Source organism: Nocardioides sp. (assembly GCF_036267815.1).
Classification (GTDB): Bacteria; Actinomycetota; Actinomycetes; order Propionibacteriales; family Nocardioidaceae; genus Nocardioides.
In genome coordinates this window covers 1-57671 of sequence record NZ_DATAVI010000086.1, presented here as the reverse complement: position 1 = coordinate 57671, position 57671 = coordinate 1, and the positions used below count along the sequence as shown (strand labels likewise).

The 57671-nt window shown below is 72.0% G+C and carries 44 protein-coding genes, 1 pseudogene and 1 riboswitch (1 of these 46 running past the window's edge); of the genes and pseudogenes, 13 read left to right on the top strand and 32 right to left on the bottom strand.

Annotation, left to right across the window (positions count from 1 at the left end):
• From VHW64_RS17760 to VHW64_RS17715, 10 genes are all read right to left on the bottom strand, one after another.
• A protein-coding gene (locus tag VHW64_RS17760; protein WP_329651907.1) for an ABC transporter permease crosses the window boundary here: on the bottom strand, window positions 1–479 show its start. 817 nt of this gene lie to the left of the window's left edge; only the first 479 of its 1296 coding nucleotides appear in the window; it begins with the start codon at window positions 477–479; its stop codon lies off the left edge, out of view.
• On the bottom strand, window positions 476–1744 hold the full coding sequence (locus VHW64_RS17755; protein WP_329651906.1) for an ABC transporter permease: 1269 nt from the start codon (window positions 1742–1744) through the stop codon (window positions 476–478). The genes VHW64_RS17760 and VHW64_RS17755 overlap by 4 nt, the downstream gene beginning before the upstream one ends.
• Window positions 1741–3258 (bottom strand): ABC transporter ATP-binding protein, encoded by a 1518-nt coding sequence (locus VHW64_RS17750; RefSeq protein WP_329651905.1) that lies wholly within the window; start codon window positions 3256–3258, stop codon window positions 1741–1743. Before VHW64_RS17750 ends, VHW64_RS17755 begins: the two co-directional genes overlap by 4 nt.
• 78 nt (window positions 3259–3336) lie before the next feature.
• Window positions 3337–4446, bottom strand: a complete 1110-nt coding sequence (locus VHW64_RS17745; RefSeq protein WP_329651904.1) for a BMP family ABC transporter substrate-binding protein — start codon at window positions 4444–4446, stop codon at window positions 3337–3339.
• 121 nt (window positions 4447–4567) lie between these two features.
• The gene (locus VHW64_RS17740; RefSeq protein WP_329651903.1) at window positions 4568–5749 is read right to left on the bottom strand and encodes an amidohydrolase; all 1182 of its coding nucleotides are present in this window, start codon (window positions 5747–5749) and stop codon (window positions 4568–4570) included.
• Window positions 5750–5762: 13 nt separating this feature from the next.
• Entirely contained in the window at window positions 5763–6776 is a 1014-nt protein-coding gene (gene meaB / locus VHW64_RS17735) for a methylmalonyl Co-A mutase-associated GTPase MeaB (protein ID WP_414690529.1), read from the bottom strand.
• Window positions 6751–7149: a type II toxin-antitoxin system VapC family toxin gene (locus VHW64_RS17730; protein ID WP_329651901.1), complete on the bottom strand. Its 399-nt coding sequence runs from the start codon at window positions 7147–7149 to the stop codon at window positions 6751–6753. Before VHW64_RS17730 ends, meaB begins: the two co-directional genes overlap by 26 nt.
• Window positions 7146–7409, bottom strand: coding sequence for a hypothetical protein (locus tag VHW64_RS17725; protein WP_329651900.1), 264 nt, complete (start codon window positions 7407–7409; stop codon window positions 7146–7148). Before VHW64_RS17725 ends, VHW64_RS17730 begins: the two co-directional genes overlap by 4 nt.
• 50 nt (window positions 7410–7459) lie before the next feature.
• On the bottom strand, window positions 7460–9649 hold the full coding sequence (scpA, locus tag VHW64_RS17720; RefSeq protein ID WP_329651899.1) for a methylmalonyl-CoA mutase: 2190 nt from the start codon (window positions 9647–9649) through the stop codon (window positions 7460–7462).
• Window positions 9646–11307 (bottom strand): methylmalonyl-CoA mutase family protein, encoded by a 1662-nt coding sequence (locus VHW64_RS17715; RefSeq protein WP_329651898.1) that lies wholly within the window; start codon window positions 11305–11307, stop codon window positions 9646–9648. The genes scpA and VHW64_RS17715 overlap by 4 nt, the downstream gene beginning before the upstream one ends.
• Window positions 11308–11448: 141 nt before the next feature.
• On the opposite strand from VHW64_RS17715, the gene VHW64_RS17710 reads away from it, so the two are divergent.
• Window positions 11449–12177: a hypothetical protein gene (locus VHW64_RS17710; RefSeq protein WP_329651897.1), complete on the top strand. Its 729-nt coding sequence runs from the start codon at window positions 11449–11451 to the stop codon at window positions 12175–12177.
• Window positions 12178–12287: 110 nt separating this feature from the next.
• Window positions 12288–12638 (top strand): hypothetical protein, encoded by a 351-nt coding sequence (locus VHW64_RS17705; protein WP_329651896.1) that lies wholly within the window; start codon window positions 12288–12290, stop codon window positions 12636–12638.
• Window positions 12639–12710: 72 nt separating this feature from the next.
• On the opposite strand, the gene VHW64_RS17700 is transcribed toward VHW64_RS17705, so the two are convergent.
• The 5 genes from VHW64_RS17700 to trpS all read right to left on the bottom strand — a co-directional run bounded on the left by VHW64_RS17700 (window position 12711) and on the right by trpS (window position 17961).
• On the bottom strand, window positions 12711–13487 hold the full coding sequence (locus VHW64_RS17700) for a succinate dehydrogenase/fumarate reductase iron-sulfur subunit (protein WP_329651895.1): 777 nt from the start codon (window positions 13485–13487) through the stop codon (window positions 12711–12713).
• 1 nt (window position 13488) lies between these two features.
• Window positions 13489–15312 carry a fumarate reductase/succinate dehydrogenase flavoprotein subunit gene (locus VHW64_RS17695; protein WP_329651894.1) on the bottom strand — a complete coding sequence of 608 codons (1824 nt, stop codon included), beginning with the start codon at window positions 15310–15312 and terminating at the stop codon, window positions 13489–13491.
• A gap of 20 nt (window positions 15313–15332) precedes the next feature.
• The gene (locus VHW64_RS17690) at window positions 15333–16112 is read right to left on the bottom strand and encodes a hypothetical protein (protein ID WP_329651893.1); all 780 of its coding nucleotides are present in this window, start codon (window positions 16110–16112) and stop codon (window positions 15333–15335) included.
• A 230-nt stretch (window positions 16113–16342) separates the two neighbouring features.
• Window positions 16343–16864 carry a 2'-5' RNA ligase family protein gene (locus tag VHW64_RS17685; RefSeq protein WP_329651892.1) on the bottom strand — a complete coding sequence of 174 codons (522 nt, stop codon included), beginning with the start codon at window positions 16862–16864 and terminating at the stop codon, window positions 16343–16345.
• A 32-nt stretch (window positions 16865–16896) separates the two neighbouring features.
• Window positions 16897–17961 (bottom strand): tryptophan--tRNA ligase, encoded by a 1065-nt coding sequence (trpS, locus tag VHW64_RS17680; protein ID WP_329651891.1) that lies wholly within the window; start codon window positions 17959–17961, stop codon window positions 16897–16899.
• A gap of 244 nt (window positions 17962–18205) precedes the next feature.
• Here trpS and VHW64_RS17675 point away from each other — a divergent pair, with 244 nt between their 5' ends.
• Both VHW64_RS17675 and VHW64_RS17670 read left to right on the top strand, forming a co-directional pair.
• Window positions 18206–19324 carry a GNAT family N-acetyltransferase gene (locus VHW64_RS17675; protein ID WP_329651890.1) on the top strand — a complete coding sequence of 373 codons (1119 nt, stop codon included), beginning with the start codon at window positions 18206–18208 and terminating at the stop codon, window positions 19322–19324.
• A 76-nt stretch (window positions 19325–19400) separates the two neighbouring features.
• Window positions 19401–21005, top strand: coding sequence for a hypothetical protein (locus tag VHW64_RS17670; protein ID WP_329651889.1), 1605 nt, complete (start codon window positions 19401–19403; stop codon window positions 21003–21005).
• 72 nt (window positions 21006–21077) lie between these two features.
• On the opposite strand, the gene VHW64_RS17665 is transcribed toward VHW64_RS17670, so the two are convergent.
• The 3 genes from VHW64_RS17665 to VHW64_RS17655 form a co-directional block, all read right to left on the bottom strand.
• Complete coding sequence (locus VHW64_RS17665; RefSeq protein ID WP_329651888.1) at window positions 21078–22289, bottom strand: MFS transporter; 1212 nt, start codon at window positions 22287–22289, stop codon at window positions 21078–21080.
• Window positions 22290–22381: 92 nt separating this feature from the next.
• A complete protein-coding gene (locus VHW64_RS17660) occupies window positions 22382–24646 on the bottom strand; it encodes an NADP-dependent isocitrate dehydrogenase (RefSeq protein ID WP_329651887.1) in 2265 nt (754 codons plus the stop codon).
• Window positions 24647–24704: 58 nt separating this feature from the next.
• A complete protein-coding gene (locus VHW64_RS17655; RefSeq protein ID WP_329651886.1) occupies window positions 24705–25487 on the bottom strand; it encodes a hypothetical protein in 783 nt (260 codons plus the stop codon).
• Between the two features lie 103 nt (window positions 25488–25590).
• On the opposite strand from VHW64_RS17655, the gene VHW64_RS17650 reads away from it, so the two are divergent.
• Window positions 25591–26586, top strand: coding sequence for a malate dehydrogenase (locus VHW64_RS17650; RefSeq protein WP_329651885.1), 996 nt, complete (start codon window positions 25591–25593; stop codon window positions 26584–26586).
• Window positions 26587–26703: 117 nt separating this feature from the next.
• On the opposite strand, the gene VHW64_RS17645 is transcribed toward VHW64_RS17650, so the two are convergent.
• The 4 genes from VHW64_RS17645 to purN all read right to left on the bottom strand — a co-directional run bounded on the left by VHW64_RS17645 (window position 26704) and on the right by purN (window position 30289).
• Window positions 26704–27114: a DUF3017 domain-containing protein gene (locus VHW64_RS17645; RefSeq protein ID WP_329651884.1), complete on the bottom strand. Its 411-nt coding sequence runs from the start codon at window positions 27112–27114 to the stop codon at window positions 26704–26706.
• A 4-nt stretch (window positions 27115–27118) separates the two neighbouring features.
• The gene (locus tag VHW64_RS17640; RefSeq protein WP_329651883.1) at window positions 27119–27964 is read right to left on the bottom strand and encodes a bifunctional methylenetetrahydrofolate dehydrogenase/methenyltetrahydrofolate cyclohydrolase; all 846 of its coding nucleotides are present in this window, start codon (window positions 27962–27964) and stop codon (window positions 27119–27121) included.
• Window positions 27965–27988: 24 nt separating this feature from the next.
• Window positions 27989–29557, bottom strand: coding sequence for a bifunctional phosphoribosylaminoimidazolecarboxamide formyltransferase/IMP cyclohydrolase (gene purH, locus VHW64_RS17635; protein ID WP_329651882.1), 1569 nt, complete (start codon window positions 29555–29557; stop codon window positions 27989–27991).
• Window positions 29558–29591: 34 nt separating this feature from the next.
• Window positions 29592–29668, bottom strand: a riboswitch (ZMP/ZTP riboswitch).
• Between the two features lie 3 nt (window positions 29669–29671).
• Window positions 29672–30289 (bottom strand): phosphoribosylglycinamide formyltransferase, encoded by a 618-nt coding sequence (gene purN / locus VHW64_RS17630; RefSeq protein ID WP_329651881.1) that lies wholly within the window; start codon window positions 30287–30289, stop codon window positions 29672–29674.
• A gap of 136 nt (window positions 30290–30425) precedes the next feature.
• Between purN and VHW64_RS17625 the strand changes: the two genes are divergently transcribed.
• Window positions 30426–31808 carry a hypothetical protein gene (locus VHW64_RS17625; protein WP_329651880.1) on the top strand — a complete coding sequence of 461 codons (1383 nt, stop codon included), beginning with the start codon at window positions 30426–30428 and terminating at the stop codon, window positions 31806–31808.
• A 148-nt stretch (window positions 31809–31956) separates the two neighbouring features.
• Here the strand turns inward: VHW64_RS17625 and VHW64_RS17620 are convergent, their stop codons facing one another.
• A complete protein-coding gene (locus VHW64_RS17620; protein ID WP_329651879.1) occupies window positions 31957–33216 on the bottom strand; it encodes a DUF6350 family protein in 1260 nt (419 codons plus the stop codon).
• Between the two features lie 128 nt (window positions 33217–33344).
• Here VHW64_RS17620 and VHW64_RS17615 point away from each other — a divergent pair, with 128 nt between their 5' ends.
• Window positions 33345–35177, top strand: coding sequence for a hypothetical protein (locus tag VHW64_RS17615; RefSeq protein WP_329651878.1), 1833 nt, complete (start codon window positions 33345–33347; stop codon window positions 35175–35177).
• Window positions 35178–35217: 40 nt separating this feature from the next.
• Here VHW64_RS17615 and sucD read toward each other — a convergent pair whose 3' ends face one another.
• From sucD to VHW64_RS17600, 3 genes are all read right to left on the bottom strand, one after another.
• Entirely contained in the window at window positions 35218–36105 is an 888-nt protein-coding gene (sucD, locus tag VHW64_RS17610) for a succinate--CoA ligase subunit alpha (RefSeq protein WP_329651877.1), read from the bottom strand.
• Window positions 36106–36117: 12 nt separating this feature from the next.
• Window positions 36118–37278 carry an ADP-forming succinate--CoA ligase subunit beta gene (gene sucC, locus VHW64_RS17605; RefSeq protein ID WP_329651876.1) on the bottom strand — a complete coding sequence of 387 codons (1161 nt, stop codon included), beginning with the start codon at window positions 37276–37278 and terminating at the stop codon, window positions 36118–36120.
• Between the two features lie 124 nt (window positions 37279–37402).
• Window positions 37403–37810 carry a cobalamin B12-binding domain-containing protein gene (locus VHW64_RS17600; RefSeq protein ID WP_329651875.1) on the bottom strand — a complete coding sequence of 136 codons (408 nt, stop codon included), beginning with the start codon at window positions 37808–37810 and terminating at the stop codon, window positions 37403–37405.
• Between the two features lie 109 nt (window positions 37811–37919).
• Here VHW64_RS17600 and VHW64_RS17595 point away from each other — a divergent pair, with 109 nt between their 5' ends.
• Entirely contained in the window at window positions 37920–39281 is a 1362-nt protein-coding gene (locus VHW64_RS17595; RefSeq protein ID WP_329651874.1) for a peptidoglycan DD-metalloendopeptidase family protein, read from the top strand.
• An 82-nt stretch (window positions 39282–39363) separates the two neighbouring features.
• On the opposite strand, the gene pcrA is transcribed toward VHW64_RS17595, so the two are convergent.
• The 3 genes from pcrA to VHW64_RS17580 form a co-directional block, all read right to left on the bottom strand.
• Window positions 39364–41835, bottom strand: a complete 2472-nt coding sequence (gene pcrA, locus VHW64_RS17590) for a DNA helicase PcrA (RefSeq protein WP_329651873.1) — start codon at window positions 41833–41835, stop codon at window positions 39364–39366.
• Window positions 41836–41954: 119 nt separating this feature from the next.
• Window positions 41955–42626 (bottom strand): response regulator transcription factor, encoded by a 672-nt coding sequence (locus tag VHW64_RS17585; protein ID WP_329651872.1) that lies wholly within the window; start codon window positions 42624–42626, stop codon window positions 41955–41957.
• On the bottom strand, window positions 42623–43948 hold the full coding sequence (locus VHW64_RS17580) for a PspC domain-containing protein (protein ID WP_329651871.1): 1326 nt from the start codon (window positions 43946–43948) through the stop codon (window positions 42623–42625). The genes VHW64_RS17585 and VHW64_RS17580 overlap by 4 nt, the downstream gene beginning before the upstream one ends.
• A gap of 144 nt (window positions 43949–44092) precedes the next feature.
• Between VHW64_RS17580 and VHW64_RS17575 the strand changes: the two genes are divergently transcribed.
• Both VHW64_RS17575 and VHW64_RS17570 read left to right on the top strand, forming a co-directional pair.
• Window positions 44093–45349, top strand: a complete 1257-nt coding sequence (locus VHW64_RS17575) for a PspC domain-containing protein (RefSeq protein WP_329651870.1) — start codon at window positions 44093–44095, stop codon at window positions 45347–45349.
• On the top strand, window positions 45346–45642 hold the full coding sequence (locus tag VHW64_RS17570) for a hypothetical protein (RefSeq protein ID WP_329651869.1): 297 nt from the start codon (window positions 45346–45348) through the stop codon (window positions 45640–45642). The genes VHW64_RS17575 and VHW64_RS17570 overlap by 4 nt, the downstream gene beginning before the upstream one ends.
• Window positions 45643–45682: 40 nt before the next feature.
• Here VHW64_RS17570 and VHW64_RS17565 read toward each other — a convergent pair whose 3' ends face one another.
• Window positions 45683–46693, bottom strand: a complete 1011-nt coding sequence (locus tag VHW64_RS17565; RefSeq protein WP_329651868.1) for a YihY/virulence factor BrkB family protein — start codon at window positions 46691–46693, stop codon at window positions 45683–45685.
• A 37-nt stretch (window positions 46694–46730) separates the two neighbouring features.
• On the opposite strand from VHW64_RS17565, the gene VHW64_RS17560 reads away from it, so the two are divergent.
• A complete protein-coding gene (locus VHW64_RS17560; protein WP_329651867.1) occupies window positions 46731–47270 on the top strand; it encodes a YbaK/EbsC family protein in 540 nt (179 codons plus the stop codon).
• A 49-nt stretch (window positions 47271–47319) separates the two neighbouring features.
• Window positions 47320–48354: an LLM class F420-dependent oxidoreductase gene (locus VHW64_RS17555; RefSeq protein ID WP_329651866.1), complete on the top strand. Its 1035-nt coding sequence runs from the start codon at window positions 47320–47322 to the stop codon at window positions 48352–48354.
• 21 nt (window positions 48355–48375) lie between these two features.
• On the opposite strand, the gene VHW64_RS17550 is transcribed toward VHW64_RS17555, so the two are convergent.
• Both VHW64_RS17550 and VHW64_RS17545 read right to left on the bottom strand, forming a co-directional pair.
• The gene (locus VHW64_RS17550) at window positions 48376–52800 is read right to left on the bottom strand and encodes a hypothetical protein (RefSeq protein WP_329651865.1); all 4425 of its coding nucleotides are present in this window, start codon (window positions 52798–52800) and stop codon (window positions 48376–48378) included.
• Window positions 52801–53023: 223 nt separating this feature from the next.
• The gene (locus VHW64_RS17545; RefSeq protein WP_329651864.1) at window positions 53024–56674 is read right to left on the bottom strand and encodes an AAA family ATPase; all 3651 of its coding nucleotides are present in this window, start codon (window positions 56672–56674) and stop codon (window positions 53024–53026) included.
• A 298-nt stretch (window positions 56675–56972) separates the two neighbouring features.
• Between VHW64_RS17545 and VHW64_RS17540 the strand changes: the two are divergent.
• Window positions 56973–57671 (top strand): annotated as a pseudogene (locus VHW64_RS17540) (hypothetical protein); the annotation flags it as partial.

Here is a 57671-nt window from a genome sequence, read left to right as displayed (position 1 = left end):
ACCGCGGACCGCTCGCACATCACGCCCGCCAAGGCGCCCAGGATGAGCGGCACGGCGAGCTGGATGGAGCTGAAGAGGAGCCCCACGATGTCGATGAACGCGAACGAGCTGGCCGAGGCCAGCCAGCAGATGAGGGCGAAGACGAAGAGCAGGATGCCGAGCCCCATCAGGGCGCCGAAGAACCGGCGCCGCGGCACGGCCAGCCAGAGCAGGCCGAGCAGGATGATCACGACCCCGACCCCCCAGGCGACGGGGGCCGCAGGGAGCGAGAAGTGCGGGACGTGAGCGGTGTGGGAGGCGCCCAGCTGGAGCCTGGCCTCCTCGTGGTGGTGGCCGTGGATGCCGAAGCGCCAGATGGTGAGCAGGCCGATCGCGACGAGCACGCCTGCTGCGCCGTACCGCTGGGCGGAGGAGACCGGTGCCCGGGTCACCTTGGTCTCGACGACCAGCTGCTCGGCCGCGGCCACGTCGGCGCTCATCCGTTCCACCCCTTCGCGAGCTCGCCGGCGACCCCGGAGGTCGACCCCTTCAGGCGGTAGATGGCGCGGACCAGCATCGGTGCGGCGATGAACAGCACGATCAGCGACTGGATCACCTGGACCAGGTCGATCGGCGTCCCGGTCGACGACTGGAGCTGGGTGCCGCCGGCGTGCAACGCGCCGAACAGCAGGCCGGCGGCCACGATGCCCTTGGCGTTGGCGCGGCCCAGCAGCGCGACGGTGATCGCGTCGAAGCCGATCCCGGCGTCGATGTCGCCGGTGATCTGGCTGTTGGTGCCGAGGATCTGGCTGACCCCCGCGAGTCCGCACAAGGCGCCGGAGAGCAGCATCACGATGATGTAGCTGCGCTCGACGTTCATCCCGGCGGTGCGGGACGCGAACTGGTTGGCGCCCACCGCGCGCAGGCGGAAGCCGAGCGTGCTCTTGGTGAGCAGCCAGTGCACGAACCACGCCGCGAGCAGGGCCAGGATCAGGCCGCCGTGGACGCGCACGCTGCCGCCGAGCAGGGGCGGCAGCTGGGCGCTCTTGTAGACCTGGTTGGAGATCGCCTGGCCGTACGGCGGGGCCTGGAAGCCCTTGACCGACAGCAGGTAGGCCAGGAAGTACACCGCGACGTAGTTGAGCATGATCGTGGTGATCACCTCGTGGGCGCCCGTCTTGGCCTTGAGGAACCCGGCGAGCCCGCCCCAGGCGGCGCCGCCGACGATGCCGGCGAGGATGCCGAGCAGCAGGTGGATGCCCGGTGGCAGGTGGTAGTGGAAGCCGATGAAGCCGGCGCAGATCGCGCCCATGATGACCTGGCCCTGGCCGCCGATGTTGAACAGCCCGGCCCGGAAGGCCAGGCCGACCGACAGGCCGCCCAGGATCAGCGGGGTGGCGTTGGTCAAGGTCTCCGAAACCGGGTTGACGTAGCCGGCCCAGGTGCCCTTCGCAGCCGTGTGCGGGTCGAAGATCGCGCCCTGGAAGAGCGCGACGTAACCCCGCCAGATGGCCGCGAAGCCGTAGTGGAAGGTGTCCCAGGGGTACTGGAAGAAGTAGTGGCTCGCGTCCTGCGTCGCCGGGTCGGCGACCGCGATCAGGATGCCGCCGATGATCATCGCCGTGACGAACGCCAGCAGGGTCACCACCAGCGAGCTGGCCCGGGCGTACCTCGCCCAGAAGCCGCGCGGCTCGCCCTCCGGCTCCTCGCTCGTGGCCAGGGCGGCCTGGGGGTCGGCGGCCGGGTCTGCGGTCTGGTCGCTCACGACGCCTCCTCCTCGTGGTCGGCGGCCTGCCCGGCCATCAGCAGTCCGATCGCCCCGGGGTCCGCCCCCGCCGGCATCTCGCCGATGATCTTGCCGCGGTACATGACCCCGATCCGGTCGGCGAGGCCGAGCACCTCGTCCAGCTCGGTCGAGACCACCACCACTGCCGCGCCGTTGTCGCGCTCGGCGACGATCCGCTTGTGCACGAACTCCATCGAGCCGACGTCGAGGCCACGCGTCGGCTGGGCGACGATGAGCACCTTCAGGGGCCTGGACAGCTCACGGGCCAGCACGACCTTCTGCTGGTTGCCGCCCGACAGCGTGGAGGCGGAGTGGTCGATGGACGACGTGCGCACGTCGAACTCCGCGACCCGCTCGTCGGCGTTGGTGCGGATCCGGTCGAGGTCCAGCGAGACGCCGTTGGAGAACGGCTTGTGGTGGTAGAGGTCGAGGACGAGGTTCTCGGCCACCGAGAAGCTGCTGACCAGGCCGTCGTGGAGGCGGTCCTCGGGGACGTAGCCGACGCCCAGGCCGAGGATCTCCTCGACGCTGGTCTTGGTGACGTCGCGGCCCTCCAGCATGATCGAGCCGGACTCGATCCTCTCCAGGCCGATCAGGGCCTCGGTCAGCTCGGTCTGGCCGTTGCCCTGGACGCCGGCGATGGCGTAGATCTCGCCGGCCCGCACCGAGAAGCTGACCCCGTCGACGGAGACCTGCCCCGCCTCGTCGACGACGCGGACGTTGTCGACGGTGAGCACCTCGGCGCCGGGCTTCGCGTCGTCCTTGTCGATCTCGAGCTGGACCGGCCGGCCGACCATCATCGAGGCGAGCTCGTTGGACGTCGAGGTCGGGCTCGCCTCGCCGACGACCTTGCCGCGGCGGATGACGGTGATCCGGTCGGCGACGGCGCGCACCTCGCGCAGCTTGTGGGTGATGAAGACGATGGAGGTGCCGCCCTCCTTCAGCGACCGCATGATCTCCATCAGGTCGTCGGTCTCCTGCGGCGTGAGCACGGCGGTCGGCTCGTCGAGGATCAGCACCTGGGCGTCGCGGATCAGCGCCTTGATGATCTCCACGCGCTGCTGGACGCCGACCGGGAGGTCCGCGACGAGAGCGTCGACCGGGACCTGCAGGCCGTAGCGCTCGGAGACCTCGCTCACCTCGCGCCGGGCGGCCTTGCGGTTCAAGAACCCGAACCGGGTGCGCTCGTGACCGAGCTCGACGTTCTCGGCGACGGTGAAGACCGGGATCAGCATGAAGTGCTGGTGGACCATGCCGATCCCGGACCGCATCGCGTCACCGGGACCGGAGAAGGTGACGGGCTTGTCGTCGATGAGGATCTCGCCCTCGTCGGGCTGGTACAGCCCGTAGAGCACGTTCATCAGGGTGCTCTTGCCGGCGCCGTTCTCGCCGAGCAGGGCGTGGATCTCGCCCGGCTCCACGACGAGGTCGATCGAGTCGTTGGCGACCAGGTCGCCGAAGCGCTTGGTGATGCCGCGAAGCTCCAGCTTCACAACGAGACCTCCTCATGCCGAGGGGAGCACCGGCTGAGCGCCGGTGCTCCCCCAGGGGCCTAGCTCAACGTGCCGGCCTCACTGAGGCTGGCTGGGAGAGGTGATCTTGATCTTGCCGGAGATGATGTCCTGCTTGACCTGGTCGAGCTGGGACTTCAGCGACGACGAGACCTTGCTGTCGAAGTCGTGGAACGGAGCCAGGCCCGTGCCGTTGTTCGCCAGCGTGCCGACGTAGCTGCCCTTGGGGTACTTGCCCGAGGCCGCCGCCTCGACGTACGTCTTGACCGAGTCGGTGAGGTTCTTGGTCACCGAGGTCAGGAAGTACTTGCAGTACTGCGAGACGCTCTCGCAGCCGTCGGTGTCGACCCAGATCACGTTCAGCTGACCACCGGAGGCTGCCGCCGCGGCCGCCGAGCCGACGCCCGTGCCACCCGCGACCGGGAAGACGATGTCAGCTCCCTGCTGCTGGAACTGCTGGGTGATCTGCTTGCCCTTGTTGGCGTCGGTGAAGGAGTTGGCAAAGGTGCCACCGTGCTGGTTGGTCTCGTCCCAGCCGAGGACCTTGACGTCCTTGTTGTTCTGGTGGTTGAAGTACTGCACGCCCTCCCAGAAGCCGTCCATGTAGATCGTGACGGGCGGGATGTTCAGGCCGCCGTACGTCGCGACGGTGCCGGTCTTGGTCATCCCGGCCGCGAGGTAGCCACCGAGGAAGCCGCCCTGGGCGGTGTTGTACTGAAGGCCGTAGACGTTCTTCAGACCCTGGTTGCTGTTGTCGATCTCGGCGTAGTGCTGGGTCGGGTTCTTCTTGGCGATCTTGGCCACCGCCGAGTACATCAGGCCGCCGACCGCGATCACGGTGTCACAGCCCTTGTTGGTCTCGGCCGTGAGGTTGGGCGTGTAGTCGTTCTGCGAGCCCGACGGGACGTAGGAGACCTTGATGCCCGAGTTGTCGGAGTGGGCCGCGGTCATGCCCGCCCACGACGCCTGGTTGAACGACTTGTCGTCCACACCGCCGATGTCGAGGACCATGCACGCGTTGAGACTGCCGCCCGAGGACGACGTGCTGTTGCTGGTGGGGGTGGAGTTCGTGGGCTCCGTGGTTGCCGTACTCGAGCTCGGCTTGCCGCAGCCGGCCAGCAGCAGGCTGACCGCCCCGAGCGCGGCGACGATCTTGATTGGCTGGCGCAAAGGTCTCTCCTCATCCGTCCCACACCCCAGGAGCGGGAAATGTTCGGCTCACCCTAGTGCACGTGGGTGTCCAGGGCGCCACCCCCCGACGACGTGCTGGGGATGCGTCGAGACAGGGGTGTCAGAGAGCGCCGACGGCGGCCGCGGCCAGGACCTTCGCCCCGATCGCGGTGGCACCCTCGTCGATGCGCAGGTTGCCCTGATGGATGTCGTACGTCGGGCCGCCGGGCTCGCGGGTGCCGAGCCTGCCCATGGCTCCGGGGACCTGGGTGAGGTACCACGCGAAGTCCTCCCCGCCCAGGCTCTGGGAGGTCGGGACGCGGCCCGAGGTGCCGAGGATGTCGGCGACGGCCCGGCCCAGCAGAGACACCGAGACCGCGTCGTTGACGACCGGGGGGACGCCGCGCCGGTAGGTCACCGCGGCCTCCACGCCGTACGGCGCGACGATCTCGGCGACGTGGCGCGAGATCCGCTCCTCCATGCCGCTCCAGGCGACGGCGTCGAGCATCCGCACCGTGCCAGCGAGCGTCCCGGCCTCGGGGATCACGTTGATCGCCCGGCCGGCCTCGAGGCGCCCCCACACGACACTGACCCCCACGCGCGGGTCGAGCCGGCGGGACAGGATGGCGGGCAGCTCGGTGACGATCTTGGCCAGGGCGAAGGTGAGGTCCTCGGTCAGGTGCGGTCTGCTGGTGTGCCCGCCGGCGCCATGGAGGCGGATCTCCAGCGCGTCGGCGGCCCCGGTGACCGGCCCTTCGCGCAGCCCGACGTGCCCGACGTCGATGGTGGGGTCGCAGTGCAGGCAGAAGATGCGGCCCACGTCGTCCAGGGCGCCCAGCTCGATCAGCCGCTCGGCCCCGCCGGGCATGACCTCCTCGCCGGGCTGGAACAGCAGGCGCACCCGGCCGGCCAGCCGACCGGCGGCGTGCACCTCGGCCAGGGCCAGCCCGGCGCCGAGCAGCGCCGTCGTGTGGACGTCGTGCCCGCACGCGTGGGCCACGCCCGGCACCTGGCTGCGCCAGGGGTCGGAGGTCGTGTCGGTGACGGGAAGGGCGTCCAGGTCGGCCCGGAGGGCGACCCGCGGGCCCTCGCCGTCGCCGAGGTCGGCGACCAGGCCGGAGTCTCCGGTGCTGGTGACCCGCCAGCCCACCTCGTCGAGGTGGTGGCTGACCAGGTCGGTGCTGCGGCGCTCCTGCCAGGCCAGCTCGGGATGGGCGTGCAGGTCGCGGCGCAGGTCGACGAGCTCATCCTCGCGCTTGTCGACCGCCGTCTCGACGATCGCGAGCGCCTCTTCCCTGGACATGTCGGTGCCGAGGCTAGTTCACGCGCGAAGGCCGGCCCGCATCGCCGTCGTACGCCGCGAGGATCTGGTCGGCGGCCTCGACGGCGGGCAGTCCCCCGGTCAGGACGAGGTGCATGACCTCGGCGCGCACCCGACGTACTCCCTCGGAGGCGCGCAGGCGGTGCTCGAGCTCGTCGCGCACGAGCGCCCAGGCGAACTCCTGCTGCTGCTCGGCACGCTTGCCGGCCACCCCGTCGGGGCCCAGGGACTCGCGGTGGGCCAGCACCTGGTCCCACACCGCCTCGACCCCGGTCCCGGTCAGCCCCGAGCAGGTGACCACCGCGGGGGCCCGCTCGCGGCCGTGGACCATCCGCAGGGCACCGGCCAGCTCGCGCGCCGCCGTCCTCGCCTCGGCCTCGCGGTCACTGCCACCGACGCTGTCGGCCTTGTTGACCGCGACGACGTCGGCCAGCTCGAGGATGCCGCGCTTGATCCCCTGGAGCTGGTCGCCGGTGCGGGCGAGGGTCAGCAGCACGAAGGTGTCGACCATGCCGGCGACGGTGGTCTCCGACTGGCCGACCCCGACCGTCTCGACCACTACCACGTCGTAGGCAGCCGCCTCGAGCACGAGCATCGCCTGGCTCGTGGCGCGGGCGACCCCACCCAAGGTGCCGGCGCTCGGGCTGGCGCGCACGAAGGCGTGCTCGTCGGTCGCCAGACGCGGCATGCGGGTCTTGTCGCCGAGCACTGAGCCGCCGGTGCGGCTGCTGCTGGGATCGACGGCGAGCACGCCCACGCGGTGACCCGCGGCGGTGAGCCGGATCCCGAGCGCCTCGATGAACGTCGACTTGCCGACCCCGGGCACCCCGGAGATCCCGACGCGCACCGCCGGCCGCTCGGGCGCCGGCAGCCCGGCGATCAGCTCGCGCGCCTGGAGCCGGTGCTCGGGAAGGCTGGACTCGACCAGGGTGACCGCCCGGCTCACCGCCGCGCGACGGCCGTCCCGGATCTCGTCCGCGAGATCACTGATCGACACTGCCGGCTCCATCGAGGACCGTGACCCCGCGAGCGCGTGCGACCTGGGCGAGACGCTCGTCGAACGTCGCGAGCGGGGCGCCGTGGGCCTGTGCCACGAGGAGCGCGCAACAGTCGGGGAGGCGCAACCTGGACTCGGCTCGAAGGCGGGCCAGCGAGATCGCCTCGTCGCAGACGCGATCCGCCTCGGCGACACCGAGGCCGACCAGCGTCTCGCGGATGGCGTCCGCACGACCGACTCGGGCTCCGCCCGCAAGGACTTCTGCCAAGGTGACGGCGTGGGCCAGGAACTGCCGGTCACCCTGGAGGATCCTCGACGCTCGCTGGTGATGGGCGTCGGTTCCCTTGAGTGCCGCGACGATCGCGCTGGCGTCGAGCACGATCACTCCGGCCAGTCCTGCCGCAGCTGTTCCAAGAAGCCATTCGGGAAGGCGTCGTCGAAGCCCCCCGCGAGCCGGTCCACCAGCTCTCGTCGCGTCTCTCGGACCTGCTCGTGATCGTCCTCGATGGTCTTGGCGCCTTCCACGAGCAGCAGCGTCACCAACGCGCCGCGCGAGTGCCCGGGCCAACGCTGCGCGGCTAGATCCAGGGCATGAGCGACCGCAGGGGTCTCGGTCACCTGATGACGCGGCTTCGTGGTGGGCACGTCTCGAGTGTACCACCGTCGAACTGGTGACCCACCGAACTCTTTCTCGCCTAGTGACCCAGCTGCTGCCGCAGCCGGGCCAGCAGATCGAGCGCCGACCTGGCGATCACGGTGCCGGGCAGGAACACCGCGGCTGCCCCCATCGCCTCCAGGGCCGGCACGTCGGCAGGCGGGACCACGCCGCCGACGACGACCATGATGTCGCCCCGGCCCTGCTCGGCCAGTGCCTGCGTGAGAGCCGGCACCAGGGTCAGGTGACCGGCGGCGAGGCTGCTCACGCCCACGATGTGCACGTCGGCGTCCACCGCCTGCTGGGCGACCTCCTCCGGCGTGGAGAAGAGCGGCCCGACGTCGACGTCGAAACCCATGTCGGCGAAGGCGCTGACGATGACCTTCTGCCCTCGGTCGTGGCCATCCTGACCCATCTTCGCGATCAGGATCCGCGGCCGGCGTCCTTCGGCCTCGGCGAACGCCGCGGTGGCGTCGAGCACCTGCCGGACGAGGTCGTCGCCGGCGGCTCCCGCCTCGTCCCTGAACACACCGGAGATCGTACGGATCTGCGCCTGGTGCCGGCCCCACACCTGCTCCAGCGCGCCGCTGATCTCCCCGACCGTCGCCTTCGCCCGAGCCGCCTCGACAGCGGCGGCCAGGAGGTTTCCGCTCGCCGGGTCCGAAGCCGTGGCGGTGAGCACCCGCAGGGTCCTGCGTACGTCGTCGTCGTCGCGCTCGGCGCGCAGCCGCTCGAGCTTGGCGAGCTGCCGCCGGTACACCTCGTCGTTGTCGATCCTCAGCACGTCGAGCGGGTCCTCGTCGTCGAGGCGGTAGGTGTTGACGCCGATCACGGCCTGCGCGCCGGAGTCGATGCGTGCCTGGGTGCGCGCGGCGGCCTCCTCGATGCGCAGCTTCGGGATGCCCTCCTCGATCGCGCGGGCCATGCCACCGGCCTGCTCGACCTCGCTGATGTGGGCCCAGGCGCGCTCGGCCAGGTCGTGGGTGAGCCGCTCGACGTAGTAGCTGCCACCCCACGGGTCGATCGTCCCGGTCGTGCCCGTCTCCTGCTGGAGCAGCAGCTGGGTGTTGCGCGCGACGCGGGCGCTGAAGTCGCTGGGCAGGGCGATGGCCTCGTCGAGCGCGTTGGTGTGCAGGCTCTGGGTGTGCCCCTGGGTGGCTGCCATCGCCTCGACGCAGGTGCGGGCGACGTTGTTGTAGACGTCCTGCGCCGTGAGGCTCCAGCCGCTGGTCTGGCAGTGGGCGCGCAGGCTCAGGCTGCGCGGGTCGCGCGGCTCGAAGTCGCGCACCAGCCTCGACCACAGGGCGCGCGCCGCGCGCAGCTTGGCGACCTCCATGAAGAAGTTCATGCCGACCGCCCAGAAGAAGCTCAGCCGCGGGGCGAACCGGTCGATGTCCAGCCCCGCGGCCACGCCGGTGCGGAGGTACTCCACGCCGTCGGCGAGCGTGTAGGCCAGCTCCAGGTCGGCGGTCGCTCCGGCCTCCTGCATGTGGTAGCCGGAGATCGAGATGGAGTTGAACCTCGGCATGTGCTCGGCGGTGTAGCTGAAGATGTCGCCGACGATGCGCATGCTCGGGGCCGGCGGGTAGATGTAGGTGTTGCGGACCATGAACTCCTTGAGGATGTCGTTCTGGATGGTCCCGGACAGCTGCCTCGGCTCGACGCCCTGCTCCTGCGCGGCGGCGATGTAGAGCGCCATCACCGGCAGCACCGCGCCGTTCATCGTCATGCTCACCGACATGGTGTCCAGGGGGATTCCGTCGAACAGCGTGCGCGCGTCGTAGATCGAGTCGATCGCCACCCCCGCCATGCCGACGTCGCCGCGCACGCGCGGATGGTCGGAGTCGTAGCCGCGGTGGGTGGCCAGGTCGAAGGCGACGCTGAGTCCCTTCTGCCCCGCCGCGAGGTTGCGGCGGTAGAACGCGTTGGACTCCTCGGCCGTGGAGAACCCGGCGTACTGCCGGATCGTCCAGGGCTGGGTGGTGTACATCGTCGGGTAGGGCCCCCGGAGGTACGGCGTGAGGCCGGGCCAGGTCTCGAGGGCGTCGAGGCCCTCGAGGTCGCCCTCGTCGTACCGCGGCCTGATGTCGATGCCCTCCGGGCTGCGCCACGGCTTGTCGTTCGGCACCGAACGGCGGGATCCGGCACCTGGCGCCTGCCGCTCTGCTCCGATCGGCGGGGGGCCGTCGGCGCGGAGGTGGAGGCCCGCGAAGGTCTTCGGGACGCTCATCGCAGCGCCTCCCGGGTGCGCTCGAGGAAGGCGATCGCGTCGATGCCCGGTGCGCACCAGTCGTCGGCCCAGTCGGCCGGCGCGCCCACCACGATGATGCGCTCGGCGCCCCCGTCGCGCAGCCTCCTGGCTTCCGCGCCTCCCCACTGGGCGTAGGCGGTGTCGGTGCCCGCGAGGCACACGACCCGCTGTCCGGCGTGCTCGCGCAACGCGTCGGCGGCGACGCCGCCGGCCGCGAGCAGGGAGGTCGCGAAGCCGGCCCGCGCCGAGTGGTCGGCGACCGGGCCCAGCGTGGCCAGGAAGACGTGCGTATCCGGCGGGTCGGCCCGGAGGGCCTCGAAGGCAGCCCCCCAGCGGTAGGACAGGTTGCGCCGCGGCGGCGGTAGGTCGGCGGGGTTGGCGAACTCGCTGAGACCGGTGACCGGTCGTCGCCGATGCGCGACGTCGTCCTCCCGCGCCGCCCGCACCTGCGCGACCCGGGCGTCGAAGGACTCCTGGCCGTCGGTCTCGATCAGGTCGAGCTCGGCCCACGCGGCCCGGCCCAGCTCGTCGGTGACCTGCTCGACGGCGTACGAGCCCCCGGCCGGGTCGGCGACCCGGGCCAGGTGGGCCTCCTCGACGAGCAGCGCGGAGATGTTGCGGGCCAGTCGCCGTCCCCTGGCCGAGGTCTCACCGGTGGGCTCGTCGAAGGGCACCACGGTCAGCGCGTCCGCGCCCCCGACCCCCGCCGCGAACGCCGCCACCGTGGTCCGCAGCAGGTTGACGGGCACGTCGTAGGCACTGGTCATGGGCCGGCTGGTGACCGCGTGCACGCGCGTGCCCGGGTCGGACACACCGCACAGCTCCGCGACCCGCGCCCACAGGACGCGGAGCGCCCGGAGCTTGGCGATGCTGGGGAGCTGCTCGTCGGTGACGGCGACCCGCAGCTCCAGCAGCCCGAAGGCCTCGGCGGATGCGATGCCCTCGGCCTCGAGCGCGCGCAGCACCTGGGCACCGCGGGCGAGCACCCAGCCGAGCTCCTGCGCGTCCGAGGCACCCCGCTCGTGCACGGCCACGCCGTCGACCACGACCGCCCGCGTCCCCGCGTCGAGAGCGAGCCGGGCGAAGTCGGCGAGGTCGGCGTCGGCGGTGGCGCCCAGGTTCGCGTCGGGATGCAGGGGGCCGAGCGCCACCAGCGCCTCGGCGTGGGTCAGCGTCGGCTGCTCCAGCACGACCGGGGCCAGGTCGAGGCGGACCCCGTCGAGGAACGCCGGCAGCGCGTCCGCCGCAACGTGCTCGGCCAGCACCCACAGGCTGGTCGCGCCGCGCTCGAGCTCCGCGACCACGTCGAACCCGTCGAAGGCCCGGACCCGGACGTCCCACCCACCGACCCGGTCCGCTCGGGGGGAGGCGGGAGGGCGAGCCGGGTCGGGAGTGCCGAGCGGCGGGATCGGCACGCCGTCGTACGTCGTGCGGGTCAGCGCCTCCCACACCTGGTCGTCGGGGTCGCTGTCGGCGAGCCGCCCGGCCTTGCGCAGCACGTCGGCCGCCGCCTTCTCCCAGTCGGCGCGGGACCAGTCGTCGGCGGGCGCCGCCAGGGCGAGCGAGCCGGACTCGGGTCGCAGCCGGTCGGGCTCCTCCAGCCCTCCGGCCACGTCTCGGTTCACCTGGTCGCTCACCCTGGCAAGGGTAGGAGCGGCCCCGCGGACCAGCCACCCCCTGTGAGGTTTCCGACGGTGGCGGACGCCGGAGATGCCGGTTATCCACAGATTGCCGGAGACGGGTGTCGGAGCCGGTGCCCCGGCCGCGAGACTCCGGCCATGACTCTCGGGATGCCCAAGCCGCTGGCCCTGTGCCGCGCCACCACGTTGTTGCTCGCGCTCGCGCTGGGCTCGCAGGCCACCGCCGCGTGCACCGCACACCGCACTCCGGTCGGCGCCGCCGACCTGCACGGGGCCGGGGCCGTCGGCCACCGCCGTCTCTCGGTCAGCCGACCGGCCGCAGAGCACGCGGTGGCGAGCGTCGCCCGCTCCGTGCCCGGGCTCCACCACGGGATCGAGCGCTGCCCGGGCGGCTCGAGCTGCCGAGGCGTCCCGCGGACAGCGTGGAACGTCTCGGCCCGACGTGCGGGCGCGCGGATCGCGAGCGCCAACGGCATCTCGGCGGGCGCCTACGTCGCGGTCTCGAGGTTCCGCGACGCCCGGGCGGCCAGAGCCTTCGTGGCCCACCTACGGCACCAGCACCGTCGGTACGACGGCGTCTTCAGCGTCGCCCTCGAGGACGGGCGCGGCCGCCGGTACACGCCCGGCGAGCGCGGTGTCGGAACCCTCACCGCGGTCACGCGCCACGGATGGACGGGGTGGGCCCTCGACATGCAGCACTCCTACGTCTTCGATGACGCCTCCGAGTCGTCGACGGAGTACACCCGCAGGTTCGTGGCGCAGCGGGGTCGCTTCGTGTGTGCGGCCTTCCTCGACGGGCGTTCCCTGACCGAGCTGCGCCACCTGGTGCCGGCATGGGCCCGGCTGCTGACGGCCCTCGACCGTTGACCGACGCCGGGGGGCTACGGCCAGGGCCTGAGGGACGACCGGCCGGCCCGCGTCGCGCCTGCGCGCGGGCGAGGGAGGGCGCTGGCACCATCGGCTCTGTGATCGTGGTGATGAGCATCGGCCACCTGGTCGGGACCGACGGCAAGGGCTGGTACAACTTCTGGTCCGGCCTCGGCGCCGACATCGGCGGCCTGACGATCCTCGGCGGCGCGCTCGGCGTCTACCGCAAGCACAACTGCCACGTCGCAGGATGCTGGCGGATCGCCAAGCAGCAGGTCATCGGCACCAGCTGGATGGTCTGCCACCACCACCATCCCGCCGGACGACCGACTCCGGACGACCTCGTCCAGGCGCATGCCGAGCACGTGCAGTTCCGCGACGCCGAGCGCAAGGGTCTGACCCGGCTCGAGCACCTCGGCCATCACGACGACCAGGAGAGCGGCGCCGCGCCCCAGCCCTAGTCCCTGCCCGCAGTCGGTGCTCGGCTGAGGGGCTGAGCGGTCGAGGGGCTGAGCGGTTGAGCGGCCGCCCGCTCAGAGCTCGGCGCGGGAGTCGCGGTCCTTGTCGCGGATGCCGATCTTGTTGCCGAGCCAGACCAGCGGGTCGAAGGTGCGGTCGGCGACGCGTTCCTTCATCGGGATGATCGCGTTGTCGGTGATGTGGATGCCCTCGGGGCAGACCTCGGTGCAGCACTTGGTGATGTTGCAGTACCCCAGGCCCGCCTGCTCGCGGGTCACCCGACGGCGGTCGACGGTGTCGAGCGGGTGCATGTCCAGCTCGGCGTACCGCAGGAAGAAGCGCGGCCCGGCGAACGCCGGCTTGTTGTCCTCGTGGTCACGCACGACGTGGCAGGTGTTCTGGCACAGGTAGCACTCGATGCACTTGCGGAACTCCTGGCCGCGCTCGACATCCTCCTGCATCATCCGGCGCTTGCCGTCGGCGTCGCGCGGCGGGAGCTCGACGTAGGGCAGCTCCTTGGCCTTCTCATAGTTGTACGAGACGTCGGTGACCAGGTCGCGGATCACCGGGAAGGCGCGCATCGGGGTCACCGTGATGGTCTCGGCCGGGTCGTAGTCGGAGAGGCGCGACATGCACATCAGCCGCGGGCGGCCGTTGACCTCGGCACTGCACGACCCGCACTTGCCGGCCTTGCAGTTCCAGCGGACCGCGAGGTCGCCGGCCTGGGTGGCCTGCACCCGGTGGATCGCGTCGAGCACGACCTCGCCGCTCTCGACCTCCACGTCGTAGTCCTGGAGGTCGCCGCCCGACTGGTCTCCGCGCCACAAGCGCATCTTCAGGGTGTACCCCATGTCAGTGATCCTCCTCGAAGAACGCGGCCAGGTCGTCCGGCATCACCGGCAGCGGCTGGGTGGCGAGTTCGACGCCGTCGCCCGCGGCGTTGAGGGAGAGCGCGATGTTGAGCGTGCCCCAGCGGTCGTCGAAGCCGGGGTGGTCCTCGCGGGTGTGGCCGCCGCGCGACTCCTCGCGCTCCAGCGCGGCCTTCGCGATGCACTCCGAGACCAGCAGCATGTTGCGCAGGTCGATCGCGAGGTGCCAGCCGGGGTTGTACTGCCGGTCCCCGGAGACCACGAGGTGCTTGCTGCGCTCCTTCAGCTTCTCGATCTCCGCCAGCGACCTCTCCAGCTCCTCGCGGATGCGGATGATCCCGACCAGGTCGTTCATCGTCTGCTGGAGGTCGTGCTGGACGGTGTAGGGGTTCTCGGTGCCGGCCCCGGAGCCCGCGAACGGCGCCAGCGCCAGCTCCTCCGCCGCCGCGAGGTCCGCGTCCGACAGCGAGGCCCGCGCGCCGCCCAGGCCCGCGACGTACGAGGCGGCCGCGTCGCCGGCCCGCTTGCCGAAGACCAGCAGGTCCGACAGCGAGTTGCCGCCCAGCCGGTTGGAGCCGTGCATGCCGCCCGAGCACTCGCCGATGGCGTAGAGCCCCGGCACGCCGCTCATCTCGGAGTCCGGCTGGACCTCGACCCCGCCCATCACGTAGTGGCAGGTCGGCCCGATCTCCATCGGCTCGACGGTGATGTCGACGTCCGCCAGCTCCTTGAACTGGTGGTACATCGAAGGCAGCCGCTTGCGGATGAACTCCGGGGTACGCCGCGAGGCGATGTCGAGGTACACCCCGCCGTGCTCGCTGCCGCGGCCCGCCTTGATCTCGGAGTTGATGGCCCGGGCGACCTCGTCACGCGGCAGCAGCTCGGGCGGACGCCGGTTGTTCTTCTTGTCGTCGTACCACCCGTCGGCCTCCTCCTCGCTGTCGGCCGTCTCCGCCTTGAAGAACTCCGGGATGTAGTCGAACATGAAGCGCTTGCCGTCGGAGTTCTTCAGGATGCCGCCGTCACCCCGCACCGACTCGGTGACCAAGAGCCCCTTCACGGAGGGCGGCCACACCATGCCGGTGGGGTGGAACTGGACGAACTCCATGTTGATGAGCTTCGCGCCGGCGCGCAGCGCCATCGCATGACCGTCGCCGGTGTACTCCCACGAGTTGGAGGTCACCTTGAAGCTCTTGCCGATGCCCCCGGTCGCCAGCACGATCGCCGGCGCCTCGAAGGCCACGAAGGAGCCGGTCTCGCGCCAGTACCCGAACGCGCCCGAGATCGCGTCGCCCGACTTCATCAGGTCGGTGACGGTGAACTCCATGAAGACGTCGATGCCGAGCTGGACCGTGCGCTGCTGGAGGGTGCGGATCATCTCCAGTCCGGTGCGGTCGCCGACGTGGGCGAGGCGGGCGTAGCGGTGCCCGCCGAAGTCGCGCTGGGAGATCAGCCCGTCCTTCGTGCGGTCGAACAGGGCCCCCCAGTCCTCGAGCTCGAGCACTCGCTCGGGCGCCTCCTGGGCGTGCAGCTGGGCCATCCGCCAGTTGTTGAGCATCTTGCCGCCGCGCATGGTGTCGCGGAAGTGGACCTGCCAGCTGTCCTCGGGCCACAGGTTGCCCAGCGCCGCGGCGGCGCCGCCCTCGGCCATCACCGTGTGCGCCTTGCCGAGCAGGGACTTGCAGAGCACCGCGACCTTCGCGCCGGCCTCGTGCGCGGCGATCGCCGCGCGCAGCCCCGAGCCTCCGGCGCCGACGATGACGACGTCGTACTGGTGCTTCTCGATCTCAGTGGGGGTCTGGGTCATCTCGGAGCGCCTTTCGGGACTCAGAAGAACCGCGGGTCGTTGAACGCACCCGAGGAGATCAGCAGGACGTAGAGGTCGGCGATCGCGACGGAGAACAGCGACAGCCACGCGTAGCGCGCGTGGTTGGCGTTGAGCCTCGAGACGAGGTCCCACATCTTGTAGCGGACCGGGTGCCTGCTGAAGTGGCGCAGCTTGCCGCCGACGATGTGGCGGCAGGAGTGGCACGACAGGGTGTACAGCCAGATCAGCACGATGTTGACCACGAAGATCAGCGTGCCCAGACCCATGTGGACGTGCCCCGACTCACCCTGCGTGGGCCCGAAGGCCAGCACCGTGTCGTAGGTCAGGACCAGCGCGATCAGCACCGCGCCGTACCACGCGTAGCGGTGGATGTTGTTGAGGATCAGCGGCAGCCTGGTCTCGCCCGAGTAGGACTTGTGCGACTCCGCGACACCGCAGGCCGGCGGGCTCATCCAGAAGGCGCGGTAGTAGGCCTTGCGGTAGTAGTAGCAGGTCAGCCGGAAGCTCAGCGGGAAGATCAGCACCAGCAGCGCCGCCGAGAGCGGCCACCAGTGGAACGGCTGGCCGAAGTCCGAGCTGCCGCTCACGCACTTGCCCAGGCAGGGCGAGTAGAACGGTGAGAGGTAGGGCTTGCTGTAGTACGAGGTGTGCCAGAACGCCCGCACCGTCGCGTAGACGATGAAGGCGGAGAAGACGACGAACGTGGTGAGTGGGTAGAGCCACCACCGGTCCGTCCGCAGTGTCTTGGCCTCGATGCGGGCCCGGGTGGGGCCGTGCACTCCCGTTGTCCCGGTTGTCCCCGTCGTCCCCGTTGTCCCCGTTGTCATCGTCGTCCTTGCCGTCCTTCCGCCGTGGCCGAGGACCCCGCTGTCGACTCAGCACGCATGGCTCCGCGCCGTTGGGCGCGAGCGACACCAGAACTTATCGCGCGTTCCGGCCGGAGAGCCCACCCGGGTGGTGTGACATTGTCGTCGCCGGGCGCCCCACCCCCCGGCGCGGCCGCGTCGGCTCAGCCGCGACCACCGGCGAGGGCGTACTCGCGCACGGGCTGCCAGCCGCGGTCGGGGTCGTGGACGTAGAGGTGCAAGGCCTCGACGACGAACGCACAGTCGAACGACGCGAGGTCGGCGAAGGCCCGGTCGAGCGTCGCGTCGTCGTCGAGGTGCGCGACCGTGACGTGCGGGTGGTAGGGGTAGTCGAGGTCGAGCGCCAGCGGGCCGCGCCGGCAGTCGTGAGCCAGCTGCTCGGTCTGGGAGATCCCCTCGACAAGACTCACGAACACCACGGGAGAGACGGGCCGGAAGGTCCCCGAGCCGCGCAGGTGGACGTCGTACGCCGCGCTGGTGGCGGCGACCGACGCGAGGTGCGCCTCGACGTCGTCCAGCCGCTCGTCGGGCACCACGGCCGGCGGCACCAGCGTGATGTGGGTCGGGATCGTCGCGCCCTGGCTGTCGCCGTTGGCCACCCGGAACTTCTGGAGCCGGGCGCCCCACGGCTCCGGAACGGCCACGGAGACCCCGATCGTCGGCACCGCGCCCCTCCCTTCTCGGCCTCGTGCCGTGCCTAGAGTCCCGGCCGGGCGGCGGCGGCGAAGCCGACCCGCTGGTAGACGTCGCGCAGCGTGGCCTCGGCGATGGCCGTCGCCTGCTGACGGCCGGTCTCCATGATGTCCAGGAGGCGCTGTCGGTCCTCGAGCAGCTCCAGGGTGCGGTCGCGGAACGGCGTGACGAACTCGACGACCAGCTCCGCGAGGTCGCCCTTGAGGTCGCCGTACCCACGACCGGCGTACGCCTCCTCCAGCTCGGTGACCGACCGGCCGGTGAGCGAGGAGTAGATCGTGAGCAGGTTGGAGATGCCGGGCTTCGCCTCGGGGTCGAACCGGATCTCGGAGCCGGAGTCGGTCACCGCGGAGCGGATCTTCTTCGCGCTGACCGCGGGGTCGTCGAGGAGCTCGATGATGCCGCCCGGGGAGGACGACGACTTCGACATCTTCGCGGTGGGCTCCTGGAGGTCGGTGATCTTCGCCGTGGCCTTGAGGATGTAGGGCTCGGGGAGCCGGAAGGTCTTCTTGTAGCGGTGGTTGAAGCGCTGGGCGAGGTCGCGGGTCAGCTCGAGATGCTGTCGCTGGTCCTCGCCGACCGGGACGTAGTGCGGGCGGTACAGCAGGATGTCGGCGGCCTGGAGCACCGGGTAGGTGAACAGGCCGACGCTCGCGGCGCCCTCACCGCCCTTGGCCGACTTGTCCTTGAACTGCGTCATCCGGCGGGCCTCGCCGAAGCCGGTCAGGCACTGGAGCACCCAGCCGAGCTGGGCGTGAGCCGGCACCTGGCTCTGCACGAAGATCGACGACCGGGCCGGGTCGATCCCCATCGCGACCAGCTGGGCCGCGGCGCGCAGCGTCCGGTCGCGCAGGATCTTGGGGTCCTGCTCCACGGTGATCGCGTGCAGGTCGGCGATGAAGAAGAACGGCTCGTACTCCCGTTGGAGGTCGACCCACTGCCGGGTCGCGCCGAGGTAGTTGCCGAAGTGGAACGAGTCGGCGGTGGGCTGGATGCCGGAGAGCACCCGCGGCCTGGGCCCCGTCGCCACGTCGGGCACGGTCAGCTCGGGTGACGTGGTCGTCGGCATGGGGCGCATTCTGTCAGGCGTCCCGGCACCCGCGGCGCCTGCCCGTGCCGGCCTCCCGGCGCCTGGGCGGGCTCCCCCGAGCCGGACCCGCCCAGGAAGGCGGGTGCCAGTGAGAGCCACCCGGCCAGGAGCACGCCGTAGGCGATCACCCGCATACCTGCCCAACGAGCGGACCCGGCCAGGGTTAGGCGTCGCGGTGGTCTGGTCGGTTGCCCCCTCGCCTCTGCGTTGGCAGGGTGCGGCCATGAACGCGGCGCCCACCCTCACCGACGGCCACGTCACGCTGCGCGCGCACCGTGCGGACGACGTCCCGGGCTGCTTCGAGCAGTGCCAGGACCCGGTCAGCCAGCGATGGACGACGGTCCCGGTGCCCTACTCGCCCGACGACGCGCGGCACTTCGTGACCGAGCTGGTCCCCCAGGGCTGGTCGGACGGGTCGTCATGGGCGTTCGCCGTCGAGGTCGACGAGAGGTACGCCGGCACCGTCGAGCTGCGCGACCGGGGCGAGGGTCGGCTCGAGGTCGCCTTCGGGTCGCATCCGTGGGTGCGCGGCAGCGGCGCGATGACCCGCGCCGTCCGGCTGCTCGTGGACTGGGGCTTCGCCGAGCGCGATGCCCGGGTGGTCCTCTGGCAGGCACACCAGGGCAACTGGGCCTCCCGCAGGCTCGCCTGGCGACTGGGGTTCACCTACGAGGGCACGGTCCGGGCGGCCCTGCATCAGCGCGGCGAGCTGCGCGACGCCTGGGTCGCGACGCTCCTGGCCACCGACGACCGGGAGCCCAAGGGCGTCTGGCTCGACGTCCCCGTGCTGGAGGCCGAGGAACTCCGACTGCGGCCCTGGCGCGAGTCGGACGTGCCGCGCATCGTCGAGGCCAGCTCCGACGAGCGCACCCGCACCTGGCTCGGGAGGATGCCATCCCCCTACGGCGACTCCGACGCCCGGGCGTGGCTGGAGCATCAGCAGGAGAACCTCGCGACCGGGGACGGCGTCCAGTGGGCGGTCGTCGACGTGACGGGTGGCGAGGAGGGTGAGGACCGTGCCCTGGCAGCGGTCGGGTACTTCCACTACCAGCCCGAGGTCGAGCTGGAGATCGGCTACTGGACCCACCCGGACGCCCGGGGCCGTGGCGTGATGACCCGGGCGGTGGCACGGGTCGTGCAGTACGCCTTCGAGGACCTCGGGGTTCGCCGCGTGCTGGCCGGCGCTGCCGTCGACAACGCCGCATCGCGACGCGTGATCGAGGCGAACGGCCTGAGGGCCTGGGGCACCGAGCGGCTCGGGACCTTCGTGCGCGCCGGTCGCGCCGACTGCGTCTTCTACGACGTGCTGATCGAGGAGTGGCGCCAGCAGCGACGCCGGTGACCCGCGCGCAGGATTTCCGGCCTGTGGCCGGACTTGGCACAATGGATGCGACTGTGCAGTGAGGAGGACGGGGAGCATGTCACGCGCGATCTCGTCTCTGCGCACCCGGCGCATGCTGACCTGGTTCGTCCCGTCAGTCGGTCTCGCGCTGTACCTCATCTTGGTGCCACCGGTTCCCGACTTCGCCGCGCAGGCGACCCGCGCGGAGATCTTCCAGAAGCTCGGCAACATCACCTGGTGGCCCGGGTGGTACGGCGGGCTCGAGCTGCCGACGTACTCCGTGATCGCGCCGGGGGTGATGGCCACGATCGGCGTGGCGACGACCGGGGCGCTGGCCGCCGCGATCTGCATGGTGTGCGCGCACCTGCTCCTGCGCGACTCCGCCCGGCCACGCGCCGCCAGTGTCGTCTTCGCCGCCAGCGTGCTGCTGAACCTCTTCGGTGGCCGGATCACCTTCCTGGTCGGCCTCGCCGCCGCGATGGCCGCGATCCTCGCGATCTCGCGCAGGCACCCCTGGCTGGCCGGGATCGCGACCGTCGTCAGCGTCCTGGGCAGCCCCCTGGCCGGACTCTTCACCGGCATCGTCGCCGCCGCGGTCCTCCTCGGCGATCCCACCCGCCGGCGCGAGGCGCTGGTCACCGGGGCCGCGACGGCCGCCTCGTTGGGGACGCTCACGGTGCTGTTCCATGACCCCGGGGTGATGGGGTCGCCGCCCAGCCAGATGTTCCTGGCGCTCCTCGGCCTGGCCCTCGTGGTGGTCGCGTGCGACAACCGCACGATCCGGGTCGGCGCGGTCATCGTCGCGGTCGGCCTTCTGGCCTGCCTCGTGGTGCCCAACAGCGTCGGGCTCAACCTGACCCGGATGGTCTGGCTGCTCGCGGCCCCGCTGATCGTGGGCTACGGCCAGCGGCCGGACCGCCACGTGCTCGCGCTGACGGCCCTGGCGCTGATCTTCCCCGCGGCCGACGTGTCGTGGCAGCTGGCCGAGGCCGACTCGCCCTCCGCGTCGCGGGCGTACTACACCCCGCTCCTGCACCAGCTCCAAGCCCGCATGGACACCGACCGGCGGCTGGGGCAGCGCATCGAGGTCGTCGAGCCGCAGTCGAAGGGAGCTGCGCGCTACGTCGGCGAGACCATGCCGGTCGCCCGGGGCTGGGAGCGCCAGGCCGACATGACCGACAACCCGATCTTCTACCAGAAGGACGGGCTGGACGCGGCGTCGTACCGGCGCTGGCTCGACAGCCTGGCGGTCGCCTACGTCGCCGTGCCGAACACGAAGCTCGACTTCGCGTCGGTCGACGAGGCGAAGCTGATCGCCGGCGGCCTGCCCTATCTGCACGTGGTCTGGGACAACGCCGACTGGACGCTGTACCAGGTCGCGCGATCCGCTCCCCTGGTCCGCAACGCCCAGGTCATCTCGATGTCCGGCAACCAGCTGCGCCTGTGGGTCGAGCACCCGGGCCCGGTCCCGATCCAGATCCGGTGGTCCAGCCACCTCGCGGTCCTCGACGCGAGCCGCCCGGTCTCCGACGACGTCCGCGCCCACGGCTGCCTGTCGCAGAGCGGGCAGTGGATCATGCTGCACGCCCACCGGATGGGCGCCTACGTGCTCACCTCCGACTTCGACGTCATCCCCGGCGACCAGCGCCGCGGCGGCACCTGTCGTCAGCCCGGCAGCTGAGCACCCCCCGGTCGGGCTCCGCCGCCCGGCGGTGAGGCAGCGACATCTCGGAGCGCGATGAAGGTGGCTGGCTCACCGCTCCAGGCCGGGGACCCGGCGAGCGGTCGTGGCCGCCAGGAGCAGGACGCCGAGGCCCGCGACAGCGAGCGCCGAGCCGATCAGGGCCGGTGCGCGGTATCCCCAGCCGGCGGCGATGACCAGGCCACCGAGCCATGCGCCCAGGGCGTTGCCGACGTTGAGCGAGGAGTGGTTCATCGCGGCGCCCAGCGTCTGGGCCTCGCCGGCGACCGACATCAGCCGGAGCTGGAGGTTGACGACGAGGACCGAGGAGGAGACCGCCACCAGGAACGCCGGCACGAGCGCCCACCAGCCCGCCGGCGCCAGCGCGGCGTAGGCCAGCAACAGCAGGGCCATCGCGGCCGAGGACCCGAGCAGCGAGCGGAAGACCGACCAGTCGGCCAGGGCCCCGGCCACGTAGGTGCCGGCCACCATGCCGAGGCCGAAGACGAGCAGGAAGACCGGCACCGCGCCGTCCGCGAGCCCGCCCACCTGGGTGACGACCTTGGCGATGTAGGAGTAGAGCGCGAACATCCCGCCGAAGCCGATCGCGCCGGCCAGCAGGGTGAGCCACACCTGAGGCTCGGCGAACAGGCTCAGCTCACGGCGTCCGGTGGCCTCGCCGTCCCCCGGGCTCGCCGGGACCAGCGCGGTGACCAGGACGGCGGTCAGCGCGGCAAGGCCGGCGGCGACCCAGAAGGCAGAGCGCCAGCCGAGGTGCTGGCCGAGCCAGGTGGCCACCGGGACGCCCGCGACGTTGGCGACCGAGAGGCCCAGCATCACCATCGAGACCGCGCGGCCCTCACGCCCGCGCGGGGCGAGGCCGGCCGCGACCAGGGAGGCGACGCCGAAGTAGGCGCCGTGGGGGACGCCGGACAGGAAGCGGGCCAGCAGGAGCAGCCCGTAGCCGGCCGCCAGAGCGCTGAGCGCGTTCGCGCCGGCGTAGGCAGCCATCAGGGCCACCAGCAGCCCGCGCCGCGGCAGCCGGGCACCCAGGAACGCCAGCACCGGGGCGCCGACGACCACGCCCAGGGCATACGCCGAGATCAGGTGGCCCGCGGTCGGGATCGACACTCCCACCCCGTCGGCGATCTGCGGCAGCAGGCCCATCGCCATGAACTCGGTGGTCCCGATGGCGAAGCCGCCCATCGCCAGTGCCAGCAGGGACAGGCCGTAGGGAGTGCTCCGCGCTCGTGCGGTCCGGCCGGGGGTCTGCGTCGTCGTCATGCTCACCCCAGTCTGGAGCCACTGCGCCGGATCGGGAATTCCTCAGTCGCCCGGAGTTCCTCAGCCGGCCGCCCTCCCTCAGCCGCCCTCCCTCAGCCGCCCAGTGCGGCGAGCGCCGCGTTGAAGGTCGGCGACGGGCGCATCACCGCGTTCGCCTTGGCGTCGTCGGGGCGGTAGTAGCCGCCGAGGTCGACCGGGTGCCCCTGGACGCCGACCAGCTCGTCGTTGATCGCCTGCTCGCTCTGCCTCAGCGTGTCGGCCAGCGCCTGGAAGGCTCCCGCGAGCTCCGGGTCGTCGTCCTGCTCGACCAGCTCCTGGGCCCAGTACGTCGCGAGGTAGAAGTGCGAGCCACGGTTGTCGATCGAGCCGATGCGACGGGCCGGTGACCTGTTCTCGTTGAGGAACGTGCCGGTGGCGCGGTCGAGGGTCTCGCCGAGGATCTTGGCGTGGGGGTTGTCGTTCGCGGCGGCGTACTTGCCGAACGACTCGGCCAGCGCGAGGAACTCTCCCAGGCTGTCCCAGCGCAGGTAGTCCTCCTTGACCAGCTGCTGCACGTGCTTGGGAGCGGAGCCGCCGGCACCGGTCTCGAAGAGGCCCCCGCCGTTGATCAGCGGCACGATCGAGAGCATCTTGGCGCTGGTGCCCAGCTCGAGGATCGGGAACAGGTCGGTGAGGTAGTCGCGCAGCACGTTGCCGGTGACCGAGATCGTGTCCTCGCCGCGCCGGATCCGCTCCAGGGAGTACGCCGTGGCGAGCTGCGGCGAGAGGATCTCGATCTGCGGGGCGGGGCCGTCAGCCGGCGACCCCTGGTGTTCGGGCTGGTGTCCGGGCAGGTGCTCGGGCAGGTACTCACGGACCTTGGCGATCACGCTCGCGTCGTGGGCGCGGCTCTCGTCGAGCCAGAAGACCGCGGGCACGCCGGTGGCCCGCGCGCGGGTGACCGCCAGCTTGACCCAGTCGCGGACGGCGACGTCCTTGGTCTGGCAGGCCCGCCAGATGTCGCCGGCCTCGACGTCGTGCTCGATCAGCACCGCACCCGAGCCGTCGAGCACGCGCACGGTGCCCGGGGCCGAGATCTCGAAGGTCTTGTCGTGCGAGCCGTACTCCTCGGCCGCCTGGGCCATCAGCCCGACGTTGGGCACCGACCCCATCGTGGTCGGGTCGAAGGCGCCGTGCTTGCGGCAGTCGTCGATCACGGCTTGGTAGACGCCGGCGTAGGACGAGTCGGGGATCACCGCCAGGGTGTCGGCCTCCTGGCCGTCAGGACCCCACATGTGGCCGCTCGTGCGGATCATCGCCGGCATGGACGCGTCGATGATGACGTCGGAGGGGACGTGCAGGTTGGTGATGCCGCGGTCGGAGTCGACCATCGCCAGGGCCGGGCCCTCGGCGATGCCGGCCTCGAACGCCGCCTGGATCTCCGCGCCGTCCTCCAGCGAGCCCAGGCCGGCCAGGATGCCCCCCAGGCCGTTGGTCGGGCTCAGGCCCGCGGCGGCGAGCTGCTCGCCGTACGTCGCGAAGACCTCCGGGAAGAACGCCGTGACGACGTGGCCGAACACCACCGGGTCGCTGACCTTCATCATCGTCGCCTTGAGATGCACCGAGAACAGCACGTCGTCGGCCTTGGCCCGGGCGATCGCGTCAGCCAGGAAGGCATGGAGATGGCTGACCTGCATCACCGTGGCGTCGACGATCTCGCCGGCCACCACCGGCACGGCGTCCTTGAGCACCGTGAGGGTGCCGTCCTCGGCCTCGTGCTCGATGCGCAGGACGTCGTCGCCGGCCACGACGACGGACTTCTCGTTGGACCGGAAGTCGTGGCCGCCCATGGTCGTGACGTTGGTGCGCGAGTCGGGGCTCCAGGCACCCATCGAGTGCGGGTGCTTGCGTGCGTACTGCTTCACCGACTCCGGAGCGCGACGGTCGGAGTTGCCCTCGCGCAGCACCGGGTTGACCGCGCTGCCCTTGACCTTGTCGTAGCGGGACCGCCAGTCGCGCTGCTCGTCGTCGGCCGGGCTGTCGGGGTAGTCCGGCAGGTCGTAGCCCTGCTGCTGGAGCTCGGCGACGGCCGCCTTCAGCTGCGGCACCGAGGCCGAGATGTTGGGCAGCTTGATGATGTTGGCCTCGGGGCGCGTCGCCAGCTCGCCCAGCTCGGCCAGCGCGTCGTCGATCCGCTGCTCGTCGGTGAGCCGCTCGGGGAACTGCGCGATGATCCGCCCGGCCAGGGAGATGTCGCGCGTCTCCACGACCACGCCCGCCTGCGCGGCGTACGCCTGGACGATCGGCAGGAAGGAGTACGTCGCCAGCAGCGGCGCCTCGTCGGTGCGGGTGTAGATGATCGCGGGAGTCTGGGACACGTCAAGGACGCTAGTCAGGCGCCCCGACCCCGGGCAAACCGGGGCGGCGGGTCACCGGTCACGGGCTCGAGAAGTGCACCAGCTGGAGGTTCACCGACGTCGACGTCGTGTCCGTCTGCGCGACCAACCCGATGCCCCGCGCGAAGAACGTCTGGACGATGTGGATCGGCGCCAGGCTGCTGAGGTCGCGGGTCACCACGGTGTGCCGGTAGGTGTGCTCGGTGGTCGACACGGTGCCGTCGAGCGAGAGGACGGTGCTGTGCCGAGCCACGACGCGCGGCTGCGAGCCGTTGAGGTAGCCGTCGCCCATCCGGGGCGCGGCGCTGAGGACGAGCCCGGCCTCGGCGTGAGAGTCGCCAGCCAGCCACGACCGGGTGGCCAGGGCGTCGAGCGGAGGGCCGAACGGCGTCACCCGCTGGCCGAACCACCACACGTCACCGGCCCGGTCGGCGGCGTACCACCGGACCATGACGGTGTGCGCGCGGCGGCCCACGAGCGCCTGCCACCGCACGGCCCGCGTCGCGATCCCGTCGACCACCCGCCGGCCGGGCAGCACCGTGGCCGTGACCCGCTCATGGCCGGTGGGGCTGTACTGGCGGTAGGTCCACCTGGTCCCGGGCGCCAGCGGGAACCACGGGTTGGTCGCGCCGCCGCCGAAGTCGGCGGGGTCGGGACTCGGGGTCGGGATGGCGAGCTCGTCGATGCCCGTCGGACCGACCGGCTCGGCCGACGCTCCACAGCCGGCGAGGCAGCCGGCGAGCAGTGCGCCGACGGCTGCCAGCCCGAGCTCCCGGACGCTCCCGACCGTGCCGCGCGGCCTCGGGGCACGCGCGCGGGTCATGTCCAGCAGCATGACAGCCCGGAAGAGTCGCGCCGGGCTCGCGCTGCTAGCGTCGGAAGCGTCGCCTGCTGTCCGCACTGTGTCCGCACTCGAGGAGTCCGAAGTGAGTCCAGCCCCGCTCAAGGTCGCCGTCACCGGTGCGGCCGGCCAGATCGGCTACAGCCTGCTGTTCCGTCTTGCGAGCGGCTCCCTGCTGGGTGCCGACCACCCGGTCGAGCTGCGCCTGCTCGAGATCGAGCCGGCCCTGAAGGCGCTCGAGGGCGTGGTCATGGAGCTCGACGACTGCGCGTTCCCCAGCCTGGCGGGCGTCGAGATCGGCTCGGATCCCGAGCGGGTCTTCGACGGCGTCAACCTCGCGCTGCTCGTCGGCGCGCGACCCCGCGGTCCCGGCATGGAGCGCGGCGACCTGCTCGAGGCCAACGGCGCGATCTTCACCGCGCAGGGCAGGGCCTTGAACTCCGTCGCCGCCGCCGACGTGCGGATCGGCGTCACCGGCAACCCGGCGAACACCAACGCGCTGATCGCCATGAGCAACGCCCCGGACATCCCCCAGGAGCGCTTCTCGGCGCTCACGCGCCTCGACCACAACCGTGCCATCTCGCAGCTCGCGCGGAAGACGGGCGCCTCGGTCAACGACATCGCGAAGATGACGATCTGGGGCAACCACTCGGCCACCCAGTACCCCGACCTGTTCCACGCCGAGGTCGGCGGCGCCAACGCCGCCGAGGCCGTGAACGACCAGGACTGGCTGGAGAACACCTTCATCCCGACCGTGGCCAAGCGCGGCGCCGCGATCATCGACGCCCGGGGATCCTCGTCGGCCGCCTCGGCGGCGTCGGCGACGATCGACGCGGCCCACGACTGGCTGCTGGGCTCGGCCGAGGGCGACTGGGTCTCGATGGCGGTGCGCTCCGACGGCTCCTACGGCGTGCCCGAGGGCCTGGTCTCGTCGTTCCCCGTCACCACCTCGGATGGTCACTGGACGATCGTCCAGGACTTGGAGATCGACGACTTCTCCCGCTCGCGCATCGACGCCTCCGTCGCCGAGCTGGTCGAGGAGAAGGACGCCGTCACCCAGCTCGGCCTGCTCCAGACCTAGCGAAGTGCCGATCAACGGCGCGGTGTCGACGGCATGGTGGGCGCACGTCGAGCGGCTGCAACGCAGCCGGCGTGCGCGCATCGCGGCGCGCAGCAGCCGGGACTGGTCGGCGCTTCCCTAGAGCGGGGGCTGGTTGGGGATGCTGCTCGAGAGGAACCACAGCGCCGCGCCCAGCAGCACGAGAATGACGACGTCGACGGAGCGACGGCGTACGGCGAGCATCCCTGCCTGCTGGGCCGGGATGGCCAACCGCACGAGCGCGGCGAGGACGAGCCCGCCCGCGACCGCCTTCACGCCGGCTCGCCAGTGGCCCTGCGACACCACGGCCAGCCCGACCGCCGAGATCCCCAGCACGACCAGGTAGAACATCCCGCCCAGGGTCGAGGGGTAGCGACGGCCCTGTGGCTCCGCCGACGCCGCGGGCACGTCGGGCCGCGGCGGGTCGAGCCCGACCTCGGGCTCGACCTCGGACACGCGCTCCGGCTCGTGCTCTCGCGGCTCCACGTCCGCCTTCCCGTCGAGGTGCACGACGCTAGTGTGCCGCCTGCTCCGCGATGTCCACGACGTTGGTCAGCAACATCGCCCGCGTCATCGGTCCCACACCGCCGGGGTTGGGCGACACCCAGCCGGCCACCCCGGCGACGTCGTCGGCGACGTCACCGGCGATCCGACCGTCGACCCGCGAGACGCCGACGTCGAGGACCGCCGCGCCCGGCTTGACCATGTCGGCGGTGACCAGACCCGGTACGCCGGCCGCGGCCACGATGACATCGGCCCAGCGCGTGTAGTCGGCGAGGGCACGAGTGCCGGTGTGGCACAGCGAGACCGTCGCATTCTCCGTGCGCCTGGTCAGCAGCAGCCCCAGCGGCCGGCCGACGGTGATGCCGCGGCCGACCACGACGACGTTCGCGCCGTTGAGCTCGACCCCGTGCCGGCGGAGCAGCTCGATGCATCCCACGGGGGTGCACGGAACCGGGCCGGGCTCCATCAGCACCAGCTTGCCGAGGTTGACCGGGTGGAGCCCGTCGCAGTCCTTGGCCGGGTCGACTCGGGAGAGCAGTGCGAACTCGTCGAGCCCGGTCGGCTGCTGCACGAGGAACCCGGTGCACGCCGGGTCGGCGTTGAGCTCGTCGATGACCGCTTCCACCTCGGCCTGGGAGGCGGTCGCCGGGAGGTCGCGCCGGATGGACTCGATGCCGATCGAGGCACAGTCCTGGTGCTTGGCGCCGACGTACCAGTGCGAGCCCGGGTCGTCGCCGACCAGGATGGTCCCCAGGCCCGGCGTCACCCCGCGCGCGCGCAGCGCCGTCACCCGCTCGGCAAGCTCGGCCTTGATGGTGCGCAGGGTGGCGGTCCCGTCGAGGATGCGTGCGGTCATGGACGTCGTTCCTACTCGTGGAGGTCAGTGGAAGAAGTGGCGGGTGCCGGTGAGGTACATCGTGACCCCGGCATCCTGGCAGGCCTTGACCGTGACCTCGTCGCGGACCGACCCGCCGGGCTGGACGATGGCCGAGATCCCGGCGTCGAGCAGGATCTGCGGACCGTCCTCGAACGGGAAGAACGCATCGGAGGCCGCCACCGACCCGGCGGCGCGGTCGCCCGCGCGGTCGACGGCGAGCCGGCAGGAGTCGACGCGGTTCACCTGCCCCATGCCGATGCCGACCGACGCGCGGCCCTTGGCCAGCAGGATCGCGTTGGACTTCACCGCGCGGCAGGCCTTCCAGGCGAACGCCAGGTCCTCCAGCACGTCCGCGGAGGCAGCGTCACCGGCCGCCAGGGTCCACTGCGACGGGTCGTCGCCGGGCGCGTCGACGTGGTCGACGCGCTGCATCAGCATGCCCCCGGAGATCCCGCGGAACTCGACGGCGTCGGGGTGGGTGTCGACCGGGCAGCACAGGATCCGGAGGTTCTTGCCGCCTCGGGGCAGCGACCGGAGCACCTCGACCGCGCCTTCGTCGTACGCCGGCGCGACGATCGCCTCGGTGAAGGTCTCCCGCATCGCCTCGGCCATGGCGACCGACACCGGCCGGTTGACCGCGATCACGCCACCGAAGGCCGAGGTCGGGTCGCAGGCGTTGGCGCGCAGGTAGACGTCGGCCACGTCGTCGCCGGTCGCGATGCCGCACGGGTTGGCGTGCTTGATGATCGCCACCGCAGGCTGGCCGAAGTCGCCCGCGGCTCGACGCGCGGCGTCGGTGTCGACGTAGTTGTTGTAGGACATCTCCTTGCCGTGCAGCTGCTCGGCCGCGGCGAGCCCGCCCCGCCAGTGGCGGTACAGCGCCGCGGACTGGTGGGGGTTCTCGCCGTACCTCAGCACCGCCGCGCGCTGCCAGGTGGCACCGGTGAACGCCGGGAACCCGGAGCCGTCGCCCGAGTCGGTCAGCACGCTGCCCATCCACGAGGCGACCTGGACGTCGTACGCCGCGGTGTGGGCGAACGCCTCGGCCGCCAGCCGCTTGCGCTCCTCGAGGGTGAAGCCGCCGGCCGAGACCGCCGCCAGCACGTCGGCGTACCGGTCCGGGGAGGTGACGATGGCCACCGACGGGTGGTTCTTCGCCGCGGCGCGGACCATCGAGGGCCCGCCGATGTCGATCTGCTCGACGCACTCGTCGGGCGAGGCGCCCGACGTCACCGTCGCGACGAACGGGTACAGGTTCGACACGACCAGGTCGAAGGGCTCGATGCCGAGCTCGGCCAGCTGCTGGACGTGGGAGTCCAGCCGGCGGTCCGCCAGGATGCCGGCGTGCACCGTGGGGTGCAGCGTCTTGACCCGGCCGTCGAGGCACTCGGGAAAGCCGGTGAGGTCCTCGACGCGCGTGACCGGCAGGCCGAGCGACTCGATCCGGGCGGCCGAGCCGCCGGTCGAGACCAGCTCGACACCGCCCTCGGCGAGGCCGCGCACGAGGCCGTCGAGGCCGGACTTGTCGTAGACGGAGACCAGGGCACGCCTGATCGGGATGCGGTCGGTCATGAGGGGGACACCACCTTGTCACTCGCACGCTGGCTCCGAGCACCCAGGCGGTCGATGCTCGGCGACGTCACTCCCCGGTGGTTGCCCACCTGCGCCAGTCGTGTGCCGTGAACCCTACCCGAACCGCACCGTGCGGCCCTCGACCGAGAAGCCCTCGCGCGCGATCCGCTCGACCGCCCCGACCAGCATCCTGCGCTCCTCGGTCTTGATCCGCTCGTGCAGGGTCTCGACGGTGTCGTCCTCCTGGACGACCACGGCCGCCTGCGCGAGGATCGGACCGGTGTCGACGCCGGCGTCCACGACGAACAGCGTGCAGCCGGTGACCTTGACGCCGTAGGCAAGCGCGTCGGCGGGCGCGTGCATCCCGGGAAACGCCGGCGAGAGCGCCGGGTGGGTGTTGACCAGACGCCCCCCGAAGGATGCGAGGAAGGTGTCGCCGACGAGCTTCAAGAACCCCGCGAGGACCACCAGGTCGGGCTCGAAGCCGGCCACCGACTCGGTGAGCGCGGCGTCCCAGGCCGCCCGGTGCGCGAAGTCCGAGACCCGATGGGTGAACGTCGAGATACCGGCGCGCTCGGCCCGGGCGAGGGCCTCGATGCCTGGGCGGTCGGCTCCGACGGCCACCACGGCGTACGGCGCACCGTCGGGGTACGCGGCCGGGCCGGCGGCGTCCAGCAGGGCCTGGAGGTTGGTGCCCGAGCCGGACACGAGCACGACGACGCGCAGGGGCACGCGCGGATTTTACCGACATCTTCACCCGTTTCCCCGTCACCGAGGCACCATCCGAACGTTAATTGGGTGTCAAGATGGTCTTGGGGAAGACCTAGTTAGCACAGGCTCCGGGGGACATAGGAAGGTCCCGCCCCCCGTGACCCGGACTCTCGGTGCAGTGCTCGTCCTCGCGTCCTTGGCGGTGATCGGCTCCCAGGCGCCCGCCGGCGCCACCACGGCCGCCCACGGCGCGAGCCACGCGGCCGCCCCCTCCGTCTCGCAGCATCGGACGACCGCCGCCGCGCGATCGAGGAGGAGCGCCTCGATCCACGTCTCGCCGCGCTTCTTCGGGATCCACGACGGCTCGGGACTTGCCTACGGCCGGGTCGACTTCGGCTCGCTCCGACTCTGGGACGCCCAGGTCACCTGGGCCGACATCGAGACCTCGCCAGGCGTCTACGACTGGAGCCGTCTGGACACGCTGGTCCAGCTGGCCCAGGAGCACGACACCGAGGTCACCCTGGTGCTGGCGATGACCCCGTCGTTCTACGCCTCGGCCCCCTCCCTGCCGCCGAGCCGGCTCGCGGACTACCGCGCGTTCGTCACCGCCGTCATGAGCCGCTACCGCGACTTCGACGGCAGCCGCGGCATCCTGGACTACCAGGTCTGGAACGAGGGCAACGTGCGGACCTTCTGGACCGGGACACCGCACCAGCTCGCCCAGATGACCCGGGTCGTGGACCAGGTCCGCGACCAGGTCGACCCGGACGCCACCGTCGTCGCGCCGTCCTTCGCCGTCCGCCTCAAGGGGCAGCGCAAGTGGCTCTCGCAGTACGTCGCCCAGCGGGTCGGCGGCAAGCCGGTGTGGCGCTACTACGACGTGAACGCGCTCAGCCTCTACCCGATGGCGACGTACGGGAGCCGCACCGGCGGCCCCGAGGACGCCGTGGCGATGCTCGGCAACGTCCGGCACCGGCTGGCCGCGGCGAGGGTGCCGGCGTCGATGCCGCTGTGGGCCACCGAGATCAACTACGGCCTGCCCTCCGGCGCTCCCCCCGGCCACCTCGCGGCGGCTCCGATCTCGCAACGGCGCCAGGCGGCCAACGTCATCCGCACCTACCTGCTGGCCGCCGCGGCCGGGGTGTCGCGCGTCTACTGGTACCGCTACGACTGGGACGACCTCCCGGCCTCAGCGGGCGGCGGGACGCTCGGCAACACCTTGCTGTCCGACCCCCAGAACCACTCCGTGGTGACCCCGGCCGGTCAGGCCCTCGCCACGGTCGCCAGCTGGCTGCGCGGCCGGCTCGTCGGCGCCGACGGGAAGCAGCCGTGCGCGAGCAACGCCCACGGCACCTACACCTGCACCGTGCGCTACCACGGCGGCACCCGGACCATCCTGTGGAACCCCTTCCACAAGGTGACCGTCCAGGTCCCCGGCGGCACGACGGAGCAGGACCAGCGCGGCCGCTCCGCCCCCTTGTCACGCCGTACGGCGAAGGTCAAGGTCGGCTACCGCCCGGTGATGGTCACCACCCCCTGACCCCACCCCCCGTGGGCTCCATGGGGTCGGTCAAATCCCCCGCTTACGCGGGGGAGTTGACACTTATTGGGGGTTGCAGCGGCCAGTAAGTGCCAAATTCCCCGCTTCAGCGGGGGATTTGGCAGACCCCGATAGCCCTAAGGGTGGGTTAAGGGGTGGGGGGCGAGGCTGCGGGAGAACGGCGGTGGCGGGCGGTGGCGAGGAGCGAGCCGACGAGCCCGCCGATGCCGAACGTCGCCACCCCGTGCAGAAGGACCTGGAAGACGAAGGGGCCGACGTCGGCCATCCGGCCCGGCCCGACGGCACCGCCGGACAGCGCGGCCAGGACCGCGAAGCCGGTCGCCGCCAGCAGCCCGGCCCCGACACCGCGCAGCGCGGCGTCGTCCCAGCGCGCGGTCGGGTAGCGACGCATCGTGTGATGAACGGCGACCGCCGCCACGAGCGGGGGGATCGCCAGCAGGGCCGACGCCAGGCCCGAGGTGGGTCCGGTGCCGGGCAGGGCAGCCAGGAGCGGGAACATCGGCAGCGGGCCCAGCACCACGGCCGTCGGCGTGACCATGGTGTGAGCACCGACGGCGAAGCCCGGACCCAGGAGGTACGACCCGCTGAAGAGCGTCGCGTTCGGCGTCAGCAGGACGCACACCCCGACCAGGAGTACGGCGGCCCCGGGGCTCGTGTGGAGCTGGGCCATCACGTTGACGGCGTCGTTCCAGCTCAGCACCAGCGAGACGCCGAGCACCACGGCCGCCGCGACGGCGTACCACGCGACGATCCTGCGGGCCGCCACCACGGCGGCGCGCAGCGACAGCGGCAGGAACGACGACCAGATCGCGGCCCGTCCCGAGCCGACGGCGACGGCGCCGCCACCCACCACGACGCACAGGACGACGACCCACAGCAGGGTGCGGGCCAGCGACGGAGAGGTGGCCGGCGTCGCGGCCAGATGGTGGGTCAGCACCGCGACGGCGGCGTACCCGAGCACGAAGACGCCCGTCGCCGAGGCCACCGTCCAGTCCCGCACGCCGTCGGCGATGGCGTCCGCGTCGGGGCCGTGCCCGGACACGGAGTCACCGAGACGGAGCCCGACCCGCCAGACCACGACGGCCGCGAGCAGCGACAGGGCCAGGGGCACGGCGGTCACGCTCGTGCCGTCGATGTGGACGCCGGACCCGTGCGCCGTCAGCCACCCCACGGCCCCGACCCGCAGACCGTCACGCGGCGCGCCGTGCGCACCCGCGTCGGTGAGGAACCAGCCGACGACGCCGCCGGCGAGGCTGGGCAGCAGGGTCGCTCCGGCCGCGGCGATCCCGGCCAGCGCGGCCAGGGCGACCAGGGGTCTGCGGTGTGCGGCGTCCGTCCGGTCGACGGCCGGGGCGGTACGTCGCGGGGCCGGCAGCAAGGAGGTCATGGTCCGGCCATCATCGCCCGGCGGGGCCGCCGGACCGGGGCTGCCACGCCGAAGGGTCCACGGCGCGGGAGTGGCCGCGGTGGTCGATTCGCGAAGCGCGCAAGGTGCCTCGTACCGTGGGCGGCGCCATGTCCGACGCCCACCGGTTCGACGCACAGCGCTTCGACGACTACTACGCCGAGAGCCGCGACCGGATGCTGGCCCTGGCGTTCGCGCTGACCGGAGACCTGGTGGCGTCGCGCGGTGCCGTGCGCGACTCGTTCGTCGCCACCTGGCACCACTGGTCCAGGGTCGGGCGCCTGGAGGACCCCGACCGCTGGGTCCGGCCGCTGGTGTGGAGCCACGCCCAACGCCGACACACCGCCCGCATCTGGCACCGCGACCGCAAGCTGGGCCCCGAGCTGCGGGCGACCCTCGACGCGCTCGGCAAGCTGCCGGCGGTCTCGCGCAAGGCGCTGCTGCTGACCCAGCTGAGCAGCGCGTCCCGCGATGACATGGCGCGTGAGGTGGCGCTGCCGCTCGAGGAGGCCGAGAGCCGGCTCCAGACCGCGACCACCCAGTTCGCCCTCCAGCGCGGCGTGTCCTCGACCGCCGTCCGCGCCCTCCTCGACCAGCTCGCGGCGCACGCGTCGGACGAGCGCTGGCCGCGCGCCACGATCCTGCGCCGGGCGGGCACCTCGCGACGCCGTACCCACGCGATCGCCGGCGCCCTGCTCGTCGTGATCGGCCTGCTGGGCAGTGGGCTGCTCGTCGGCGACGTCCACGGCGTCCACCCCACCTTGGCCGCCGCCGGGGACCGGCTCACCTCGGTCCCGTCCGGCGGCACCGGCGAGGGAGCATCGCCCCCGGCGGTGCAGATCTCGCCGTCGACCCTGGTCTCCACCGCCCAGCTGAGCCGGGCCATCCCGGGACATGCCTGGCGGATCACCGGCACCGATCCCAAGCAGGGCACGACGTTCCCCTGCCAGCTCAGCACGGACGCCGACCCGAAGGCGCAGGGCGCCCTGGTCCGCGGCTTCACGTCTCGGCGTGACGCCACGCATCCGCAGCTGATGGTCGTGCAGTCCATGGAGCTGTCGGCGAGCGACGGCGCGGCCGAGGCCGGGTACGCCGCCGCCAACCGCTGGTTCGGCGGCTGCACGGTGCCGCAGATGCAGCTGATCGGCGTACGCCGGGTCCGGCAGCTCGGCGACGACGCCGAGCAGTACGTCCTGCGCAGCTGGCAGAGCCCCGTCGCGACGTTCGTGCTGGGCGTGGCACGCACCGGTCGGATCAACACCCTGACCCTGACCCGGACGCCGGGCGTCACGGCCCCGGACCTCGGCGGGAACCTGCGGCTGCTCACCGCCGCCGTGGGCGGCCTGTGCTCCTCGACGGGCGGCGGGCAGTGCCCCGCGACGCCCGTGGCCCACGACGTGCCGGCTCCCCCGACCGGGACACCGCCGATGCTCCTCGGCGCCCTGGACCTGCCGCCCGCGGACGGCGTGAGCCAGCCCTGGGTCGCGACGACCGCCGGTCCCGCGACGACGAACGTCGCCGCGACCGGCTGCGACCGCAGCAGCTTCGCCGGCACCGGCTGGCAGCACGCCACCACCCGGTCGTTCCTGGTGCCGGACGCGCACCTCGCCGCGTCGTTCGGCATCACCGAGACCGTGGGCCGGCTGCCGGTGGCTCACGCCGGCTCGTTCGTGGGCGGCGTGAGCGCGAAGCTGGCGTCGTGCCCGCACCGTCAGCTGGGGACCAAGGTGCTCCGGCTCTCCACCGGCGCGACGTGGTCGGCCTGGCGGGTGCGCACCGAGGTCTCCAAGCAGCAGACCCTGACGATGTACATGGGTGTCGTGCGCGACGCCGGCGCCGTGGCCCAGCTCGGCTTCGTCCCGGACGGCACCCACACCATGAGCACCGCGGACTTCCTCGCCCTGCTCCACCGGGCCGGCGAGCGCCTGTCGGCCATGCCCTGACCCGCTGGCCCGCTCCCTCGACGTGTCGAGGGCGAGGTGGTCAGCGGGAGAGGATCTCCCGCATCAGGGCGGCCGTCTCCGAGGGCGTCTTGCCGACCTTGACGCCGACGGCCTCGAGGGCCTCCTGCTTCGCGGCCGCGGTCCCGGAGGAGCCCGAGACGATGGCGCCTGCGTGGCCCATCGTCTTGCCCTCGGGGGCGGTGAACCCCGCGACGTAGCCGACGACCGGCTTGGTGACGTGCTCGGCGATGTAGGCCGCGGCGCGCTCCTCGGCGTCGCCACCGATCTCGCCGATCATCACGATGGCCTGCGTCTCCGGGTCGGCCTCGAACGCCGCCAGCGCGTCGATGTGGGTGGTGCCGACGATCGGGTCGCCGCCGATGCCGATCGCGGTGGAGAAGCCGTAGTCCTTCAGCTCGTACATCATCTGGTAGGTCAGGGTGCCGGACTTGGAGACCAGACCGATCGGACCCGTCCCCGCGATCGTGTGCGGGGTGATCCCGGCCAGCGACTGCCCCGGGGTGATGATGCCCGGGCAGTTCGGCCCGATCATCCGGGTGCCGCTGCCGGCCGGGCCCTGAAGGTAGGCCCAGACCTCCGCGGTGTCCTGCACCGGCACGCCCTCGGTGATCACCACGAGCAGCCCGATGCCGGCGTCGATGGCCTCCAGACAGGCGTCCTTGGTGAACGCCGGCGGCACGAACACCACCGAGACGTCCGCACCGGTCTCGGCCATCGCCTCCTTCACGGTGCCGAAGACGGGTAGCTCGCGGCCGCCGAGCTCGACGCTCGTGCCGGCCTTGCGCGAGTTGACGCCGCCGACGATGGCCGTGCCGGCGTCGAGCATCAGGGTCGTGTGCTTGGAGCCCATGCCGCCGGTCATGCCCTGGACGATGACCTTGGAGTCCTTGTTGAGGTAGATCGACATCGGGTCAGTCCCTCACTTCGAAGCCAGCTCGGCGGCGCGGTCGGCCGCGCCGTCCATGGTGTCGACCTGGGTCACCAGCGGGTGGTCCAGCTGGTCGAGGATCTCCCGACCGCGCTCGACGTTGTTGCCGTCGAGCCGCACGACCAGCGGCTTGGTCGCCTGGTCGCCGAGGATCTCCAGGGCGCCCTTGATGCCGTTGGCGACCTCGTCGCAGGCCGTGATGCCGCCGAAGACGTTGACGAACACGGCCCTGACCTGGGCGTCGCCCAGGATCACGTCGAGCCCGTCGGCCATCACCTGGGCGTTGGCACCGCCGCCGATGTCGAGGAAGTTCGCCGGCTTCACGCCGCCGTGCCGCTGCCCGGCGTACGCCACGACGTCCAGGGTGGACATCACCAGGCCGGCGCCGTTGCCGATGATCCCGACCTCGCCGTCGAGCTTGACGTAGTTCAGGCCCTTCTCCTGGGCCTTGGCCTCCAGCGGGTCGGTCTCGTCGCGAATCTCGAACGCCGCGTGGTCCGGGTGGCGGAAGCCGGCGTTGTCGTCGAGGGTGACCTTGCCGTCGAGCGCCTCGAGCCGGTCACCGGCGAGCCGGGCGAGGGGGTTGACCTCGACCAGGGTCGCGTCCTCCTCGGTGAACACGGTGTAGAGCGCCGCGATCAGCGTGACCGCCTGCTCGAAGACCGCCTCCGGGAAGGCCGCCTCGGTGGCGATCGCGCGCGCCGTCGCCTCGTCGACGCCGACACCGGGGTCGATCGCGATCTGCTTGACGGCGTCCGGGTTGGTCCGGGCGACCTCCTCGATCTCCACGCCGCCCTCGACGCTGGCGATGCAGAGGTACTGCCGGTTGGCGCGGTCGAGCAGGAAGGAGAAGTAGTACTCCTCCTCCGGGGGCGTCGCCGGGGTGACCAGGACGCGGTTGACGGTGAGTCCCTTGATCTGCATCCCGAGGATGTCGGTGGCATGGGCGAAGGCCTCGTCGGGAGTCTTGGCCAGCTTCACTCCGCCGGCATTGCCCCGGCCTCCGGCCTTCACCTGGGCCTTGACCACGCACGGACCGATGTCCGCGGCCGCCGCGCGAGCCTCCTCGGCGGTCGTGACCACGACGCCGAGCGTGGTCGTCACGCCGTGCTTGGCGAAGAGCTCCTTCGCCTGGTACTCCATCAGATCCACGTTCCACCAACTCCTGTGAGACCGGGTCGCGACTCGAGGGCGCGCGCACGGCGCCGCAAGGCCTCTCGCACCCTAGTCCCGGACCGGACGTCCTTCGAAGTCGGGTCGCGGACCGGCGGGACGCTCAGGACTGGTCGGCGAAGGCGCCCGCGACCCACGCGGTGATCTCGGACGTCGTGGCACCGGGCGTGAAGACCTTGGCCACTCCCAGCTCCTCGAGCACCGGGATGTCCTCCTCGGGAATGATCCCGCCGCCGAAGACCCGGATGTCGCCGGCGTCGCGCTCGGCCAGCAGCGTCACCAGCCGACGGAACAGGCTCATGTGCGCGCCCGAGAGGACGGAGAGCCCGACGAGGTCGGCGTCCTCCTGGATCGCGGTCTCGACGATCTGCTCGGGCGTCTGGTGCAAGCCGGTGTAGATCACCTCGTGACCGGCGTCGCGCAGAGCGCGGGCGACGATCTTCGCCCCGCGGTCGTGACCGTCGAGGCCCGGCTTGGCCACCACGATCCGAAGTCGGGACGAGGGAGCCATGACCGAAGACTAACCCGCCTGAGCCAGGGGGATTTCACCCGCCGTGACCTATCCGTTACTGTCGTGGCTTCGCCTGCCCCCGACCCCGACTTCCTCCGGAGACTCATCCATGGGTGACCACCGCGCCGGCTCCACCGGCACGACGGCCACCTCATCGACCGCATCCAGCACCGGCTCCGGTGTCGCCGGAAAGCGCGCCGCACGGCACGCGGTCGAGCCGCGGACGTCGCAGCCGTACGCCGGGCGCCGGGTCGCCAGACCCGAGCCGGCCGGTCGGCGGATCGCGCCTTTGCCCCCCGTCACCGCGGACGACCTCGAGGACGTCGCTGCGCACTTCCTGGCTCCCGGCACAGCGCCGGTCCGGGCGCCGTACGTCGGTCGCCGCGTCGCCCCGTCGCTGATCGTGCCCGCCGAGCGCGTCGAGACCGCCGCGCCAGCCGAGCCCGCCGAGCCCGCCGCGCGCACTCAGCCCGTCGAGCTCCCCCTCTCCGAGCCACCCGTCACCGAGCCCCGGGCCGCGGCCCCGGCGCGGGTCCCGTGGTTCGAGCTGGTGGACGTCTCCGCTCAGCCGCTCGAGGTCCCGGTCGAGGTCACCGCCGATCGCCCGGTCCGGACGCCGGCCCGGAAGGCGGTCCGGACGGCAGCCGAGCCAGAGTCCGCGCCGCCCCACGTCGAGCCGCCCACGCCGATCGCCGTCCTACCTCAGACCCGGCCCGGCGTACGCCGGGCAGCCAGCCGGCGCGGGCGGGTGCCGAGCCTGCCGTTGATGGCCGGCGTCGCCGTACTCGCCATCTCGGCCGGCGGCGCGCTCCAGGCCATGCACCCCGCCGCCGCCGACACGGACGCCGACGGCACCATGTCCCCGGCCAGCGCCCTGTCGGGCAGCGGTGCGCTGTCGGCCAGCCTGGTGGGGAACCGCAGCCTCCCGGTCAGCCGCGACTCCGACCGCCAGGTGCTGAGCCTCCAGTCCGCGGCGAACGCCCAGGCCAAGGAGCGCGACCAGTTCCTGTCCTCGCTGCGCGGGAAGGCCCAGGCCCAGTCGGCGAAGATCCGCCTGCACCGTTGGGTGCTGCCGGTCACGCCGGGCGTCTACCACCTGACCGCGAGGTTCGGCGACTACAGCTCGCTGTGGGCCAACTTCCACACGGGCCTCGACTTCGCCGCCCCTACCGGCACCCCGATCATGGCCGTGGCGGGCGGGACGATCACCGAGGTGGGCTACTCCGGTGCCTACGGCAACCGCACGATCGAGAAGCTGCCCGACGGCACCGAGCTGTGGTACTGCCACCAGAACGAGTTCGGCACCCAGGTGGGCGCGACCGTGCAGCCCGGCCAGGTCATCGGCTACGTCGGCTCCACCGGCAACGTCACTGGCCCGCACCTCCACCTGGAGGTGCACCCGCACGGCGGCGACCCGGTCGACCCCTACCCGGTGCTCGTCGCGCACGGGCTCTACCCCGGGCCTCCCTAAGGCCTAGCGCGAGCGGTCGCGCCCGAGGAACGGGGTCGCACGGGCGCGTCGAGACCCGGTGACTCCCGCGCCACCGCAAGCCCTACAGCTTCTCGACCGGCGCGTATCTCAGCAAGAGTCGCTTGACACCGTCGGCACCGAAGTCGATCGAGGCGACCGACTTCTCCGCCACCCCCTCCACGGCCACCACCGTGCCGAGCCCGAACGTGTCGTGGGTGACCCGGTCGCCCGGGGAGAGCGTCGGGACGGCACGGGCGGGCTTGGACTTCGCCGCCACGTCGGCACGGGCCGCCGCGGCCCCGAAGTGCCGCCGCCCGGCCGCCGTCGGCTGCCCCAGCCCGCCACCAGCCGGGGCGCCGAAGCCGGTCGTGCGCGACAGGTCGGGTCGGTTCCAGTGCACCTGGTCGGCCTCGGTACGCCGCCAGTCGACCAGCTCGTCGGGCACCTCGCCGAGGAAGCGGGACGCCGGGTTGTGGGCCGGCGCCCCCCACGCGGATCGCACCAGGGCCCGGGAGAGGTAGAGCCGCTCACGCGCCCGGGTGAGCCCGACGTAGGCGAGCCGGCGCTCCTCCTCCAGCTCGCGGCCGTCGTCGAGGCTGCGTGAGTGGGGGAAGACGCCGTCCTCGAGTCCGGACAGGAAGACTGTGGGGAACTCCAGCCCCTTGGCGGTGTGCAGCGTCATCAGGGTGACCATGCCGACGTCCTCGGAGCCGTCGTGGCCGGGAGCGTCGGGGATCTGGTCGGTGTCGGCGACCAGCGCGACGCGCTCGAGGAAGTCCGACAGCCCGGGCGAGACCACGCCCGCGTCGACGTCAGCCGGGTCTGCCGACGGCCCGGCCTGGGGGTCGTCGGCGAACTCGCGGGCGACCGCGACGAGCTCGGCGAGGTTCTCCAGGCGGGTGCCGTCCTGGGGGTCGTCGGAGGCCTCGAGCTCGTCGAGATATCCCGAGCGTGCCAGCACCGACTCCAACACCACGTCGGCCCGCTCGCCGGCCTCGACCATGGACTGGAGCTCCTCCACCAGCGCCACGAAGCCCTGGATCGCCACCAGCGACCTGGTCACCAGGCCGGGCGCCTCGTCGGCACGGCGCAGCCCCTCCCAGAACGTGGTCCGCTCGCGCTGGGCGAACGAGGTGACGCACTCCAGCGCCCGGTCGCCGATGCCGCGCTTGGGGGTGTTCACGATCCGGCGCAGCGACACCTCGTCGTCGGGGTTGACCAGCATCCGCAGGTAGGCCAGCGCGTCGCGCACCTCGCGACGCTCGTAGAAGCGGACGCCGCCGACCACGCGGTAGGGCATGCCGTGCCGGATGAACACCTCCTCGAAGACGCGCGACTGGGCGTTGGTGCGGTAGAAGACGGCCACGTCGCCCGGCCGCGAGCCGGCGTCGGTGAGGGTGTCGATCTCACCGGAGACGAACCTCGCCTCGTCGCGCTCGTCGTCGGCGACGTAGCCCACGATCGCCGACCCCGGACCGGCGTCGGACCAGAGGCTCTTGGGCTTGCGACCGCGGTTGTGCCCGATCACGGCGTTCGCGGCGTTGAGGATGGTCTGCGTGGAGCGGTAGTTCTGCTCCAGCAGGATGGAGGTCGCGTTGGGGAAGTCCTGCTCGAAGTCGAGGATGTTGCGGATGTTCGCGCCGCGGAACGCGTAGATCGACTGGTCCGCGTCGCCGACGACCATCAGCTCCGCCGGCGGCACGCGCTCGGTCCCGGTCGTCTCGACCGGCTCGACCGACGAGATCGGATCCTCCAGCGGGTCGGCGCACAGCTGGTGGATCAACGCGTACTGCGCGTGGTTGGTGTCCTGGTACTCGTCGACGAGGACGTGCCGGAAGCGCCGACGGTAGGTCTCGCGCACCTCGGGGAACGTCGCGAAGACGTCGACGGTGAAGGTGAGGATGTCGTCGAAGTCGAGAGCGTTGGCCTCGCGCAGGCGTTGCTGGTAGCGCGTGTACGCCGCGGCGTAGGCCTCCTCGAACTTGTTGTGGGTGTCGGCCGCGACCTCCGCGGGGCCGCGCAGCTCGTTCTTGTGGGCGGAGACCCAGTGCAGCGCGGCACCGGGCTGGTAGCGACGGGGGTCGAGGTCGAGGTCACCCACGACCATCGTCATCAGCCGCTTGGAGTCGGCCGCGTCGTAGATCGTGAAGCTCGACCTGAACCCGAGCTTGTCGATCTCCTTGCGCAGGATCCGCACGCACGCCGAGTGGAACGTCGAGACCCACATCAGCCGCGCCCGCGGACCGACCAGCGCCTCGACCCGCTCCTTCATCTCGGCGGCCGCCTTGTTGGTGAAGGTGATGGCCAGGATCGACCCCGGGTGCGCCTTGCGCTGCGAGACGGTCCAGGCGATGCGTCGGGTCAGCACGCGCGTCTTGCCCGAGCCGGCACCTGCCACGACGAGCAGGGGCGAGCCCTCGTGGACGACCGCGGCGCGCTGCGGCTCGTTGAGGCCCGCCAGGAGCTCCTCGGCGGTCAGGCCCTTCGGCTTCTTCGAGGTCTCGGCATCGGTCTCGGGGAGGCCAAGGCCCAGGATCGGAAGGGTGTCGCTCATCTCCGGGCCAGCCTACGGCCCACCGCCCCCAGGGCCGAGCGCCGTCGAGCCCACCCTCCGTCGGGGGAGCCTGTCGAGACCGCGGTCACGCCCCAGGAACCGGCACCGGGTCTCGCGGGTCACAGGAGGCGGCGGTCCGAGGCCCAGCGGGTCAGCTCGTGGCGTGAGGAGAGCTGGAGCTTGCGCAGGACGCTGGACATGTGGGTCTCGACGGTCTTGATGGAGATGAACAGCTCGCGGGCCACCTCCTTGTAGGCATAGCCGCGCGCGATCAGGCGCATCACCTCGCGCTCGCGCTCGGTGAGGCGGTCGAGGTCCTCGTCGACCGCGGAGATCTCGATCGTGCCGGCGAACGCGTCGAGCACGAACCCCGCCAGCCGCGGCGAGAAGACCGCGTCCCCCTCTGCCACTCGCCGGATCGCGTCGATCAGCTCCGGGCCGGTGATGGTCTTGGTGACGTAGCCCCGGGCGCCGGCGCGGATCGTGCCGATCACGTCCTCGGCGGCATCGGAGACCGACAGCGCCAGGAAGCGCGGTGCCTGCGGCGAGGACATCAGCGGCGCCATCGTCGAGCCCAGCCGGCGCATCACCTCGGCGCCACCTCCCCCGGGCAGGTGGACGTCGAGGAGTACGACGCCGGGCCGGTGCTCGGCCACGGCTGCCACCGCCGTGTCGACGTCGGCGGCCTCGGCCACCACGTCGACCGAGGTGCCGAGCTCGGCGCGCACGCCGGCACGGAACATCGCGTGGTCGTCGACGATGAGGACCCGGACGCTGCTGGGCTGGCTCACGTGCTGCTCTCCTGTCGGCTGTCGGGTCGGGTGTCGGGGCGGCTGCCGCGATGGGCGCCTCGGGGCAGCGTGAGCCGCACCTCGGTCCCGGTCTTCGGCGTGGAGCGGATCTCGGCGGTCCCCCCGTGCCGCGACATCCGGTCCAGGATGCTGTTGCGCACGCCGTGCCGGTCCGCGGGCACTGCTTGGGGGTCGAACCCGGCCCCGCGGTCGCGCACGAACACCTCGACCGCCGTCGGCGACACCTCGGCGTAGATGTCGACCGCCGGGGTGCCGGCGTGCTTGGCGGCGTTGGTGGTGGCCTCGCGCGTGGCGGCCACGACCGGCGCCGTCGTGTCGTCGATGCCGACGTCTCCCACGGTGACCAGCTCGACGTCGACGCCGTAGGTGTCCTCGATCTCGCGCACCAGCTCGCGCAGGGCACCGGCCAGGGTGCCGCCGCCGGGTGTCGTGTCGAACAGCCACGACCGCAGGTCGCGCTCCTGCGAGCGCGCCAGCCGGGCGACGGTCGGCGCGTCTGCGGCGTTCTTCTGGATCAGGGCCAGGGTCTGGAGCACGGAGTCGTGGAGGTGGGCGGCGAGGTCGGCCCGCTCCTGGGTGCGGACCCGCTCGGCACGCTCGGCGCTCAGGTCGTTGGTGAGCCGCCACACCCACGGTCCGAGCACGATCGCCAGCCCGATCCCGCCGAGCGCGGCCGAGAGGAGCACGTCGGTGACCTGTTGCACGTGCCCGTGCCGCACGGCGAACAGCGCCATCGCGGAGACCACCAGGACGAACCCCGCGCCCACCCGCAGGTACGCCGCCCAGCCGCCGTCGCCGAAGACCGCGCGGACCGGGTTGAGCCGCTCCGACTGGTCCAGCCACCTCGACCGCTGCGCCTCGTCGGCCTGACGCCACAGCAGCCCGAAGCCGAGCACCGCCAGGACGACGGCCCAGAGCAGGACGCCACTGCCGCCGAAGAGCGCCTCGGCCGTGAACACCAGCCCCAGACCCAGCGCGACCAAGGCGACCGCCGGGCCGGAGTCGGCGAGGCGGCGGATCCGCCCGGGACGCCGGCCCTGACGGCTCGCGCTCTCCAGGCCCGGCGCCTCGCGGTCGAAGGGCTGGGCCGGCAGGACCAGCCAGAGTCCGGCGTAGAACAGCACCCCGCTGCCACCGAGCACGGCGAGCACGAGGAAGGCCGCGCGCACCCACACGACGGGCAGGCCGAGATGACGCGCGAGCCCTGCCGCGACGCCGCCGATGATCGGCTGGCCGGTGTCGCGGTAGGCCTTGCGCACCGACGGACCGGGCGTCTCGGAGGCAGGGGCTGTGGCGGTCATGACATCTTCATCGTCGCAGGTCGGCGACGCCCGGACCACGAGGACGACCCCCGGCCCTACCCTGAGCCGCACCCGGGGGCGCACGGGCGGGATCAGGGGTTCCCCCGATGGTCCGCGGGCGCCGCGTGCCGCATCGTTGGTGCCATGTCCACGACGCCACCCGACGCCTCCACACCGCCCGGGCCACCGGACTCCGGCCCTCGTGTGGGCTGGGACGACACCCGCGACCTCGGCCGGATCCGGCGCAGCCGCACGGACCGCAAGATCGCGGGAGTCGCCGGCGGGCTCGGTCGTCACCTCGACATCGACCCGATCATCGTGCGGGTGGCGTTCGTGGTCCTCACCTTCTTCGGCGGTGTCGGCCTCCTGCTGTACGTCGCCCTGTGGCTGCTCCTGCCGGAGGACGGCAGCGACTGGGCCACGATCAAGCTGGACCGGCGCAGCCGCACTGTGGCCCTGATCGTGATCGGCGCCTTCGCGCTGGTCCTCCTGATGTCGCACGGCTGGTGGGGCACCCCCGGGCCGCTGTTCTTCCTGGCCGCGATCGTCGGAGCCGTCGTGGTCGCGCTCCAGCTCACCCGTCGCGACCGGCCGCAGGCTCCGCACGACCCGCAGGCCCCGCCGGCGTCGAGCTGGGCGCCGGTCGCCCCGGACGCCGCGGCCGAGGCCGATGCCGTGCCGCAGACCGAGGTCGCGCCCGCGACGTACGCCGCGGCGCAGACGGATGCCGCGCCCCCGTCCTACGTCGTGCCCGAGCAGCCCCGGCCGGTCAACCCGCGCAAGCGCGGCCCGATCCTGTTCTGGTACGCGCTGGCCGTGCTGGTCGTGGCCCTGGGGACCCTCGGCATCGCCAACCTCGCCGGGGGCGACGTCGCGCCCTCGGCCTACCCGGCGACGGCAGTCGCGGTCAGCGCGGTGTTCCTGCTGGTCGGCTCGTTCTACGGCCGGGCCGGCGGGATGATCCTGGTCGGCCTCGTCGCCACGGCGGTCACGGTCGGGACCACGATCGCGGACCGCTGGGACCCCCACCGCACCACGGTGGTGCCCGCGAGCTCCGCCCAGGTCCGGAGCAGCTACTCGATGGACGTCGGCGAGCTCGTGCTCGACCTCTCGTCGGTCACCGACCCCGCGTCCCTCGACGGCCGGGTGATCACGGTCACCGGCAACGTCGGCCACCTCGACATCCGGGTGCCGGCCGACGTCACGGTCGTGGCGGACACCCACGTGACCGGCGTCGGCGGGATGAACGTCTTCGACCGGGACGGCGGAGGCATCGACACCGAGGTCGACAGCACCTACGACGCCGGGCCGCACGCCCCTCGCCTGAGGATCGACGCCGATCTCCACGTCGGAGGCATCGACGTGCACGCCGAGTCCAACGACCGAAGGAGCCTGCCGTGACCGACGAGACCACCGAGGCCTTCCCCGAGCCTCACCAGCAGGCCGGGCAGGCCGCGACACCCGCTCACGAGCCGCACGCCGAACCCGAGCGCAGCTGGGCCGCCGGCGTCCACCAGGTCAACGTGCTGCACCTGGTGTTCGGGGTGGCGTTCCTGGGCCTGGTCCTGAACTGGGCCCTGGTCGAGTCCGGAGCGGTCGGCGGGCACGGGCTCCGCTGGCTGCTGCCGATCCCGTGGGTCGCCGCCGGCGCCGCGGGGCTGATCGCGGCGACCCCGCGGCTGCGCGGCCGCTGACCCCCCGGCCGCGCAGGCCAGGTCCAGGTCCAGGTCCAGGTCACAGCCTCTCGTCGGGCAGCCGGATCTCGCCGGTGTCGGGATCGGTGAACGTCACGTCGATGGAGCCGATCGACTTGTGCTGCTGGGAGCGTGCGTAGCCGGCGTAGGCGCGGAGGTCGGCGTCGGTCAGGTCGTGGTTGTCGGTGAACAGGCTGGCCAGCGAGCGCGGCCAGAGGCGCCGCGCCAGGACGACGTTCACCTCGATGCCCAGCACGCCCATGACCGCGGCGACGTAGATGATCCCGACCAGGCCGAGCACGAGGGCGAAGGTGCTGTTCATGCCGCTGGTCTCCTTGATCACGTGGTCGACGTAGAGCGTGCCGCCGTACTGGAGCGCCGCCCACATGACCGCCGTGGCGAAGGCGCCCGGGGCGGCGCGCGCCAGGGTGGTCCGCCGCGCGGTCGTGGTGAACCGGAAGATCAGCGTCAGCACGCTGCCCAGCACGAGCACGCTGGCCAGCCGCACCAGCCAGCCCAGGCTGTCGCTGGCCTTGGTCCCGAAGGCGGACGTGTCGGTGCCGAGCGTCGACAGCGTCGTGATCACGATGATCGCGGCTCCGGTCGCGCCCAGCACCAGCAGGCTGCGCAGGCGCAGCGTGATCGGGTTGGGCCGGCGGTTGCGCGGCACCGACCAGGCCACGTTGTTGGCGTTCTGGAGCGACTGGCCCAGACCCAGGGAGCCGTAGAGAGCGGCCAGGCTGCCCACGACCACGCCGGCCACCGAGCCCTTGAGGCCTCCTGGGCGGCCCAGCTGGTCGCCGACGATCGGGAAGTTCGCGAGCGCCGAGGTGAGGATCCGCTGTGCCAGGTCGGGGTCGTTCTGGAGGAAGAAGCCGAGGATCGAGCTGCCGAGGAGCAGCAGCGGGAAGATCGCGATGAACGCGTAGTAGGTGATGGTGGCGGCGAGGTAGTTGCCCTGGTCGTCGACGTACTTGTAGAAGATCGCGATCGGCAGGCCGAAGACGGAGTAACGCCGCTGTCCGCGATCCACCGCAGCGACGAGTCCCACGGGTGAACCGTAGCGACGGCATGCCAGAGTTGGCCGCATGCTGCCACGACTGCCGGGGTTGGAGTCCCTGCCCGCGCTCTCCCGCACCGACCTGCTCGCGCCGTCCGTCGTCGAGGCGCTGCGCGGATGGCCCGGCGCCGAGGAGGTCGCGGTGGTCGAGATCGACCCCGACCTCGCCGACACGGCCGCGATGTCACGGGCCTACGGAGTGCCGATGGAGTCGGGGGCGAACTGCGTGGTCGTGATGGGCCGTCGCGACGGCGAGGAGCGGGTCGCCGGCTGCCTGGTCCGCGCCGACACCCGGGCCGATGTGAACAACCTGGTCAAGCGCACCCTGGACGTGCGCAAGTGCTCGTTCCTGTCGATGGAGCGAGCCGTCGAGGAGTCGGGCATGGAGTACGGCGGCATCACGCCGGTGGGCCTGCCGGCGCACTGGCGGCTGCTGGTCGACCGGGCCTGTCTCGACATCGAGGCGGCCGTGGTCGGGTCCGGCGTACGCCGCTCCAAGCTGCTCGTCCCCGGCCGCCTCCTCGGCGAGCTGCCCCGCGCCGAGGTGCTCGCGGGCCTGGGCGGCTGACCGGCCCGCGCCTTGCGACCGTGACAGTGTTTCTGTCACAGTCGGGGGTGTGAGGCTCTCGACCCAGCTGATGTACGCCGGCAACCCCCGCGAGGCGGCCGACCAGGTGCGCGCGCTCGAGGACGCCGGGCTCGACACCGTCTGGGTGGCCGAGGCCTACGGCTTCGACTCCCCGACCCTGATGGGCTATCTCGCCGCGAAGACCGAGCGGGTCGAGATCGGCAGCGCGATCCTCAACGTCTACTCCCGCACCCCCGGCGCCCTGTTGCAGACCGCGGCCGGCCTCGACAACGTCAGCCAGGGCCGCGCGATCATCGGGCTGGGCGCCAGCGGCCCGCAGGTCATCGAGGGCTTCCACGGCGTCGCCTACGACAAGCCGATCGGCCGCACCAAGGAGATCATCGACCTGATCCGCCGCGGCCTGCGCCGCGAGACCCTCGTGCACGACGGCATCTTCACCCTCCCGCTGCCCGAGGGACAGGGCACCGGCCTCGGCAAGCCGCTGAAGCTGATGACCCGACCCGAGCGGCCGAGCATCCCGCTCTACACCGCCGGGCTGGGCCCGAAGAGCGTCGAGGGCGCCGCGGAGTATGCCGACGGCTGGCTGCCGTTCCTGTTCGTCCCGGAGAAGGCGGGCCAGGTCTGGGGTGAGGCCCTCGCCGCCGGGAAGGCCAAGCGCCACAGCGACCTGGCAGCACTGGAGATCTGTGCCGGAGGCATGGTCGCGATCGGCGAGGGCCCCGAGACCAAGGCCCTGCTCGACTTCGCGCGCCCGACCGTGGCGCTGTACGTCGGCGGCATGGGCGCGCGCGGCAAGAACTTCTACAACGACCTCGCCGTCAAGTACGGCTACGAGAAGGAGGCCCGGCAGATCCAGGACCTCTACCTCGCGGGCAACAAGCGCGATGCCGAGGCGCTGGTGCCCACCGAGCTCCTCGAGCTGGGCAACCTCGTCGGGCCCCTGTCGTACGTCAAGGAGCGGATCGCCGCCTTCGCCGAGGCCGGCGTCACCAACCTCCAGGTACTGCCCGCCTCCGAGGACCCCGCGGCCACCATCCGTCAGCTGCGCGAGCTCGTCGACTGACCGGGCTTCCGGTGCGGGGCACTAGCCGGTGACCTGCACGGTGAAGCTGCGGTCGCCGAGGTCGAACGAGCCGTTGACGGGGTCGTTGCCGGTCGGCACGACGTCCGTCGGCCCGGGCAGGATCCGGAAGCTGACGTTGTAGGACTTGCCCTTCACCCAGCCCAGCGTGCTCGCGACCAGGTCGGCATCGAAGGTGTGCTTCTTCTGGGTGTAGGTCACCAGGTCGGTGCGAGCGGTCCAGAGCCCCGTGGTCCCGGCCTGCCGCCATCGGATCTGGACCCGATGCGCCGCCACGAGCGCCTGCGCGGTCTTGTCGGGGATGAGCTGGATCGGCCGGAGCAGAGCCGTCGTCAGGTGGAGCTTGCCCTTGACGCCGACGGTGGTGTTGCCGATCAGCCTGACGGGCGAGGCGAAGGGCACCACGAGGTACTGCGTCGCCATCGCCTCGGTGGCGCTGACCGCGTCGGGGGCGCTCACCTCGACCCCGAAGGTCCCGACCACGAGCCGCGACGTCATCTTCGGCGAGACCGCCACCCCCTGGGCGTTCGTCGTCACCGTGGCGGTCGTCCTCAGGCCCGGGAAGACCGCGCCCGGAGCTGTGGTGGGCAGCGTGAACGTCACCGGGACGCCGGCCACCGGGCCGATGCCGTCGGTCACGGTCGCCTTGACGGTCCCGAGGGTGAGGGCCGGAAGGGCGACCGCCGAGGTCGGACTGAGCGTGATGGTCGCGGTGGCCAGCTCGATCTGCACGGTGTGGGAGTCGGCCGGCTCGCCGTCGTCCCCGATCAGGTCGGCCTGGACGCTCAGCTTGCCCGACGGCAGGCCCTGCCCGGCGGGAAGCTGGAGCACCACGGTGCCGTCGGCCGCGGACGCGTCGGCGTACTGGAAGAGCGGGGTGCCGTTCCTCGAGACCGTGAAGCGCACCGTCCGGCCCTGCACCGGGCCGTCGGCGTTGGTGACGGTGGCCGTGACGCCGAACGGCGAGCCGGCGGACGGCGTCGCCGTCTGGAGCAAGACCGTGGCGGTGTCCGCGTTCGCCGGGAAGACGCGGTAGCCGTCGCCGTCGGAGGTGTCCAGGCCCACCGCACCGACGCCGTTGGCAGCCTGCACGAGGAACCGCATGCCACCCGACGACTGGCCCGAGGGCAGGGCCAGCGTGCCGGTCCAGTGGGTCGAGTCGTTCGGGTCCTGCGACAGGTCGACCGAGCGCCAGTGTCCGAAGCCGGTGTCGGAGCCGGTGCCGGTCCAGGTCACCCAGACCTGCTGGACGCCCGCCGACGGGTCACCGGTGACGGTCGCGGAGAAGGTCACGACTCCGTCGGTCACCGTGCCCGAGACGTTCCCGATGCTGGGAGCCGCCGCGAGCAACGGCTGGTTCTGCCCGAACGACTGGCCGTCGCTGCCGCTGTAGAACAGCCGCACGCCGAGGTTGGAGTAGGCCCGCTGGGTGTCGGTCAACGCCCCGCCGGCATCCGACTCGTACTGCGCCGGGCTGAGGATCAACGACGTGTGCCCGCCACCGCCCAGGGTGTCGAAGTAGTTGGGCGTGAGCAGTCGCTGCGGGAAGAAGGCGTCGGACTCGAAGGTCGTGTTGGGCGTCGAGCCCTCGATCGCAGGAGCCCCGGTCACCGGCAGGATGCCGGTGCTGTCGGTGTAGTCGGCGCTCCGGAAGCCGACTCCGCGGAGCACCTCTCCGGGCGCCGTGACGTCCTCGATCTGCTTGGGGATCGCGGGCGCGCCCGGGAGCACGCTCACGCCGTCCCGACCCGCCAGCCAGGTGCTCTGGGCCGGCAGGCCGGCCTGCGCCGGGTCGGTCGGGTCGACGCCGGAGTCCTTGGTGTGGGTGGTCAGCGGAGTGTCGTAGGACTCGTCGTCGGTCTCGAGGCCGAACGTCGCCCCGGGCGTCGTCGCGCTGACCGGCTGCGGGGCGACCTGCGCGGTCTCGGTGGCGATCGGGCTGCGGGCCGGAGCGTCGAGGCCGGTCATCGGCAGGCCGTACAGCGTGGCCTCGAGCATCGCCTTCTGGTCGATCCCGCTGACGGTGCTCAGCCCCGACAGGTAGTCCTGCTTGGCCTGCACCAGGGCGGTACCGACGGCGACCGAGGAGTCGCCCGGCGTCTCCTCGTGGAGCCGCTTGGCGATGTCGAGGTAGACCCGCTCGCTGTACTCCAGGAAGTCGGAGTCGCCGTACTGGTAGCCGGTGCCGCCGATCAGGACGGCGTGCTGGTCGGCCATCGCCTCGGTCCAGTCGAACGTGTCGGTCTGGTTCAAGACGGCCGCGGAGTCGACGATGTTGTACCCGGAGTGGCAGCCCGCGCTGAGGACGACGGTGTCCTCGAGGGCGTCGGGCGTGAGCTGCCGGTCGTCGAACCCGGTCTTGAAGTCAGCGGCCAGGGTGTCGTTGGCGCTGAAGTGGCCGGCGAGGTAGACCAGGTCGTGGTGGGAGTCGAGCAGCGCGTGGCTCAGCTGGTCGGCGTTCCAGTTGTCGGCCGTGCCGTCGTCCTGGTTCGGGTGGTCGATGAGGGTGTCGTTGGTGCCGGCGGGAAGCGCGCTCCGGAACTCCTGCTCGACACCGTCGGCGGCATCGGCGAGGAAGTCGTAGCCGGTGACCAGCGAGGAGGTCGGCGCCGGCAGCGTGCCGTCGTCGAGGCCGAGGTAGTGCGACACCGTCGACTCGATCTCGCCGGGCGTCTTCACGAGCCGTCCGACCGCGAGATCGGGAACCGGGAGGGTGACTCCCCCGATGGTCACCGACGTCTCCGTGCCGTAGGCGTCCTGGCTCTGCACCTGGTCGTTGAGCAGGCTCGCACCCGACGGCGTGTCGGCCTGGACGGGCGGGGAGAACAGGCTCTCCTCGCCCAGACCGGAGACGTCGGGGTAGCGGAAGAACGGGATGACGTCGTCGCCGCCGGCCAGCACGACGTACTTGCTGGCCGAGCTGCGGGAGCTGTCGACCAGCTGCTTGACCGCACTCGCCACGAGGTTCACGGCGTAGGGGCAGGACGGGTTGGCGTCGACCTGGGCCCACAGCGCCTGGACCCGCGGTGACTGCGCCACGTCGAGTCGGACGCCGTTGGTCGCCGAGGCGAGGCTGTCCAGGGACGAGAGGTAGGTGTCGTAGTCGGTGGAGAACGGCGCGAGGCCGAGCCGGTCGGTGTCGGTGACGATCACGGTCGTCGGGTCGGTCGGGTCGGGAGACTGCGGCGCCTGCTGGGTCGGGTCGGTCGGCGGCGTCAGCGCCAGCGGGAGGCTGCTGTCGTCGGTGAGGCCGCCGCAGTCGGTGCCGTTCGCGTCGGTGACGGTGTCGGCCACGTGGAAGCCGCCGGCGGGCGTGAGCGCGGTGTGGCCCTCGACCCGGACGTAGAAGAAACCCGAGGTGTTGCCGCTCGGCGCCGTGACCGTCTCGGCCTGCGTGCCGGAGTTCGCCGAGACCGCGAGCAGCGTCTGGTTCTGCGCGGCCGAGAACGCGTCGCTGAACCCCGCATCACCCGACAGGCTCGGGTCGTAGGCATCTGGTGCATAGATGCGCGGTGCGTAGACGGACGGCGCGTAGATGCGCGGGGCATACGCCGACGGCGCGTAGATCCGCGGCGCGTACAGGTCGGGGGCGTAGATCCGGGGCGCGAACGCGGGCGTCACGTTGGAGGTGGGGATGGTCGTGGCCGCGGCGGGGTACTGCGGGACCTGCGACGACGACCCGGGCGCGGTCTGCGCCGAGGCGGCCGCGAGCTGGCTCAGGTCTGAGGTGCTGCCGCTGCTCAGCTGGTCGAACGCCGCGCCGATGTCGCCGTACAGCGCCACGTCGTCGTCGGCGGGCAGGTTGCTCAGCTTGACCGTGACCTGCTGACCAGGCACGACCGGGATCTTGTACCAGCGTGCCTCGCCGGCCACGGTGAGGTTCCCGTCGGCCGCCGCGTCCTGGTCGAGCTCGGTGGCACCGGTCCACTGGCGGTTGTCGGTGCCGAGGTTGGCGTCGAGGTAGGGCTTGGTGCTGAGCGTGAACGTGCCGCGCAGGAAGTCGTTGAAGTCGTCGTTGGACCCGCTGAGCCTGAAGCCGTAGGTGTCTCCGGCGTGCACCTGGAACGTCGCCACGCCGCCGTAGAGGAACCCGTTGGACGGGCTCGTGCAGCAGTCCACCGGGCCGTCGTTGACCAACGTGCCGGTGACGGACCCGTTCACGACCGTGTCGAGGCGCGCCGTGACCTCGAACCATGCGTGCAGTCCCTGCCAGGAGTACGGCACCGTGACGGTGCCCGTGCTGGTGGCGGTGGCGGTGAAGGTCCAGGACCCGGAGAAGGTCCCGTCGTCCTCGTAGGTCATCTGGGCAGCGGACGCCGTGCCGTCCGACACCGTGTGCACGGTGCCGTCACCGGCGGCGGTCCACACCGGATCGCCGGGCGCCGCCTCGGCCGGACGCGCCAGCGCGAGCGGGGCACTCAGACCCACGACGGTCGCCAACGCGGCCACGGCTCCGAGGAACCGGCGCCGGACAGAAGTACGAGAAGACGTGCGGAACGTACCGGACATACTGACGAGCCCCCCTGGCCTCACTCTCATGGTCACCGCGATCCCCCCGTCATGGGACCCCGAGAGCGGCTGGCACAGCGTACCTTCCTTCGTCCGGCAGGCACACTGCACGACTGGGCTATTCGCACCTGGGGTACGACGCTCACCGGCCGAGCACCCCACCTGCTCGTTCGACCACGTCGGCGAGCCCGGCCTTGGCGCCATCGGTCTCGGCGTCGTCCAGCACGGTCGCGGCGGTCCGCAGGCGGGCCGGCGCGAGCGCCTCGTCGAGGGCGGCCTCGGTCGGCGGAAAGCGCGGCGCACCGATCTCCTCGCGCAGTCGCCCCGCGGCCGCGAGCAGGTACGCCGCGTCGGCGTCGGCATCGGGTCCGTCGGCGAGGGCCCAGACGGCGATGTCCTCCAGGACGTGAGCGACCGACCAGCGGTCCTCGCGCGCGAGGTAGGCGTCCAGGGCGATGCGGAAGTCGGCGGCGGCCGAGGCCAGGTCGCCGAGGTCGCGGCTGACGTTGGCCAGGTTGTGCCGGCCGACCGCGACGACCCACGGGTCTCCCACCTCCTCGGCCAGTGCCTGCGCCTCTTCGAAGCGCTCGCGGGCCAGAGGCAGGTCGGCGCGCACGGTCGCCAGCATTCCCATGTTGGTCAGGCAGACGCTGACGGCCCGGCGGTCGTCGAGGGCGCGACGCCTCGCGAGGCCTTCCTGTCCGAGCCGCTCCGCCAGGTCGAGGTCGCCCTCGTCCTCGGCGACCAACGCGAGGTTGGTGAGCATCGCCGCCACTCCGCCCTCGTCCCCGAGCTCGTGGCGCAGGGTCAGGCTCTCCTCGTACGCCGCTCGCGCCTGGGCCGGGTGGCCCTGCTGGGACTCCAGGGTGCCGCGCAGGTGAAGCACCTGGCCGCGGCCGGCGTTGTCGCCCATCTGGGCGAACGCCGCCTCCGCGGCGGAAAGCTCCTCCTCGGCCTCGCTGAACCGGCCCTGCTTGCGGTCGAGCTCGGCCCGAGCCACCCGTGAGCTGGCCACCCCGGCGGTGTCTGCGACCTCCTCGGCGCTGGCTCGGGCCCGGGCCACGGCATCCTCGGCGGCGGCCCAGTCGCCGCCGATGGTCAGCGCCTCCGCGAGTCGCAGCAGCACGTCGCCGCGCTGCGCGGGCTCGACCACGGGCAGCAGCTGCTCGAGGTAGCCGATCGCCGTCTCCTGGGCGTACGCCGCTCGGGCGGCGCCCGCGGCCTCCCAGAGGTAGTGCCGCTTCTTGACCACGTCGTCGCTGCGGGCGTAGTGGAAGGCGAGCAGGTCGAGGTGGCGCCGGGGGCCGTCGTCCTGACTCTCGAGAGCGTCGCCGACCCGGCCGTGGAGCACCGAGCGCGTGCTGAAGGGCAGCGAGTCGTAGGCGACGTCGCGGGTCACGACGTGCCCGAAGGCCCAGGCCCGGGCGACGGCGTCCTGAAGCTCGATCAGCCGGGTCGCCGCCGCGGCGGCGAGGTCGGAGTCGACGGCAGCCTCGGCACCGAGGTCGGGATAGACCGCGGCCACGAACGGCGTGTGGAAGTCACGGCCGATGACGCTGGCGACCTTCACCGCCCTCCTCGTCGACTCCTCCTGTGCGTCGATCCGGCTGAGCACGAGGCTGTGCAGGCTCGCCGGCAGCTCGAGATCCTCACTCCGGGCGCCGTCACCGGTGCGTGAGGAGACGTACTCGACCAGCTGCTCGAGATAGAACGGGTTCCCCTCCGCGCGGGCCACCACGGTGTCGACCAGGGTTGGCGCGGGGTCGTGACCGACCAGGGCGCGGTGTCGCTGGGCGACCAGGGTCCGGGCCGACGCGGGATCCAGGGCACCGAGGACCAGGTCGGTGACGTGGCGTCCGGGCCGGATCGGCAGGCCCGCCACGGCAGATCCGTCGGGCCGGCTGAGGACCACCAGCAGGACCGGGATCCTCGGCACGGCCCGGCCGAGCACCTCCAGCAGGTCGCGGGAGAGCTGGTCGAGCCACTGGGCCTCCTCGAGGACCACGACCAACCGACCGCGCGCGGCCAGGGCCGTGAGCATCCGGGACAGCAGGTCCTCCAGGGATGCCTTGCGCAGCTCGCCGTCGAAGGCCGCGGTCAGGTCGCTGTCGGGCAGGGCCAGCCCGAGCACCGGACCCAGCAGCGGCGCGCGCGCGACCAGCAGCGGGTCGAGCGCCGCGACCGCCGCGAGGGCGTCGTGGGGTGTCGTGCCGTCGTCGAGCCCGAGCAGGCCGGTCCACACGTCACGCCACCCGGCGTAGGCCGACTGGCGGGCCAGTGCCGCCTCTCCGGTCACGACCGGCACGCCGTCGTCCGCCAGCCGCGCGGTGAGCTCACCGACCAGCCGGGTCTTGCCCGTGCCGGCCTCGGCCTGGACCACCACGACCTGGCCGGAGCCGGCTCCGGCCAGGTCGGCCAGCTCCTCGAGCCGCGCCAGCTCCGTCTCGCGGCCCACCAGCGCGTGTGCCGACCGCCTCGCGCCGTGGTCGGGTCGGGCCTGCCGCCCGACGAGGCGGCGCACGGAGACGGGGTCGCTGCGCCCCTTGACCCGGGTGTCGGGGAGGTCGGACCAGGCGAAGCGCTCTCCGGTCTGGAGGGCTGCGTCGCCGTGCACCCAGATCTCCCCGCTCCCCGCACGGCTCATCAGCCGGGCCGCGAGGTTGACCGGGTCGCCGAGGCAGCAAAAGGTACGACGCTCGGCGTGGCCGTAGGTGCCGCTTCGCAGGCGGCCCGTGGCGACCCCGACCGCGATGTCGGTGACCGCGACCTCGGCGGGCAGCGCGAGGAGACCGAGGGCGGCCTCGCACGCCCGCGAGGCGTCGTCCTCGTGGGCGACCGGAGCACCGAACACGCCGTACAGGTAGGCGCCCTTGTCACCGATCGTCAGCTGGAGCACCGATCCGCCGTGCTCGTCGAGGACCAGCTGCGCGCGGGTCACGAAGTCGTCGAGGATCCGCGGTGCCTCGGGGTCGCCGTCGAAGTCGAGCCCCCCGAAGCGCACGAACACCGGGACCCCGGGACGCAGGTCGGCCAGGAACTCGCCGCGCCCCGCGACCATCCGCTCCCACACGGCGGGCAGCAGCCACTCCCGGGCGGTCTCGTCGGGCAGCCGCGGCCATTCCTCGGCAACGTCCGGCTCGGCCGTCCCGCCCGGCAACGAGTCGACGACCCCGACGGGACCCGCCTCACCGGATCGCTCCTCCCGCAGGGTGACGCGCTCGCCCAGCGACGCCATCGCGCCGGCGTCCAGCACGACCTCACCGGAGGTGGCCTGCTGCTCGGCGGCTGCCAGGCTGTCCATGAGCTGACCCGCGAGCACGTCGATCAGCTGGACACGAGGGTCGCCGACCACGAACCGGTGCACTCCCCCGACGGCCACCGCGACCTTCAGCCCCAACACGACCGGCGCGCCGTCCGGTGTCGGCACGACGCCGACCCGGGACATCTCGTCCTGGAGCTCCAGCGCGCAGGCCGTCGCCCGCGTGCCGTCGTCGCCCTCGATCCAGGCCGTGACGGCATCGCCGCTGAAGTAGACGACGCTGGCCCGCCAGGTGTGCAGGGACTCGATCAGCCGCGCGAAGACCCGGTCGAGGGTCGCGGTCACCTCTTCGGCCCCGCGGCGTCCGCCATGGGCGGCGGCCAGGGCCTCGGCGAGCGGGGTGTAGCCGGCGATGTCGACGAAGATCGCGGCCCCGTCGGAGCGTCGCGGGAGGGCGCGGCCGTGCGCCAGCGCCCTGCGCCGGTCCTCCGGGATGTAGGCCTGGGGGTTCTCCCCGGGCAGCAACGTCCGCATCAGGCTCTCCCACCCTCGCACGTCGAGGCCCAGTCTGCCGCACGTCGGGAGGAGCGGCGGTTGTCAGCACACAGAATGATTTTCCATTGACGCCCTATTGACAATTGCCTGTCGATTAACAAGCGATGGACGTTAACGGTTCATCAGATATGGGGTTTTTGCTGTCTCACGCCTCGGCCTAGCCTGTGCCATCTCGACGCGGGGACGTCGGGCCATACATGATGCCGCCTCGATGCGGCGGTGGGGGTATCACATGAGACGCGCAAGCCTTCGCCGAGTCCGGACCTCCTTGGCGGCCGTGGCCTCCGTCGCCCTCCTTCCAGCGGTCGCCGTGGCGACCGCCGCAGGGCCCGCGCAGGCGGGGGTCAACGACCAGGCCGTCAGCGGCGTCGCATCGCCGATCTGGCAGCCCAACGGCGTCGTCGACGCTGTCGCAGCGGGCAACGGCCTGATCTACGCGGGCGGCAACTTCACCTCGGTGAAGCCGCCCACCGGCGGGTCGGGCTCCGCGACCGCGCGCACCTACCTGGCCGCGATGAGCGGCTCGACCGGCAACCTGGCGACGTCGTTCAACGTGACCCTGAACGGCCGGATCTACGCCCTCGACCTGTCGCCCGACAAGAGCATCCTCTACATCGGTGGCGCCTTCACGACCGTCAACGGAACCGCGCGCAACCACATTGCGGCGGTCAACGCCACCACAGGGGCGCTTGTGACGGCGTTCAACTCCGGCGCCAACCGTGCGGTCCGGGCGATCGACTCGACGAGCTCCACGGTCTACATCGGCGGCGACTTCACCACGGTCAAGAACAAGACCCAGGCCTACATGGCCTCGGTGACCGCGGCGACCGGCGCGCTGAACACGGCGTTCGCGCCGACGTTCCTCCAGCGGCCGGCGCAGACCTGTCCGACGAACCCGCCCCCGGGCTGCACCACCACGACGTACACGCCCAACGTGCTCGCGATCAAGGTCTCCCCCGACGGCAGCCGGGTGCTG

Bases quoted from the DNA above. Each gene is read 5' to 3' on its own strand.
- VHW64_RS17620 (WP_329651879.1), bottom strand. From the start codon at position 33,216: ATGACCTCCTTGCTGCCGGCCCCGCGACGTACCGCCCCGGCCGTCGAC.
- VHW64_RS17640 (WP_329651883.1), bottom strand. From the start codon at position 27,964: ATGACCGCACGCATCCTCGACGGGACCGCCACCCTGCGCACCATCAAG.
- VHW64_RS17705 (WP_329651896.1), top strand. From the start codon at position 12,288: ATGAGCATCGGCCACCTGGTCGGGACCGACGGCAAGGGCTGGTACAAC.
- VHW64_RS17600 (WP_329651875.1), bottom strand. From the start codon at position 37,810: ATGGCTCCCTCGTCCCGACTTCGGATCGTGGTGGCCAAGCCGGGCCTC.
- VHW64_RS17655 (WP_329651886.1), bottom strand. From the start codon at position 25,487: ATGACCCGCGCGCGTGCCCCGAGGCCGCGCGGCACGGTCGGGAGCGTC.
- VHW64_RS17615 (WP_329651878.1), top strand. From the start codon at position 33,345: ATGTCCGACGCCCACCGGTTCGACGCACAGCGCTTCGACGACTACTAC.
- VHW64_RS17740 (WP_329651903.1), bottom strand. From the start codon at position 5,749: ATGTCCAGGGAAGAGGCGCTCGCGATCGTCGAGACGGCGGTCGACAAG.
- VHW64_RS17670 (WP_329651889.1), top strand. From the start codon at position 19,401: ATGTCACGCGCGATCTCGTCTCTGCGCACCCGGCGCATGCTGACCTGG.
- VHW64_RS17710 (WP_329651897.1), top strand. From the start codon at position 11,449: ATGACTCTCGGGATGCCCAAGCCGCTGGCCCTGTGCCGCGCCACCACG.
- meaB (WP_414690529.1), bottom strand. From the start codon at position 6,776: ATGGAGCCGGCAGTGTCGATCAGTGATCTCGCGGACGAGATCCGGGAC.
- VHW64_RS17560 (WP_329651867.1), top strand. From the start codon at position 46,731: ATGCTGCCACGACTGCCGGGGTTGGAGTCCCTGCCCGCGCTCTCCCGC.
- VHW64_RS17695 (WP_329651894.1), bottom strand. From the start codon at position 15,312: ATGACCCAGACCCCCACTGAGATCGAGAAGCACCAGTACGACGTCGTC.
- scpA (WP_329651899.1), bottom strand. From the start codon at position 9,649: ATGAGCGTCCCGAAGACCTTCGCGGGCCTCCACCTCCGCGCCGACGGC.
- purH (WP_329651882.1), bottom strand. From the start codon at position 29,557: ATGACCGACCGCATCCCGATCAGGCGTGCCCTGGTCTCCGTCTACGAC.
- sucD (WP_329651877.1), bottom strand. From the start codon at position 36,105: ATGTCGATCTACCTCAACAAGGACTCCAAGGTCATCGTCCAGGGCATG.
- VHW64_RS17595 (WP_329651874.1), top strand. From the start codon at position 37,920: ATGGGTGACCACCGCGCCGGCTCCACCGGCACGACGGCCACCTCATCG.
- VHW64_RS17665 (WP_329651888.1), bottom strand. From the start codon at position 22,289: ATGACGACGACGCAGACCCCCGGCCGGACCGCACGAGCGCGGAGCACT.
- VHW64_RS17700 (WP_329651895.1), bottom strand. From the start codon at position 13,487: ATGGGGTACACCCTGAAGATGCGCTTGTGGCGCGGAGACCAGTCGGGC.
- VHW64_RS17675 (WP_329651890.1), top strand. From the start codon at position 18,206: ATGAACGCGGCGCCCACCCTCACCGACGGCCACGTCACGCTGCGCGCG.
- pcrA (WP_329651873.1), bottom strand. From the start codon at position 41,835: ATGAGCGACACCCTTCCGATCCTGGGCCTTGGCCTCCCCGAGACCGAT.
- VHW64_RS17580 (WP_329651871.1), bottom strand. From the start codon at position 43,948: ATGACCGCCACAGCCCCTGCCTCCGAGACGCCCGGTCCGTCGGTGCGC.
- VHW64_RS17545 (WP_329651864.1), bottom strand. From the start codon at position 56,674: ATGCGGACGTTGCTGCCCGGGGAGAACCCCCAGGCCTACATCCCGGAG.
- VHW64_RS17575 (WP_329651870.1), top strand. From the start codon at position 44,093: ATGTCCACGACGCCACCCGACGCCTCCACACCGCCCGGGCCACCGGAC.
- trpS (WP_329651891.1), bottom strand. From the start codon at position 17,961: ATGCCGACGACCACGTCACCCGAGCTGACCGTGCCCGACGTGGCGACG.